The sequence below is a fragment of the Flavisphingomonas formosensis genome, assembly GCF_009755815.1.
GTDB classification, from domain to species: Bacteria; Pseudomonadota; Alphaproteobacteria; order Sphingomonadales; family Sphingomonadaceae; genus Flavisphingomonas; species Flavisphingomonas formosensis.
Genome location: NZ_WRPK01000019.1, coordinates 1 through 56,517 on the forward strand (window position 1 = coordinate 1; position 56,517 = coordinate 56,517).

At 64.0% G+C, this 56,517-nt stretch carries 52 protein-coding genes and 1 tRNA gene; 26 read left to right on the forward strand and 27 right to left on the reverse strand.

Annotated elements, in window-relative coordinates; translation table 11 throughout:
- Positions 1 to 205: 205 nt before the first annotated feature.
- The 3 genes from queE to ypfJ all read right to left on the reverse strand — a co-directional run bounded on the left by queE (position 206) and on the right by ypfJ (position 2,639).
- Positions 206 to 853, reverse strand: coding sequence for a 7-carboxy-7-deazaguanine synthase (queE, locus tag GQY20_RS30615; RefSeq protein ID WP_157220979.1), 648 nt, complete (start codon positions 851 to 853; stop codon positions 206 to 208).
- On the reverse strand, positions 853 to 1,554 hold the full coding sequence (queC, locus tag GQY20_RS30620) for a 7-cyano-7-deazaguanine synthase QueC (RefSeq protein ID WP_157220980.1): 702 nt from the start codon (positions 1,552 to 1,554) through the stop codon (positions 853 to 855). The genes queE and queC overlap by 1 nt, the downstream gene beginning before the upstream one ends.
- A 200-nt stretch (positions 1,555 to 1,754) precedes the next feature.
- Complete coding sequence (ypfJ, locus tag GQY20_RS30625) at positions 1,755 to 2,639, reverse strand: KPN_02809 family neutral zinc metallopeptidase (RefSeq protein WP_157220981.1); 885 nt, start codon at positions 2,637 to 2,639, stop codon at positions 1,755 to 1,757.
- 128 nt (positions 2,640 to 2,767) lie between these two features.
- On the opposite strand from ypfJ, the gene GQY20_RS30630 reads away from it, so the two are divergent.
- From GQY20_RS30630 to GQY20_RS30650, 5 genes are all read left to right on the forward strand, one after another.
- Complete coding sequence (locus tag GQY20_RS30630) at positions 2,768 to 3,910, forward strand: patatin-like phospholipase family protein (protein ID WP_157220982.1); 1,143 nt, start codon at positions 2,768 to 2,770, stop codon at positions 3,908 to 3,910.
- Between the two features lie 17 nt (positions 3,911 to 3,927).
- The gene (locus GQY20_RS30635) at positions 3,928 to 4,713 is read left to right on the forward strand and encodes a 3-hydroxybutyrate dehydrogenase (protein WP_157220983.1); all 786 of its coding nucleotides are present in this window, start codon (positions 3,928 to 3,930) and stop codon (positions 4,711 to 4,713) included.
- A gap of 115 nt (positions 4,714 to 4,828) precedes the next feature.
- Complete coding sequence (locus GQY20_RS30640) at positions 4,829 to 5,467, forward strand: DUF4893 domain-containing protein (protein ID WP_157220984.1); 639 nt, start codon at positions 4,829 to 4,831, stop codon at positions 5,465 to 5,467.
- A gap of 55 nt (positions 5,468 to 5,522) precedes the next feature.
- Complete coding sequence (locus tag GQY20_RS30645) at positions 5,523 to 5,756, forward strand: hypothetical protein (RefSeq protein ID WP_157220985.1); 234 nt, start codon at positions 5,523 to 5,525, stop codon at positions 5,754 to 5,756.
- 137 nt (positions 5,757 to 5,893) lie between these two features.
- The gene (locus GQY20_RS30650) at positions 5,894 to 7,207 is read left to right on the forward strand and encodes an amidohydrolase (RefSeq protein ID WP_157220986.1); all 1,314 of its coding nucleotides are present in this window, start codon (positions 5,894 to 5,896) and stop codon (positions 7,205 to 7,207) included.
- Between the two features lie 129 nt (positions 7,208 to 7,336).
- Here GQY20_RS30650 and GQY20_RS32350 read toward each other — a convergent pair whose 3' ends face one another.
- Positions 7,337 to 7,489, reverse strand: coding sequence for a hypothetical protein (locus GQY20_RS32350; protein ID WP_198351314.1), 153 nt, complete (start codon positions 7,487 to 7,489; stop codon positions 7,337 to 7,339).
- Between the two features lie 205 nt (positions 7,490 to 7,694).
- On the opposite strand from GQY20_RS32350, the gene GQY20_RS30655 reads away from it, so the two are divergent.
- Positions 7,695 to 9,086 carry a helix-turn-helix domain-containing protein gene (locus tag GQY20_RS30655; RefSeq protein WP_157220987.1) on the forward strand — a complete coding sequence of 464 codons (1,392 nt, stop codon included), beginning with the start codon at positions 7,695 to 7,697 and terminating at the stop codon, positions 9,084 to 9,086.
- Here the strand turns inward: GQY20_RS30655 and GQY20_RS30660 are convergent, their stop codons facing one another.
- The 3 genes from GQY20_RS30660 to GQY20_RS30670 all read right to left on the reverse strand — a co-directional run bounded on the left by GQY20_RS30660 (position 9,087) and on the right by GQY20_RS30670 (position 11,968).
- Complete coding sequence (locus tag GQY20_RS30660) at positions 9,087 to 10,037, reverse strand: aldo/keto reductase (RefSeq protein ID WP_157220988.1); 951 nt, start codon at positions 10,035 to 10,037, stop codon at positions 9,087 to 9,089.
- A 161-nt stretch (positions 10,038 to 10,198) separates the two neighbouring features.
- Complete coding sequence (locus GQY20_RS30665; protein ID WP_157220989.1) at positions 10,199 to 11,194, reverse strand: aldo/keto reductase; 996 nt, start codon at positions 11,192 to 11,194, stop codon at positions 10,199 to 10,201.
- A 108-nt stretch (positions 11,195 to 11,302) separates the two neighbouring features.
- Entirely contained in the window at positions 11,303 to 11,968 is a 666-nt protein-coding gene (locus GQY20_RS30670; RefSeq protein WP_157220990.1) for a GcrA family cell cycle regulator, read from the reverse strand.
- A 65-nt stretch (positions 11,969 to 12,033) separates the two neighbouring features.
- On the opposite strand from GQY20_RS30670, the gene GQY20_RS30675 reads away from it, so the two are divergent.
- The 6 genes from GQY20_RS30675 (at position 12,034) to GQY20_RS30700 (ending at position 17,496) form a co-directional block, all read left to right on the forward strand.
- Positions 12,034 to 12,870 (forward strand): ABC transporter permease, encoded by an 837-nt coding sequence (locus tag GQY20_RS30675; RefSeq protein ID WP_157220991.1) that lies wholly within the window; start codon positions 12,034 to 12,036, stop codon positions 12,868 to 12,870.
- Positions 12,871 to 13,058: 188 nt separating this feature from the next.
- Positions 13,059 to 13,409, forward strand: coding sequence for a Rap1a/Tai family immunity protein (locus tag GQY20_RS30680; RefSeq protein WP_157220992.1), 351 nt, complete (start codon positions 13,059 to 13,061; stop codon positions 13,407 to 13,409).
- 229 nt (positions 13,410 to 13,638) lie between these two features.
- Entirely contained in the window at positions 13,639 to 14,829 is a 1,191-nt protein-coding gene (locus tag GQY20_RS30685; protein ID WP_157220993.1) for an aspartate aminotransferase family protein, read from the forward strand.
- 35 nt (positions 14,830 to 14,864) lie between these two features.
- Positions 14,865 to 15,806 (forward strand): ornithine carbamoyltransferase, encoded by a 942-nt coding sequence (gene argF / locus GQY20_RS30690; RefSeq protein ID WP_157220994.1) that lies wholly within the window; start codon positions 14,865 to 14,867, stop codon positions 15,804 to 15,806.
- Between the two features lie 183 nt (positions 15,807 to 15,989).
- A complete protein-coding gene (gene hslO / locus GQY20_RS30695) occupies positions 15,990 to 16,925 on the forward strand; it encodes an Hsp33 family molecular chaperone HslO (protein ID WP_157220995.1) in 936 nt (311 codons plus the stop codon).
- Between the two features lie 145 nt (positions 16,926 to 17,070).
- Entirely contained in the window at positions 17,071 to 17,496 is a 426-nt protein-coding gene (locus GQY20_RS30700) for a DUF3617 domain-containing protein (protein ID WP_157220996.1), read from the forward strand.
- Positions 17,497 to 17,574: 78 nt separating this feature from the next.
- Here GQY20_RS30700 and GQY20_RS30705 read toward each other — a convergent pair whose 3' ends face one another.
- Positions 17,575 to 18,627, reverse strand: coding sequence for a DUF2171 domain-containing protein (locus GQY20_RS30705; RefSeq protein WP_232476341.1), 1,053 nt, complete (start codon positions 18,625 to 18,627; stop codon positions 17,575 to 17,577).
- Positions 18,628 to 18,662: 35 nt separating this feature from the next.
- On the opposite strand from GQY20_RS30705, the gene GQY20_RS30710 reads away from it, so the two are divergent.
- Positions 18,663 to 18,738 (forward strand) — tRNA-Ala (locus tag GQY20_RS30710).
- Between the two features lie 43 nt (positions 18,739 to 18,781).
- Here GQY20_RS30710 and GQY20_RS30715 read toward each other — a convergent pair.
- Positions 18,782 to 19,867: an AraC family transcriptional regulator gene (locus GQY20_RS30715; RefSeq protein WP_157220997.1), complete on the reverse strand. Its 1,086-nt coding sequence runs from the start codon at positions 19,865 to 19,867 to the stop codon at positions 18,782 to 18,784.
- A 177-nt stretch (positions 19,868 to 20,044) separates the two neighbouring features.
- Between GQY20_RS30715 and GQY20_RS30720 the strand changes: the two genes are divergently transcribed.
- The 4 genes from GQY20_RS30720 (at position 20,045) to GQY20_RS30735 (ending at position 26,139) form a co-directional block, all read left to right on the forward strand.
- Positions 20,045 to 21,484 carry an amidase family protein gene (locus GQY20_RS30720; RefSeq protein ID WP_157220998.1) on the forward strand — a complete coding sequence of 480 codons (1,440 nt, stop codon included), beginning with the start codon at positions 20,045 to 20,047 and terminating at the stop codon, positions 21,482 to 21,484.
- Between the two features lie 17 nt (positions 21,485 to 21,501).
- The gene (gene argE, locus GQY20_RS30725; protein ID WP_232476342.1) at positions 21,502 to 22,686 is read left to right on the forward strand and encodes an acetylornithine deacetylase; all 1,185 of its coding nucleotides are present in this window, start codon (positions 21,502 to 21,504) and stop codon (positions 22,684 to 22,686) included.
- Complete coding sequence (locus tag GQY20_RS30730) at positions 22,683 to 23,939, forward strand: spinster family MFS transporter (protein WP_157220999.1); 1,257 nt, start codon at positions 22,683 to 22,685, stop codon at positions 23,937 to 23,939. The genes argE and GQY20_RS30730 overlap by 4 nt, the downstream gene beginning before the upstream one ends.
- A 124-nt stretch (positions 23,940 to 24,063) precedes the next feature.
- On the forward strand, positions 24,064 to 26,139 hold the full coding sequence (locus GQY20_RS30735; RefSeq protein ID WP_157221000.1) for a TonB-dependent siderophore receptor: 2,076 nt from the start codon (positions 24,064 to 24,066) through the stop codon (positions 26,137 to 26,139).
- Here the strand turns inward: GQY20_RS30735 and GQY20_RS30740 are convergent.
- Entirely contained in the window at positions 26,127 to 27,428 is a 1,302-nt protein-coding gene (locus GQY20_RS30740) for an alpha/beta hydrolase (protein ID WP_157221001.1), read from the reverse strand. The genes GQY20_RS30735 and GQY20_RS30740 overlap by 13 nt on opposite strands.
- A 594-nt stretch (positions 27,429 to 28,022) precedes the next feature.
- Here GQY20_RS30740 and GQY20_RS30745 point away from each other — a divergent pair.
- Positions 28,023 to 28,559 (forward strand): c-type cytochrome, encoded by a 537-nt coding sequence (locus GQY20_RS30745; RefSeq protein ID WP_157221002.1) that lies wholly within the window; start codon positions 28,023 to 28,025, stop codon positions 28,557 to 28,559.
- A gap of 8 nt (positions 28,560 to 28,567) precedes the next feature.
- Here GQY20_RS30745 and GQY20_RS30750 read toward each other — a convergent pair whose 3' ends face one another.
- From GQY20_RS30750 to GQY20_RS30805, 13 genes are all read right to left on the reverse strand, one after another.
- A complete protein-coding gene (locus GQY20_RS30750) occupies positions 28,568 to 28,714 on the reverse strand; it encodes a hypothetical protein (RefSeq protein ID WP_157221003.1) in 147 nt (48 codons plus the stop codon).
- Positions 28,711 to 28,839: a hypothetical protein gene (locus GQY20_RS32910; RefSeq protein ID WP_269769802.1), complete on the reverse strand. Its 129-nt coding sequence runs from the start codon at positions 28,837 to 28,839 to the stop codon at positions 28,711 to 28,713. The genes GQY20_RS30750 and GQY20_RS32910 overlap by 4 nt, the downstream gene beginning before the upstream one ends.
- The gene (locus GQY20_RS30755) at positions 28,829 to 29,512 is read right to left on the reverse strand and encodes an ABC transporter ATP-binding protein (protein ID WP_157221004.1); all 684 of its coding nucleotides are present in this window, start codon (positions 29,510 to 29,512) and stop codon (positions 28,829 to 28,831) included. Before GQY20_RS30755 ends, GQY20_RS32910 begins: the two co-directional genes overlap by 11 nt.
- Complete coding sequence (locus GQY20_RS30760; RefSeq protein WP_157221005.1) at positions 29,509 to 30,747, reverse strand: ABC transporter permease; 1,239 nt, start codon at positions 30,745 to 30,747, stop codon at positions 29,509 to 29,511. The genes GQY20_RS30755 and GQY20_RS30760 overlap by 4 nt, the downstream gene beginning before the upstream one ends.
- A 9-nt stretch (positions 30,748 to 30,756) precedes the next feature.
- On the reverse strand, positions 30,757 to 31,764 hold the full coding sequence (locus GQY20_RS30765; protein ID WP_157221006.1) for an efflux RND transporter periplasmic adaptor subunit: 1,008 nt from the start codon (positions 31,762 to 31,764) through the stop codon (positions 30,757 to 30,759).
- A gap of 77 nt (positions 31,765 to 31,841) precedes the next feature.
- Positions 31,842 to 32,657 (reverse strand): universal stress protein, encoded by an 816-nt coding sequence (locus tag GQY20_RS30770; protein ID WP_232476344.1) that lies wholly within the window; start codon positions 32,655 to 32,657, stop codon positions 31,842 to 31,844.
- A gap of 115 nt (positions 32,658 to 32,772) precedes the next feature.
- Positions 32,773 to 33,642: an SDR family oxidoreductase gene (locus GQY20_RS30775; protein ID WP_157221007.1), complete on the reverse strand. Its 870-nt coding sequence runs from the start codon at positions 33,640 to 33,642 to the stop codon at positions 32,773 to 32,775.
- A gap of 217 nt (positions 33,643 to 33,859) precedes the next feature.
- On the reverse strand, positions 33,860 to 35,128 hold the full coding sequence (locus tag GQY20_RS30780; RefSeq protein WP_198351315.1) for a cysteine desulfurase-like protein: 1,269 nt from the start codon (positions 35,126 to 35,128) through the stop codon (positions 33,860 to 33,862).
- A 49-nt stretch (positions 35,129 to 35,177) separates the two neighbouring features.
- Positions 35,178 to 36,275 carry a DUF917 domain-containing protein gene (locus GQY20_RS30785; protein ID WP_157221008.1) on the reverse strand — a complete coding sequence of 366 codons (1,098 nt, stop codon included), beginning with the start codon at positions 36,273 to 36,275 and terminating at the stop codon, positions 35,178 to 35,180.
- A gap of 31 nt (positions 36,276 to 36,306) precedes the next feature.
- The gene (locus tag GQY20_RS30790; RefSeq protein ID WP_157221009.1) at positions 36,307 to 37,872 is read right to left on the reverse strand and encodes a hydantoinase/oxoprolinase family protein; all 1,566 of its coding nucleotides are present in this window, start codon (positions 37,870 to 37,872) and stop codon (positions 36,307 to 36,309) included.
- A gap of 21 nt (positions 37,873 to 37,893) precedes the next feature.
- Positions 37,894 to 39,111: a metal-dependent hydrolase family protein gene (locus tag GQY20_RS30795; protein ID WP_232476345.1), complete on the reverse strand. Its 1,218-nt coding sequence runs from the start codon at positions 39,109 to 39,111 to the stop codon at positions 37,894 to 37,896.
- A 30-nt stretch (positions 39,112 to 39,141) separates the two neighbouring features.
- Positions 39,142 to 41,259 carry a TonB-dependent receptor gene (locus GQY20_RS30800; protein ID WP_198351316.1) on the reverse strand — a complete coding sequence of 706 codons (2,118 nt, stop codon included), beginning with the start codon at positions 41,257 to 41,259 and terminating at the stop codon, positions 39,142 to 39,144.
- Between the two features lie 26 nt (positions 41,260 to 41,285).
- On the reverse strand, positions 41,286 to 42,581 hold the full coding sequence (locus tag GQY20_RS30805) for an SLC5/6 family protein (protein ID WP_157221012.1): 1,296 nt from the start codon (positions 42,579 to 42,581) through the stop codon (positions 41,286 to 41,288).
- A gap of 195 nt (positions 42,582 to 42,776) precedes the next feature.
- Between GQY20_RS30805 and GQY20_RS30810 the strand changes: the two genes are divergently transcribed.
- The 4 genes from GQY20_RS30810 to GQY20_RS30825 all read left to right on the forward strand — a co-directional run bounded on the left by GQY20_RS30810 (position 42,777) and on the right by GQY20_RS30825 (position 49,013).
- A complete protein-coding gene (locus GQY20_RS30810) occupies positions 42,777 to 43,451 on the forward strand; it encodes a TetR/AcrR family transcriptional regulator (RefSeq protein ID WP_157221013.1) in 675 nt (224 codons plus the stop codon).
- 276 nt (positions 43,452 to 43,727) lie between these two features.
- Positions 43,728 to 45,113, forward strand: a complete 1,386-nt coding sequence (locus GQY20_RS30815; RefSeq protein ID WP_198351317.1) for a metal-dependent hydrolase family protein — start codon at positions 43,728 to 43,730, stop codon at positions 45,111 to 45,113.
- 26 nt (positions 45,114 to 45,139) lie between these two features.
- On the forward strand, positions 45,140 to 46,513 hold the full coding sequence (locus GQY20_RS30820; protein ID WP_157221015.1) for an amidohydrolase family protein: 1,374 nt from the start codon (positions 45,140 to 45,142) through the stop codon (positions 46,511 to 46,513).
- A gap of 193 nt (positions 46,514 to 46,706) precedes the next feature.
- Complete coding sequence (locus GQY20_RS30825; protein WP_198351318.1) at positions 46,707 to 49,013, forward strand: TonB-dependent receptor; 2,307 nt, start codon at positions 46,707 to 46,709, stop codon at positions 49,011 to 49,013.
- 57 nt (positions 49,014 to 49,070) lie between these two features.
- Here GQY20_RS30825 and GQY20_RS30830 read toward each other — a convergent pair whose 3' ends face one another.
- Genes GQY20_RS30830 through GQY20_RS30840 form a run of 3 tightly spaced genes read right to left on the reverse strand, consistent with a single transcriptional unit; the run spans position 49,071 to position 52,068 of the window.
- The gene (locus GQY20_RS30830) at positions 49,071 to 50,237 is read right to left on the reverse strand and encodes a pyridoxal phosphate-dependent aminotransferase (RefSeq protein ID WP_157221017.1); all 1,167 of its coding nucleotides are present in this window, start codon (positions 50,235 to 50,237) and stop codon (positions 49,071 to 49,073) included.
- Complete coding sequence (locus GQY20_RS30835; RefSeq protein ID WP_157221018.1) at positions 50,234 to 50,998, reverse strand: HpcH/HpaI aldolase family protein; 765 nt, start codon at positions 50,996 to 50,998, stop codon at positions 50,234 to 50,236. The genes GQY20_RS30830 and GQY20_RS30835 overlap by 4 nt, the downstream gene beginning before the upstream one ends.
- A complete protein-coding gene (locus GQY20_RS30840) occupies positions 50,995 to 52,068 on the reverse strand; it encodes an LLM class flavin-dependent oxidoreductase (protein ID WP_157221019.1) in 1,074 nt (357 codons plus the stop codon). Before GQY20_RS30840 ends, GQY20_RS30835 begins: the two co-directional genes overlap by 4 nt.
- Positions 52,069 to 52,287: 219 nt before the next feature.
- On the opposite strand from GQY20_RS30840, the gene GQY20_RS30845 reads away from it, so the two are divergent.
- The 4 genes from GQY20_RS30845 to GQY20_RS30860 all read left to right on the forward strand — a co-directional run bounded on the left by GQY20_RS30845 (position 52,288) and on the right by GQY20_RS30860 (position 56,102).
- Entirely contained in the window at positions 52,288 to 53,688 is a 1,401-nt protein-coding gene (locus GQY20_RS30845) for an amino acid permease (RefSeq protein WP_232476346.1), read from the forward strand.
- Between the two features lie 94 nt (positions 53,689 to 53,782).
- Positions 53,783 to 54,937: an aminotransferase class V-fold PLP-dependent enzyme gene (locus tag GQY20_RS30850; RefSeq protein ID WP_157221020.1), complete on the forward strand. Its 1,155-nt coding sequence runs from the start codon at positions 53,783 to 53,785 to the stop codon at positions 54,935 to 54,937.
- Between the two features lie 85 nt (positions 54,938 to 55,022).
- On the forward strand, positions 55,023 to 55,514 hold the full coding sequence (locus GQY20_RS30855) for a MarR family winged helix-turn-helix transcriptional regulator (protein ID WP_232476347.1): 492 nt from the start codon (positions 55,023 to 55,025) through the stop codon (positions 55,512 to 55,514).
- A 72-nt stretch (positions 55,515 to 55,586) separates the two neighbouring features.
- Positions 55,587 to 56,102, forward strand: a complete 516-nt coding sequence (locus GQY20_RS30860; protein WP_232476348.1) for a VOC family protein — start codon at positions 55,587 to 55,589, stop codon at positions 56,100 to 56,102.
- Between the two features lie 6 nt (positions 56,103 to 56,108).
- Here the strand turns inward: GQY20_RS30860 and GQY20_RS30865 are convergent, their stop codons facing one another.
- Positions 56,109 to 56,330 carry a polysaccharide deacetylase family protein gene (locus GQY20_RS30865; protein WP_157221021.1) on the reverse strand — a complete coding sequence of 74 codons (222 nt, stop codon included), beginning with the start codon at positions 56,328 to 56,330 and terminating at the stop codon, positions 56,109 to 56,111.
- Positions 56,331 to 56,517 lie beyond the last annotated feature (187 nt).

Sequence of the window (56,517 nt, forward strand, 5' to 3'; positions counted from 1 at the left end):
GCAAATCCTGTGAATAGGCTCGCGTCATCCTCTGCCGGCCTCCTGCCCAGCCAGCAGCTTGAATCATATTTCCAACCCTCACGGAATCCCCTCGATTCCGTCCGTTCGCAACCCGCTCTAGTACGATCGCGTAGAGCATCGTCATCGCAGCCCTCCCATGAGCGCTACTTTAAGCCTTCTCCCACATGAGCGAGAAGGGCCATGCTCAACGAAGCCCCAACACCTTGTGCGTCTGGGTGGACAGCCGCCAGCGCGGATGGGCGAGGACGAAATCGATCGCAGCCAGCCGGTTTTGAGCGAAGACCGGCGAATCCATCGGCGAGACGAGCAAGTGGGCAAAGTCCCAGCTCTCCATTTCCACAGGATCGATTCCTGCCTGCGGCCAGACCAGCTTGAGCTCGTTGCCGCTGCGCTGGACGATCTCGGTGCCCGCCTTGGGGCTGACACAGATCCAGTCGATCCCGTCGGCCACAGCAAATGTACCGTTTGTTTCGATCGCAATCTCGAAGCCGAGCGCCTTGAGCGCCGTGACCAACGCCGCATCCACCTGCAGCATGGGCTCGCCCCCGGTCAGCACGACGAAAGCGCGCTCCGTCAGCTCGGCAAGATCGCGATCCCACAGCGCGCGCGCACGTTCGGCAAGACTCTCCGCATCCGCGAAGCGGCCTCCACCATCTCCGTCGATGCCGACGAAATCGGTATCGCAGAAGGTGCATTCCGCGCGGCGCCGATCCTGTTCGCGGCCCGTCCAGAGGTTACAGCCAGCGAAGCGGATGAAGACCGCCCGGCGGCCGACCTGCATGCCTTCGCCCTGCAGCGTCAGGAACATTTCCTTGACGGCATAGGATGTCATCAGGGCCGCACCGCATAACGCGTTGGATCCGGCAGACCTGCTTCCTCGAAGCCCTTGGCGCGCAGCCGGCAACTGTCGCACAGGCCGCAATGGGCGCCATCCGGCGCCGGATCGTAGCAGGACCAGCTCATCCCGGCATCGAGCCCGAGCCGCGCCGCCTCGCGCACGATATCCGCCTTGCTCATATATTGCAGCGGTGTCTCGATGGTGAAGCGGCTACCCTCGACACCCGCCTTGGTGGCGAGATCCGCCATCGTCTGAAAAGCCGCGATGAATTCCGGCCGGCAGTCGGGATAGCCCGAATAATCGAGCGCGTTGACGCCGATATAGATATGGCTCGCGCCGACCGCTTCCGCCCAGCCAAGCGCCAGCGACAGGAAGATGGTGTTGCGGGCCGGCACATAGGTGACGGGGATGCCGTCGCCCACTCCCTCCTTCGGCACGTCGATCGCATCCGTCAGCGAGGAACCGCCAAAGGCGCGCAGGTCGATCGGCAGCACGACGTGCCGCTCGGCACCGAGCAGGGCAGCGATGCGGCGGGCAGCGGCCAGCTCGATCAGATGCCGCTGGTTGTAGTTGATGGTGAGCGCGAAGAGGCGGTGGCCGCGCTCTCGCGCGATCGCCGCCGCCACCATCGAGTCGAGGCCGCCGGAGATCAGCGCAACTGCCGATTCCGGGCCTGAATTTACGGGAGTCGTCATGGGTTCGCGGCTAGACGCGCCAAGCCCAGGGTGCAAGGCTGAGCACCTAAAAAGCGGGCCGCCCGATAGAGCGGCCCGAGAAGGCCAAATGGCCTGCTAAGGGAGAAGATGTGCCCACGAGCCGGCACGGCCTCATCTATAGTCCCGCGGGGTAAACTTCTCCTGAACGACGAGAAGGCGCCGCCTGTCGGAGCTTCGTGTCAGCCGAGATCGCGCGTGTTGAACGTGTCGCACTGCGCCGGATCCCCGGTGTCGAGCCCCTGGCGGAGCCATTTCATCCGTTCGGCCGAGCTGCCATGGGTGAAGCTGTCCGGCACGGGCACCTGTCCGGCGCTTTTCTGCAGCGTGTCGTCTCCGATGGCGTTGGCAGCCTTCAGCCCCTCCTCGATATCGCCCGCCTCGAGCAGGCCGGTCTGTTTGGCCCACACGCCAGCATAGCAATCCGCCTGTAGTTCGATGCGGACCTGCAGCGCATTGCCCTGCGCCTCGCTCACGCTCTGCTGCCTGCGGTTCACATCTCCCAGCGTGCCAAGCAGATCCTGGACATGGTGCCCGACCTCATGTGCGATCACATAGGCCTGGGCGAAATCGCCGGGCGCCCCGAAACGCTGGCGCAGCTCGTCATAGAAGCTGGTGTCGAGATAGACCTTCTTGTCCTGTGGGCAGTAGAAAGGCCCCATCGCCGATTGCGCTGCACCGCAGCCGGAGATGCCGTTCTGCGAATAGAAGACCAGCGTGGTAGGCTCATATTGCTTGCCCTCCTGCTGGAATATCTTGCCCCAGGTCCTCTCGGTGGATCCCAGCACCTTCAACGACCAATGCTGCACCTGGTTCAGCTGGCTTGCATCGTGGCTCGACGGCGCGCCCTGCTGTGTCGGCGCGATCTGCCCGCCGCCGATCAGGCTGAGCGGATTGACACCCATGACCATCAGCACGACGAGCAAGACGACGATGCCGCCGCAGCCGAACCGGCTGCCGATCAGCGGCAGAAGCAGGCCCAGCATGTTGCCGCCGCCGCCGAAACCGCCGCCTCCGCCACGCTGGACCTCGAAATTGGAGCTTTCCTGTTCGTCGTCGAGCCGCATGCGTTTCGTCCCTGCCTGTCCCGCACGATTAATGCGCTCGCACCATCATGGTTGCAATCCACGCCACCGGATATGAAATCGCTGTCAGGAGCTTGATGCAGCGCAGCAAGACGACCAGATAGGCTGCGATGGCACGCCGCGAGTCGACCTCCACAGACCCCCTTCCACTACCAGACGAAGTCGTATTGGTGCTCCAGGGCGGCGGCGCCCTCGGCAGTTACCAAGCTGGCGTGTATGAGGCGCTTTCCGAAGTCGACATCCAGATCGATCGCGTCGCCGGCATCTCGATCGGCGCGGTCAATAGCGCCATCATCGCAGGCAATCCGCCGGAACGCCGAGTCGAACGGCTACGTGCCTTCTGGGAGCGGATGACCTCGGCACTACCCAGCTTCCCGATCTGGCCCAACGATCAGGTGCGCGAGTTCGTGCACGAATGGTCGGCGGGCTTCGTCGCCACGGTGGGCGTGCCGGGCTTCTTCCATCCCCGCCTCATCCCGGCGCCCTTCGCCATGCCGGGGACCGACGATGCCCTGAGCTTCTATGACTCCAGCGCGCTGGCCGACACGCTGAACGAGCTGGTCGATTGGAACCTGCTCAATGACGGGCCGGTGCGCCTGTCCGTCGGCGCGGTCGATGTCGAGACCGGCAATTTCGACTATTTCGATACGCGCGGCCCGCGCAAGCACCGGATCGACGCGCGCCACATCATGGCTTCGGGCGCCCTGCCGCCGGGGCTTCCCCCCGTCGAGATCGACAAGCGGCTATGGTGGGACGGCGGCCTCGTCTCCAACACGCCGCTGGGCGAGGTGATCGCAGATCAGCGCGAGGACATGCTCGTCTTCCAGGTCGATCTCTTCTCTTCGGTCAACCAAGCACCGCGCACGATCAACGACGTCATCGCCCGCGCCAAGGAGATCCAGTTCTCCAGCCGTACGCGCCAGATCACCGACCAGCTGATGAAGCAGCGGGCCGAGCATGCCGCGATCGCTCGCCTGCTGGCCAAGCTGCCGCCAGACTTCGACCAGGATCCCGACGTCGCCGAGTTGCGCTGCATCGCCAGCGAATATGCGCTCAACATCGTCCACCTGATCTATCGCGCCAATGCGTGGGAAGGCGGCTCGCGCGATTTCGAATTCTCGCGCCGCACGATGCAGGAACATTGGGCCGCCGGACGGAGCGCCGTGGAGGCCACGATCAGCCGCTCCGGCCTGCTCGCGCGAAATATCATCGACGGCCGGTCGGCCACCTTCGATCTCACCAACCACCGCTAGTGCAGAGGAGAAATCCCATGTTCCTCACGGGAAAGACCGCCCTGATCACCGGATCGACCTCGGGCATCGGCCTCGCCTACGCCAAGGCGCTCGCCGCCGAGGGCGCGAACATCGTCATCAACGGCTTCGGCGATGCGGACGCGATCGAGAAGGAGCGCGTCGGACTGGAAGGCATCAGCGGCGCCAAGGCGCTCTACAGCGGCCATGACCTCACCAAGGTCGACCAGATCGAGGCGATGATGCAGGAGGCAACGGATACGTTCGGCGGCGTCGACATCCTGATCAACAATGCCGGCATGCAGCATGTCGCGCCGGTGGAGGAGTTTCCGGTCGACAAGTGGAACCTGATCATCGCGCTGAACCTCAATTCGGCGTTCCACACCACACGCCTCGCCGTGCCTTATATGAAGTCCAGGAAATGGGGCCGGATCATCCAGACCGCTTCGGCTCATTCGCTCACCGCCTCGCCCTTCAAGTCGGCCTATGTCACCGCCAAGCACGGCCTGGCCGGCTTCACCAAGACAGTGGCGCTGGAAACCGCGACCTTCGGCATCACCGCCAACTGCATCTCGCCCGGCTATGTCTGGACGCCGCTGGTCGAGAACCAGATCCCGGACACGATGAAGGCGCGGGGCATGACGCGCGAGCAGGTGATGAACGACGTGCTGCTCGCCGGCCAGCCGACCAAGCAGTTCGTGACGGTCGAGCAGGTCGCGGCCATGGCGGTATTCCTCTGCCGCGACGAGGCGAGCAACATCACCGGCGCCAACATGTCGATCGACGGCGGCTGGACCGCGCAATAAGCCTTTACGCTCGGCCGCCGGAACGGCCGAATTATCGAAGAGACCTGCGTCACGCTTTGGGTGGAGACGCAAAGCGCTTCCACTCAAAACGATCAGGCTCTAGCCTGTGCCTCCTATGCGGATCGCCTTTACCTGGTTCACCGGCTGCGCTGCAGTGATGCTGCTCGGCGCCTGCAGCCATCATTCCACTCCGGCCTGCGCCAGCGATGCCGCACAAATGCGCCATTGGCGATCGATCGCGAGCGAGAATGACCGCGGCCGCCTGCGCGATTGGCGCAAGGCATGGATCGAAGCGCTGGACAAAGCACGCCAGGGCGGCCGCGACGCCGATATCACGCGCGAAGGTGACATGCTGGTGCCGGATCTTGCCCTGTCGGATCCGTTGCCGCCGGCCGGCAACTATCTCTGCCGGATGGTCAAGCTCGGCGGCAAATGGTCCAACGTACCCGCCTATATCTCCTATCCGATCGCGCATTGCCGCGTCTCGCAGCGCGACGATGGTCTTCGCTTCACCAAGCTGGACGGGGCGCAGCGGCCGAAGGGGACCATCTACCCGGACAATAGCGCGCGCGGCATCTTCCTCGGCACGATCGTGCTGAGCGACGAGCACAAGTCGCTTGGCTATAATCTGGATACGGATCGCGACATGGCGGGTATCGTACAGCGGGTCGGCGATCGCAAATGGCGCATCGCCTTTCCCTATCCTCATTGGGAATCGACCCTCGACGTACTGGAACTGACGCCGGCCGACTGAGCTTCCGGCCCGTAGCCGATTCGGCTATGCTGCTCCGCGGGACGTGGAGGGACGGATGATCGGCTGGGCTGTCATGGGGCTTGCGCTGGGAAGCGTGCAGCCGGGTGATGAAATGCTTGCGCAAAACGCACGCTGCGTGCCCGTATTCACCCTGATGGGCGGGGACCTGCAGCAGCAACGGGGGCAACAACGCGTCCCTCTGCCAGGTGAAGCGCCGGCGGCCGGCGACCAGCAGCGCCGCGACGAGCGGCCACGTCTGCGGCCTTGCCTGCATCTCGCCAACGGCTGAGAAATTGTCTGTAAGTCGCCTCCGGCAATGCCCGCCTGGGCCGGCACGGCAATTTTCAAACCGAATCTGATCCCTTTCTTCGCGAACCATTCTTCGGCAGGCTGCACGCCAACGGCTCTTCCGGGGGAAATTCACCGATGAAATCCTTGCTTTGCATGTCCCTGCTGGCCACGCTCGCGGCATCGCCCGCGCTGGCCGATCCGCTGTCCGATGCCGTCAAGGCTGACATGCCCTCGCTGATGACCTGGTACCGCGATCTCCACGCCAATCCCGAGCTGAGCTTCGAAGAGGTGAAGACGTCCGCCAAGCTGGCGGCCGAGGCGAAGAAGCTCGGCTTCACCGTCACCACCGGAGTCGGCAAGACCGGCGTCGTCGCCGTCCTGAAGAACGGCCCCGGCCCCACCCTGCTGCTGCGCACGGACATGGACGGGCTGCCGGTGCCGGAACAAACCGGACTGCCCTTCGCCAGCAAGGTGAAATCGCTTACCCGCGAAGGAATGGAAACGCCGGTGATGCATGCTTGCGGGCATGACACGCACATGTCGTCCTGGGTCGGCACCGCACGCCGGCTGGCCGCGATGAAGGATCAGTGGAGCGGCACGCTGGTCATGATCGCGCAGCCAGCCGAGGAGATCGGCTCCGGCGCCAAGGCGATGATCGACGACGGTCTCTATTCGCGCTTCCCGAAGCCCGATTATGCCATCGCCTTCCACGACGCGGCCAATCTGCCGGCCGGCGTGATCGGCTACACGGCCGGCTATGCGCTCGCCAATGTCGACAGCGTCGATCTCACCGTGCGCGGCCTCGGCGGCCACGGGGCCTACCCGCAGAACAGCAAGGACCCGATCGTGCTCGCCGCACGGATCGTCACCGCGCTGCAGACGCTGGTCTCGCGCGAGGTGACGCCGGGCCAGGCGGCCGTCGTGACCGTTGGCAGCTTCCAGGCAGGCGCCAAGCACAACATCATTCCGGACGAAGCACGGCTGATGCTCACCGTGCGCAGCTATACGCCCGAAGTGCGCAAGCTGCTGCTCGACGGCATCGCCCGCATCGCCAGGGGCGAAGCGATCGCGGCCGGAATACCGGAGGACCGCATGCCGGTGATCACGCTACGCGACGGCATGACGCCGGCCACCTTCAACACGCAGCCGCTGACTGGGAAAATCGCCAGCGTGTTCACCGCCCGCTTCGGCAAGGATCGCGTCCAGGACGTGCCGGCAGCAATGGGTGGAGAGGATTTCAGCCAATATTATCTGGCGGACAAGGACGCGCAGGCCCTGATCTTCTGGGTCGGCGGCGTGCCGAAGGACAAGTGGGACGCCGCCAAGGGCGATACGTCCAAGCTGCCGTCGCTGCACAGCCCCTTCTGGGCCCCGGACGCGCCGGCGGTGATCGAGACGGCCACCGAGGCGATGACCACTGCAGCGCTTACCGTGCTCGCCAGGAAATAGACCGGATTTCCGCCGGAACGCGCTCGACATCGGCCATCGACGATCATGATCCGGCCCCGAACGACAACGTCCGCCGGAGGCCTAGCCTCCGACGGACGCCTTTTCCTCCCCAGGAAAAGCCGGTTTGGCTCAGATCAGGCGACCGAGCCGATGATAGAGATTGGCGAACTTCACCGAATCCGGCGTGTCCTGCACCTGCTTCAGATAATGCGCGACCGCTTGGCGGATGATCTGGAAATCTTCCGTCGAGAAGACGGCGCGGCTACGGGCGGGTTCTGTCATCCTACGTCTCCTGTTCAGCGCGGGCGCGCATCCGTTCAAAATTTACAAGTCCTGCTCATCGCGTGGCGATCAATGGCCGCTGCGAATGCACAGGATATGCGTCGGTTATGCTAAGCCATGCTATCCGGCTTAGGCCAACTTTCGTGTAATGCCGTTCGGGCTATGAGCCTTGCTTCTGTGAATATGTACGGATATTTACAAATCCATGGCTGACCAGAAGATTTTCGCGGGCCATCGCCTGCGCCGCCTGCGCCGATCAAGCGGGCTCACCCAGGCGGCGATGGCCGAAACGCTCGGCGTCTCGCCCAGCTATCTGAACCTGCTGGAGAGGAACCAGCGTCCCGTCACCGCCTCGCTGATGTTGCGCCTGTCCGACCGATTCGATTTCGATCCGCGGCTGCTTGTGGCGGACGAGCCGGGCGGCGGTGCGGATGCACTGCGGCGGCGGCTTGCCGACCCGATGTTCGCCGATCTCGAAATAGACCGGACCGAGGTGGAGGAGTGGCTGGCAGCGGCCCCCGGCGGCGCGGAAGCCTTCGCCCGAGTGTTCGACCGGCTCGGAGCCGGTACCGGCGCAGGCGAAGCCGAGCGCGACGATGTGGTGTCGGTCGTCAAGCGCGAGATCGAGCGCTGGCGCAACCATTTCGCCGATCTCGACGCCGCGGCCGAAGCGCTGGCGGACGAGCTTCGGCTCGGCGCCGGCGATCTTTACGGTGCCATCGCCGAGCGGCTGCGCGTGCGGCATCAGCTCACCATCCGTATCCTGCCGATCGAAGTGATGCCCGATCGCCTGCGCCGCCTGGATCTTCATGCCCGGCAGCTGCAACTCGGGGAGATGCTCGATTCCGGCTCGCGCACCTTCCAGGCAGCCTTCCAGCTCGGTCAAATCGAGGCGCGGGGGGAGATCGATGCGCTGGTCGCCGGCGCAGCCTTCGGGGATCGCACCGCCGAACGGCTGTTCCGCCGCCATCTCGCCTCCTATTTCGCGGCGGCGGTGATGATGCCTTACGGCCGCTTCCTGCGCGCCTGCGAAAGCACCGGCTATGATCTCGAAGTGTTACAGCGACGGTTCGGCGCGGGATTCGAAATGATCGCCCACCGCCTGACCACGCTGCAACGGGTCGGTGCGCGCGGCCTGCCCTTCTTCATGATCCGCGTCGATCGCGCCGGCCAGTCGAGCAAGCGCTATGCCGGCGCCAGCACCTCGCCCATGGTCGAATCGCCGGATCGCTGTCCGCTGTGGCGGCTGCACGACGCCTTCGACCGACCTGGAACGCTGATACGCCAGCTGGTCGAGCTGGAGGATGGCAGCCGCTGGTTCACCATCGCCCGCACCGTAACGCCGCAGGCCCGCTCCCCCGGCGGCGTCCGCGCGATCTTCTCGCTCGGGCTGGGTCTTGCCGCCGATCTGGCGACCCCGCTGGTCGATGCGCAAGGCATCGATCTGCGCGAAGGAGCGGCAACGCCGATCGGGCTCGGTTGCCGGCGCTGCACCCGGATCGACTGTATCCAGCGCGCCGCGCCGCCTGCAGGCCGCTCGCTCATGCTGAACGAGCGAGAGCGCGGCCTGACGCCTTTCAGTTTCGCGGTGGATTGATCAGGCGCTGGCTTCGTCGAGGCGGGCGAGCTGCTCGGCGTTGAGCGTCAAATGCATCGCACCGATCAGTTCCTTGACCTGATCGAGGGACGTAGCGCTGGCAATCGGCGCCGTCACGGCCGGTTGCGCCGCGAGCCATGCCAGCGCGATCTGCGCCTGCGTAGCGCCGGTTTCGGCCGCGATCGCATCCAGCACCGCCAGCACCTTCGGGCCTCGGCCCGACAGATAGCCACCGAGGCGGCCGCCGCGGACCGACCGGCCGAGTTCTTCGGCCTTGCGATATTTGCCGGTGAGAAAGCCCGCCGCAAGGCCATAATAAGGCAGTACGCCGACGTTCTCGACAAGGCAGAGCTGCTGCAACGGGCCTTCGAACTTCGCCCGCTCGAGAAGATTATAGTGGGGTTGCAGCACCGTGTAGGTCGCAAGGCCCCGTTCCTTGCCGACCGCCAACGCCGAGCCGAGCCGATCGGCGCTGAAGTTCGACGCCGCGATCGCACGCACCTTGCCAGTCGAAACCAACCGATCGAACGCTTCCAGCACCGCGTCCTGCGGCACGTCGGCGTCGTCCTGATGTGCGTAATAGAGATCGATGCAGTCGGTGCCGAGTCGCCGCAGCGATGCCTCCGCCGCAGCCGCGATGCGGGCTGGTGCAAGACCCTTGCCGCCCTCGCCCGGCAGCATGCCGACCTTGGTAGCGATCAGCACGCCCTCGCGCGTGCCGCGGCGACGCAGCCATTCGCCGATCACGCTTTCCGATTCGCCGCCGGAATGCCCCGGCACCCAGGCGGAATAGACGTCGGCGGTGTCGACCATCGTGCCGCCGGCCCCGAAAAAGGCGTCTAGGATCGCAAAGCTCGTCGGCCGATCCGCCGTCCAGTCGAACACATTGCCGCCGAGCACCAGCGGTGGGGTCGCGAGCCCCGAGGAACCGAGCGGACGCAGATCGGCCATGGCAATTTCCTCTTTCGCTAGAGCGTCGTGCGGAAAAATGGGAACCGGTTTTCCGCAGAAACTATGCGACGGCAAGGGCTTAGAGCAAGCTGGGCGATTAACATATCGCCCAGCTTGCTCTAGTGATCCGTCAGACCACTTATGATCGGGTCGTTAGCGGATCAGGCGAATTCCTCCGTGCCGACCAGCGCCTGCATGGACGGCGTGTAGCGGCGGCCGAAGATCGTCTCGCGATTGATGGTCGCATCGAGCCGCGCAGCCAGATCGTCGGTCATCACAACGTCCAGCGCGGCGAAATTCTCCTCGAGATGAGGGATTGAGGTCGTGCCGGGAATGGTGACGAGCGAGGGCTCGACGTGCAGCAACCAGGCGAGCGCAAGCTGGGCCGGCGTTTTGCCGACCTCCGCGGCGATCGCGCGGAACTGTCCGAAAGCCTCGAGGTTGCGGGAATAATTAGGCTCGACGAAGCGCGGCATCTGATAGCGGATGTCGCCCTGCCTGAGATCCGCGGCCTGAGGCGTGCCGTCGGCAAGGAAGCCCCGGCCGACGGGCGAAAAGGCGACGAAGGTGGTGCCGAGCTGGCGGCAGGCATCCAGCACCGCAATCTCGGGATTGCGCGTCCAGAGCGAATATTCGGTCTGCATGGCGGCAATGGGGTGCACGGCAGCCGCCCGGTGCAGCGTCTCGGCCGACATTTCGGAAAGCCCGATCGATCCGATCTTGCCCGTCTCGATGGCGCGGACGAGCGCGCCTACCGAATCCTCGATCGGCACCTGAGGATCCGGGCGGTGCAGATAATAGAGATCGATATGATCGAGACCGAGCCGCTGCAGGCTTTCGTCGATCACACGTGTCACCGTCTCAGGCCGGCAATCGATCACCCGCCGACCGCCTTCGCCGGAATGGATGCCGCACTTGGAGGCCAGGATGAATTGCTCGCGGCGCCCTTTCAGGGCCCGGCCGATCAACGTCTCATTGTGTCCGATACCGTAAATGGAAGAGGTATCGAGGAAATCATATCCGAGATCGAGCGCGCGGTGCAGCAGCGTCTCCGCATCGGCTTCGGCCGGAGGTGCGCCATAGCCGCTGCTCAGCGACATGCAGCCGAGCCCGATGGGCACGACCTCGAACGGACCGACCTTGCGCTTCGCAACCATATCGATGCTCCCATGCCGGCAGCGGCGCAGCGGGACGATGGGCGGCGCCCGATCCGGTAATATCGGTTTACGCCGCCCGGGGATGCCGGACGGCGTCAGGATCACTGATCAGCGGACCCGCGGGCCGCCGAATGGCAGCGGCGGCGGCGGCCGGCGATCACGGCGCGGAAGCTGGGCCTGATAGGCGCTCGCACAATGATCGAGGCAATAAGGGAAACCGGGATTGACCGGTCTGCCGCAGAAATGGAAATCCGGCTCGCCCGGATGGCCGAGCGGCCATTTGCAGATCTTGTCGTTGAGATCGAGCAGGCTCGTCTTTCCGGCAATGTCCGCCGAGGGCTTGGCCGGCACGAGCCGGCGCGGCGGGGCGGGCGGTATCGGGGACTGCTGTTCGCCAGGCGCCTGGCGCTGAAAGCCGCCCGGACCGATCGAACGGACCACGGGTTGCGGTGTAGCCGGCGCCGCCTCGACCGGAGCGGCATCCTCGGCGACTTCCTTCTTTTCGACCACCGTGGCCGGCGCGGGCGCCGCGGCGGGGATCGGCGCGGGCGGCGGGGCTGCTTCTACCTTCGGCGGCGCAGGCGGCGCAGTCTCGGCCGTGCTGGCCTCGCCGGCCTTCACCGGCGACGGTCGCGATTCGAGCCCGAGCCGGTGCGCCTTGCCGATCACGGCGTTGCGGCTGACGCCACCCAGCTCTTCGGCGATCTGACTCGCCGTCATGCCCTGCCCCCAGAGCGTCTTGAGCCGGTTGATGCGTTCCTCGGTCCAGGACATGTAGTTTCCTCAATCCATTCGTCACGGCTTGCAGGCCGAGCCGGTAGCCGATAGGCGATCCGGACATGAACGGCCAGTCTTCAAATGATACGCTTTCCAACCCTGGAACGCCGGTTCTCGCGATCGTCAACTGGGAAGGGCTGCGCACCCTCTATGTGAAGGAGGTGCGGCGTTTCTTCAAGGTGCAGCTCCAGACGATCTGGGCGCCGGCGATCACGACGCTGCTTTTCCTCGTCATCTTCACCGTGGCTCTCGGCGCGCGCTCCGACGTGCATGTCGGAGGCGAAACCGTCCATTTTGCCGATTTCGTCGCGCCCGGCCTCATCATCATGGGTATGATGCAGAATGCCTTCGCCAATGCGAGCTTCTCGCTCCTGGTCGGCAAGATGCAGGGCACGATCGTCGATTATCTGATGCCGCCGCTCTCCACCGCGGAGTTGCTCGCCGCGCTCGTCGGCGCGGCGATGACGCGAGCCGCACTGGTCGGACTCGCAGTATGGCTGGCGATGTTATTGTGGCCGGGCGTGCACGTCACCCCCGCGCATCTCTGGGCGGTATTGTGGTTCGGGCTGATGGGATCGGCGCTGCTCTCCTTCCTCGGCATCCTCACCTCGATCTGGGCCGAGAAGTTCGATCACGCCGCGGCGGTGACCAATTTCGTCGTGCAGCCGCTGTCGCTCCTCTCCGGCACCTTCTATTCGGTCGAGAAGCTGCATGGCAGCTTCCAGGCGATCAGCCACGCAAACCCGTTCTTCTACGTGATCTCGGGCTTCCGCTACGGTTTCCTCGGCGTGTCCGACTCGCCAGTGGTGACCGGCGCGTTGGTGCTGCTCGGCGTGAATCTGGTGCTCGGCTGGCTGTGCTACGTGCTGCTGGCGCGCGGCTGGAAACTCAAGAACTGAGCGGCCGCACCCGGTCAGGCCTCGAGGGGGACGAAGCGATTCCCCCTACTGGACGGAGATCCGGCTGGCTCCGCCGCGCCATTTCCGTTTTTTGTCTTTCAAGCGAATATGATCGGATATTTGCGAGAAGCCGAAACCGCTTGATTCGGCGATGTGCAATCCGCGCGTTATCGGCTGGGGGGCCCGGAATGAAAATCAAGGTCATCGCATGCGGGGCGATAGGCTCCGCCATGATAGCTCTTTCGGCTCCGGCGTATGCAGAAGCGGATGCAAAGGATTTCCTGGCCGAGATCGACAAGGGATCTGAGCTTCATCTCCAGATATTGAACGCCTATGCGAACGGCATAAGCTGGGCCAACACGGTTCTGGCATCAAAGGACCGAACAAAATTATATTGCCCGCCCAGCAAGCTCGCCATCACACCCGAACAAAATGCCGCGATACTTCGCGATTACATCAGGGACGAGCCCTCCGTGGCGTCCGCCCCCGCCGGCCTTGCCATGCTTGCCGCGCTTCAGGCCACGTTCCCCTGCAAATGACGAAACAGCGTACCGTTGCCGACAAACGACAATAGCGCATCGCCCGGCGAGAGGCTGCCGCCCGTTGGCGGTCGGAAGAAGCAGGGGTGCCCGACAAGCGGCGGAATCGCGGGGGTTGCCCCCGGTCCGCGCTGGCGGTAAAAGCCGGCTCCGCTAAGGCGGCCGTTCGGGCCGCCTTTTTGCGTTTCTGGAGTCGATTTTTTCTCGAAGCGAAAGAGGAGCAGTTCCGATGGCCATCACCCCGCTCATGCCCGTCTATCCGCGGTGCGGCGTGCGGCCGGTGCGAGGCGAGGGCTGCTATCTGATCGGCGAGCGCGGCGAGCGTTATCTGGATTTCGCAGCGGGCATCGCAGTCAACGCGCTCGGCCATTCGAACGCGCATCTGATCGGTGCCATCCAGAAGCAGGCGGCAACCCTGATGCACGTCTCCAACCTCTATGGCAGCCCGCAGGGCGAGCATTTCGCGCAGCGGCTGGTGGACGCCACCTTCGCCGACACGGTGTTCTTCACCAATTCCGGAGCTGAGGCTGTGGAGTGCGCGATCAAGACGGCGCGCCGCTATCATTACGCGCAGGGCCGGCCCGAGCGGCACACGCTGATCACCTTCGCCAACGCCTTCCACGGCCGCACGCTCGGCACCATCTCGGCTACCAACCAGCCGAAGATGCGTGATGGTTTCGAGCCACTGCTGCCGGGTTTCCAGGTGGTGCCGTTCAACGACCTCGCCGCCGCCGAAGCCGCGATCGATGAGGAGACCGCCGGCTTCCTAGTGGAGCCGGTGCAGGGTGAAGGCGGCATGACGCCCTCCACTCCCGAATTCCTCAAGGGGCTGCGCGCGCTAGCCGACCGGCACGGCCTGCTTCTAGTGCTGGACGAGGTGCAATGCGGTTATGGCCGCACGGGCGCCTTCTTCGCGCATGAGCATTATGGCATCACGCCCGATATCATGGCCGTGGCCAAGGGCATCGGCGGCGGCTTTCCGCTCGGCGCCTGCCTTGCGACTGAGAAGGCAGCGCAGGGTATGGTGATCGGTACTCATGGCTCTACCTATGGCGGCAACCCGCTGGCGATGGCGGCCGGCGAAGCCGTGCTCGATGTGATCCTGGAACCCGGTTTCCTGCAGAATGTCACGCGGACGGGCGAGCGTTTGCGCCAGGCGCTCGAACAAATGATACCCAATCACGAAGCGATCTTCGAGGACGTGCGCGGCCTTGGCCTGATGCAGGGCATCAAACTGAAGGTCGACAACCGGGCTTTCGTCGCCCATTTGCGCAACAATCACGGCCTGCTGACCGTGGCCGCCGGCGACAATGTGGTGCGCGTGCTGCCGCCGCTGATCATCGACGAGAGCCACATCGCCGAATGCGTCGAAAAGCTGAGTGCGGGAGCGCGGGACTTCACCGTCCCCGAGCCGGCATGAGCACCGTCCTCAATCTCCGGGCCCCGGGAGGCCAAATGGCAGACTATCGTCACTTCATCGATCTCGCCGACGCGGGCGGCGATGCGATTGCCGCTATGCTCGAGGAGGCCCTGACCCGCAAGGAGGCCCGCGCGGGCTGGGCCAAGGGCAAGGCGGATGCCGACGCGCCGCTCGCCGGCCGTACGCTCGCGATGATCTTCGAGAAGAATTCGACGCGCACCCGTGTCTCGTTCGACATGGCGATGCGCCAGCTCGGCGGCAGCACGATCGTGATGGACTCCGGCTCGATGCAGCTCGGCCGCGGCGAGACCATCGCCGATACGGCGCGCGTGCTCAGCCGCTATGTCGACGCGATCATGATCCGCACCGACGATCATGCCAAGATCCTCGAAATGGCGAAGCATGCCACCGTGCCGGTGATCAATGGCCTCACCGATCACAGCCATCCCTGCCAGATCATGGCGGACCTGATGACGGTTATCGAGCGCGGCAAGTCGCTGCCGGGCCTCGCCTGGGCCTGGCTCGGCGACGGCAACAACGTGTTGCATTCGATCATCGAGGCGGCCAGCCTCATGCATTTCAGCGTGCGTGTTGGCTGTCCCGCCGGATACGATCCGTCGATCGAGGTGCTGGAGGCCGCCGCGAAGCGAGGTGCCACCGTACAGATCATGCGTGATCCGGCACGCGCCGTGATGGATGCTGATGTGGTGGTGACCGATACCTGGGTGTCGATGGGCCAGCCCCATGCCGAGGAGAAGCTCGCGGCGATGGCGCCCTATCAGGTCAATGCCGCGCTGATGGGCAAGGCCGCGCCCGAAGCCGTCTTCCTGCACTGCCTGCCCGCCCATCGCGGCGAGGAAGCCACCGACGAAGTGCTGGACGGACCGCAGTCGGCGATCTGGGACGAGGCGGAGAATCGCCTGCATGCCCAGAAGGCGATCCTGCTCTGGTGCTTGGGCGGCCTGTCCGGCGAATGAGACGCGTCCCGCCGGCCGGCTCACTCCGGCCAGCGGCAGCATGCCGCGGGGAGGCGCGCAGTGTGTCGGGACTTGAAATAGAGGGCCGTCGTGCTGACCTTATTTTTGTCCCCACACCCCAGCATAGCCACGCGGCGCATGGTGCGCAGTGGTCCCTGAAGCGAGTTCAGGGGATGAGGAAATATGACTGACAGCTCCAACGGCAATGGCAACGGTCACGGCACCGCATTCGTTCTGCATGTCGACGAGGTGCTCGGCTTCACCATCCCGACACGACATGCGCGCGGTCGCGCGGTGCGGCTCGGCCCGGTTCTCGATGCGATATTGGTCAACCATGGCTATCCGCTGGCAATCGAGCGGCTGCTGGCCGAAGCGCTGACCCTGACCGCGCTGCTCGGCTCGACGCTCAAGGATGCTGGCGGCCAGCTCACTGTCCAGGCCCAGACTCAAGGCGGCGTCGTCGATCTGCTCGTCTGCGATTATCGCGGCGGCGAAATGCGCGGCTATGTTAAGCACGACCCGGACCGGCTGGCCGAGGCGCCGACCGATCCCTCGCTGTTCGCGCTGTTCGGCAAGGGCTATCTCGCCATCACCTTCGATCAGGCGGTTTCCGGCGAGCGTTATCAGGGCATCGTTCCGCTCGAAGGCGGCTCGCTGGCCGAGGCTGCGGAAAGCTATTTTAGCCAGTCCGAACAGATTCCGAGCCTGGTGCGTCTTGCCGTGGCATCGCGCGGCCCGGAAGGCCACGTCGCCGGTGGCATGCTGATCCAGCATCTCGCGGAGGGCGAGGAAGGCCGCGAGCGGCTGCACACGCGGCTCGACCATCCCGAATGGGAGCATGTCCACGCGCTTGGCAACACGATCACGCCCGAAGAACTGACCGATCCGACGCTGCCGCTCGAGACCATCGTCTGGCGCCTGTTCCATGAGGAAGGCGAGGTCCGTGTATTGCCGCTCTCCTCCCTCGCGCGCGGCTGCCGCTGCAGCCCAGAGCATATCCGCAGCGTGCTGGAGCGCTTTCCGCAAGAGGAGCGCGCGGAAATGGCCGACGAAGACGGAATCGTCCGGGTCGACTGCGCATTTTGCGCCCGCAGCTTTCCCGTTTCGCTGGATGTGTGACGACGATCACCCTTCCGGAGAGTCGCCCCGCGGTAACATGCCTGCTATAGGCGACGAGTCGTTGGCGTAGTGGGGACGCCGCCGCGGCAGTGGTAACGCCGTTGCCAGACGCGAGGGATCGCGTGGCTGTGGAGAGAGACGACAAATGCGAATCGTGAACGCCTTGCGAGGTTCGGCCTACGCCTTGTGCCTGATTTCTGGCGTTGCCTATGCTGATGTCGCCCCCCTGACGGCGCTGAGTGACGTACGTCCTGGCCAATGGCAACTTCGCGAGATCGGCGCACCCCTGGCGAGCGCGCAGTCGCTATGCGTACCCAACGCCTACGCGCTGATGCAATTGCGCCATGCCGGCGCAAGCTGCACCCGCCTGGTGATCAACAACGGCAAGGAAGACGCTACGGTGCAGTATAGCTGCCCGCACGCGGGCTGGGGCAGGACGTCCATCCATGTCGAGACGTCCGAACTCGTCCGCATCGATACGCAGGGCATCGCCGACAACGCACCGTTCGAGGCGGCGATCGAAGGTCGCCGTACCGGCGAGTGTTCGGGCAACAAAATCGGCGCACGCTGATCCCAGGGTGCCGGCGTTGAAGAACGAAGAAAAGGGGCCGCCATGTGACGGCCCCTTCCCTGCGCGCCCACGGCCAGCTCAGTACGTACCCGAAAAGCTCCGGTTGAGGTAGTGCGGGCCGTCCGAGGAATCCTCGTCATCCCGCAACCATCGTGCTCGGCTCGAGCTGCGTTCTTCGTCTTTCCAATGGGCGATCGCTTGATCTGCCGTCTTGGAGACATGGACTTTCTCATCCACCCGGTCGATCCAGGACAGCGGGATCGAATGGTGATGACCACCAGCGGATTGATCATTCTTGGTCAGAATGATCCGTTCGTCCCGTACTTTGTCGACCGTGCCGATATGCTTGCCGTCGGAGCCGATCACCTCCTGATGCTCCTTCACGCGATCGAGCGCGGTGCGCTTCTCCTGGCGGCTGGAGCGCCATGTGCCGAAATCGGAATCGAACCGCGATTGGTTTTCTTTCCGATAGGCGTCGTAATCACGGTCATATTCCGCCATCTGGCGATCGCGCCATTCGCGATAATGTGGATCGGCGTAAGAGCGCGAGCCGCGATCCCGAGGCAGGTCGGAACGATAGGAGCCGCCCAACCCAAAGCCGCCAGGGCCGGCACGATAGCGTCCGCGATCATCGTCCCATTCGCGCCCATAGCGCTCATCATATCGCGCATCGTAACGCCGCCGCCGTTCGGCCTCCTCGTCGCCGAACCAGGATCTCACTTCGTCTCCGGCCCGATCGAAAAAGCCGCGCTCGTCATACTCATAGTCGGCGGGCGGACGATCGAAGCGGTCGGGACGGTCGTAACGGTCCTGCCGATCATAATAGCCGTATGTGCGTCGAGAACGGTCACTGTCATACTCGCGCGGGCGAGAGCCATATCCGTAGCCATAGCCCCGATCGCGGTCGAACCGGCGATCATTGCGCTCATAACCCATCGGAACCTCCTGGATTTTTCTGAACGGGATTGCGCCGCAGGAAAGGGGGAAACCGCTGCGCAATCCCATGAAAAAAACAAATGAATCCAAACGCCGTTCCGAGTCGCAGAGGATCAGGACGCACGCGTGGAGCGCTCTATCTCCCCGCCGACGAAACGAATTGGGAATAGATGCAATTGACCCGTTGCATCCCACCAAAGCTCCCGTTAAAGGGGCGCCTCCGAAGGTGCGGGGCTGTAGCTCAGATGGGAGAGCGCTGCAATCGCACTGCAGAGGTCAGGGGTTCGATTCCCCTCAGCTCCACCAACCCGCCTTCGTTGAAATCACTAAATAATGTCGCCTGTCGAATTCAGATAGTTCGGCGCGCCAATCGGTCGCGAGACAACTTCTGCCGGCTGGTCGAGCGAAGGCGAAGTGGGCTCTCGCCGAACGCAGCCTTGAAAGCACGGGTGAAACTGCCCGGATGTTCGTAACCGCACTCAAGTGCGATTTCGATGATCGGCATGTGCGTTTCGCTGACCAGCGTTACTGCCCTTGCTAGCCGGACCTGCTTGTAGAGGCGGCCAACACTCGTGTTGAACAGAAGCTGAAATCCGAACTGCAGCTTTTGGCGGCTTAGCCCGACGACGCGCGCGAGTTCCGGCACGCTCAGTGGATCCTCTAAATTTTCCTCGATAATATCCCTCGCCAAGCGTACCTTCTTCGCGTCGCCTTCGGTGAATATCGTACGATCGTCTACCGGTTGGTCGTCACTGAACGAACGCAGGACCGCGCAAATGATTTCGATCGATTTGGCGATGAGATACATGCGTCTTAGTTCGCCCGTGTAGGGGCATTCGAAGACCTGCGTTGCCGCCAAGCTCGCGGCGCCAGTCAACGGAACGCTGCGCAGGCCTATCGGCGCGCCGCAAACGACATATTCGCGGAATATGGCCGGCAAGGCGTCCGGCTCGAGGCGGCACAGTTCGTGGACCTTGTCGCGACGGAGGAAGACGCTGACCCAGCGCAGCGAACGACCAGGCTCGTAGACAGTTCGAACCGGCTGTCCTTTCCGCAGTCCATAAACGGTGCAGAAGCCGTGGGCGAGTTCCTCGGCCGCGTCCTCAAGTGCATAGATGGTGCTACGGCCTTCGAGCACGGCCGAGAAAACGAGATGGTCGTCATGCCGGTGGACGTGCGAGATCGAACGCGCGGCGCGAAAATCGACCACCGCGATGGAGATGGCATCGGTCAGATAGTGAAATTCCCAACCGCCGTCACCGACGTCACTATTGTACACGTAGCGGAAGCCGGCGCCGGTCCGCAGCGGGCGTCGCCATCCGTCACGCTGCTGGGTCGCCGTCACATGCCGGTCGCCACTTGCCGCGCCGACCATGTCCTCGATCGTCCGGTCGATCCCGCCGATGCCGTTCCAGCCCATTTGCGAGCCGTTCATCCGTCCGCTTCCCCGATTAGATGAAAGGAGAGTATCCGACCCGTCGCCGCACGCAACCCACGATTGCGAATGCGTCGCAGCACCGGTCGCCATCAGTCCGAAAGGCGAAATATCCAGGCCTGCACTGCTAAGCCGACGGGCGCGTCTGCTGCCATATGCGCCGGACGGGAGGACAGATTGGACAGTGCAGCCGCGTGGGAACTGGGATCGCTCGATGCGCATGCCCAGATCGAGTTGGTTGACAAGGGCGACATCTCCCGGGCCGAACTCACGGCCTCGGCGATCACGCGGTGCGAGGACGCGGATCCCTTGCTCAACGCCCTGAGCCTTGCCGCGTTCGATTACTCGCGGGACCGGGCGAAGCGCCTGCCGAACGAGTCCCGATTCGCCGGCCTGCCCTATCTGCTGAAGGATTCGCTCGATTATCCCGGGCTGCCGAGTCGATGCGCCTCGCGCGCTACAAGCTCCACGCCGCGTGAGCGCGGGTTCGCCTTTGTCGAGCAGCTCGACGCCGAAGGACTCATTCCGATCGGCAAGTCGAACATGCCCGAATTCGCCCTGATGGCGGTAACCGAGCCGGTCGCCAACGGCATCACCCGCAATCCGCGTCATCCCGGTTACAGCTGCGGCGGATCGAGCGGTGGCGCCGCAGCGGCGGTGGCGGCCGGTCTCGTCCCTTTTGCGCATGGCAGCGACGGCGGCGGATCGATCCGCATTCCGGCCTCCTGCTGCGGCCTGATCGGCTATAAGCCCGGCCGCGGCTTCAACCTGCGCGCGCGCGGACCGCACATCGTCGAGGATTTGATCGTGGGCGATGCATTGATGGCGCGCAGCGCACGCGATACCGCCTGGGCGGCCCGACTCCTGCGTCCGCCTAGCGCGAAGCCCTGTGCGGTCCCGCGCGATCGGCCGCTCCGGATCGCGATGGTGGAAGCGACGCTGGAAGGACGGCAACCGCATCCGGATGTGGCTGAAGCTGTGCGCCACACGGCGCGCCTGCTCGAGGCGATGGGGCATCATATCGAGGCAGCGGAATGGCCGTCGGCTTTCGGCGACGTGATCGAAGCCTTTCTCTCTATGTGGGCCTATCTGGCACGTGAGGCCGCACTGTCCGTGATCGATCCGAGGTCCGAACAGGCGGACGCACTGCTCGAGCCCTGGACGCTCGGGCTGGCGCGGTCCGTGAATGACGATCCGGCGGCACTCGAGCATTTCTACCGGTCCGTCGCCGACGCCGCCGGTGCCGTCGGGACCTTTTTCGGAGCCTATGATCTGCTGCTCTGCCCGACCGTCTCGTCTCCGCCGCCGCCGGTCGCTCAGCTCGCGCCGACAAGGCCGTATGCAACGCTTCGGCGTGAGATGTTCGACTTCGTTGCCTATACCCCGCTCCAGAACCTGACCGGCCTCCCCTCGGTTTCGGTACCCACTTTCCGCAATTCCGATGGTCTGCCGATCGGATCGATGTTGACCGCCCCGCGCGGCGGCGACGATCTGCTGCTCCGCCTCGTCGCCGACCTCGAAAATGCCGGCGCCTGGTCGACGGCGATCGCGCGGCCTGCCGCTTCCGATCCACAGTGGGCGGCGCTATCGGGCAGTGGCAGCGACGCACGGGGATAGCCAGGAACCTGCCCGACGTGACAAACGACCAGTCGATCCTGCCACCCGATCTCGACGCGAGCCTAAGCTGGCTCGAACGGCTGGTCGCGTTCGACACCACGTCGCGTAATTCCAACCTCGCTCTGATCGATCATGTCGCGGCCTATCTTGCCAGGCTGGGCATCCCGTCTCACCGCGTCGCCAATGCGGACGGCGGCAAGGCCAATCTCTATTTCAGCGTCGGGCCGGCCGTACCGGGCGGCATAGTGCTTTCGGGGCATACCGACGTCGTGCCCGTCGATGGTCAGGCATGGGACAGCGATCCCTGGTCGATCATTATCCGCGACGACCGGATCTTCGGGCGCGGCACTGCCGACATGAAGAGCTTCCTGGCGCTCGGGATCGCAGCCATTCCCGAGATGCTGGCTGCCGGACTCCGCCGGCCGATCCATTTCGCTCTTTCCTACGACGAGGAGGTTGGACTGCTCGGCGCGCCGGCGATGATCGCAGAGATTAGCCGCGTGCTCCCGGCACCTGCCGCCGTGGTCGTGGGCGAGCCGACTGAAATGCGTCTCGTTGACCGGCACAAGGGGATTTTGGGCCTGCGTACCACCGTCATCGGTTCGGAAGCACATTCGAGCCAGACGCATCTCGGGGTGAGCGCCAACATGGTCGCGGCGCGTCTCATGGCGAAGATCGACGAGATGGCTAACCGGCTCGCCTCCGCCCCGTCCGACGCCGGGGTCGGCCTGCGGCCTGCGCACACCACCCTCACCATCGGCGTGGTCCACGGCGGCACCGCGCCCAACATCCTTGCCGGCCGATGCGAGTTCATCTGGGATATCCGGCCAACGCCGGGTGACGATGCGCGGGCCCTGCTCGACGAATTCCGCACTTTTGCCGACGCCTTGCAGACGCAGATCAGGCGGGACTTTCCGGATTGCTCGATCACCACCGAGATCCTGTCCGACGCGCCGCCGCTGCGGGCCGAACCCCAGGGGGAGGCGGCGACGCTTGTCACGAGACTTACCGGCAGCAACGCGCGCCACGCCGTCTCTTATGTCGCCGAGGCCGGCCAGTTCCAGCAGGCAGGCTTCTCGACCGTGATCTGCGGCCCCGGATCGATCGAGCAGGCGCACCAGCCCAATGAATATATCAGCATCGCTCAGTTCGTCGCAGGCCGGCGTTTCATGCGGCGGCTGATCGAAGAATTCGCGCGATGAGGCAGCTTGCCGGCCGCTCGCGCGGCTATGCGCTCGCGATCCTGACGCTGGTCTACCTCGTCAACTTCATCGACCGGCAGATCATGCCGGTGCTGCTGCCGCAGATCAAAGCGGAGTTTGGGGTGAGCGACAGCGCGCTGGGCCTGCTGATCGGCCCGACCTTCGCCTTTTTCTACGCCGTTCTCGGCGTGCCGATGGCGATGATCGCCGATCGGGTGAACCGCCGCACGCTGATCGGCGCTTCGCTGTTGCTCTTCTCGGCGATGACCGCGCTCTGCGGCGCCGCCGCTCAATTCTGGCAGCTGGCGCTGGCCCGGATGGGGACCGGCATCGGCGAGGCCGGGACCGGGCCTGCGAGCCAGGCGATGATTGCCGACCTCTATCCCGTCGCCGAGCGAGGCCGCGCCCAGGCGATCTACGCGACTGGCGTCAATCTGGGACTGCTCGTGGCGTTCGCGCTCGGCGGCCTCGTCGCCGAGCGATTTGGCTGGCGGCTGGCCTTCCTGCTCGCGGGCGTGCCGGGCGTACTGCTCGCCATGCTGCTGTTCGCGACGCTGCGCGACCCGCCGCGCGGCCAGTCAGAGACTTTGAGCGATACCGGGACAGCGCCGCCGCTAGGACGCGTGCTGCGCAGCCTCTGGGCAAGCAAGGCATTCCGCCTTACCACTTTCGGCGCCTGCACGACCTGCTTCACCGGCTATGCGGAGGTCGCCTTTTTCCCCTCTTTCCTTGAGCGCTCGCACGTAATGTCGCCAAGCGAGATCGGTCTGCTGGTCGCCCTGATCGCTGGAATTGGCGGGGGTGCCGCAACTTTCGCGTCGGGCTATTTTGCAGACCGCTTCGCCCGCCGCGACGTCCGCTGGAACCTTTACGTCCCGGCGATCGCCGCCTTCCTGCAGCTGCCGCTCGCCGCCGCGTGCTTCTTCAGCGATCGGCTCTGGCTCGTCATCCTGTCGTCGATCCCCATCCTTGCTCTGACCGCGGCCTTCATCGGACCGACCATCGTCGTCGTGCAGCGGCTGGTGCCGCTTCGGATGCGTGCGACGGCGGTGGCCGTCCTGATCCTGATCGACAATCTCATCGGCCTCGGTCTCGGCCCGCAGTTCGTCGGCATCGTGAGCGACTCGCTGCGCCCGAACCTCGGCACGGATTCCCTGCGCGTTGCGATGTTCCTGGCCATGGGCGGATCGGCTGTCTCCGTAGCGGGCTTCCTGTGGGCGGCGCGACATGTGGCCGCCGAGATCGGCGGCTGACGGATCGAAATGCTAAAACAGCCGCGCGCTCGCGCGAAGCGGTGCGGCACGGCGCACGCTAATCGCCGATCATGGCGAGAGGCAAAGGTCCCGCCGGAACAACCAATCAGACTTTGGGGGAAAAATGTCCAGATCATCGGGTCGAACCTCATCCTGCCTCGCCCTGCTCGTCAGCCTTGCCGCATCACCCTCCTTCGCCCAGGAATATTCCGCGAAGGAAGGCAAGGACCAGGACGCTAGCTCGATCGTGGTGACCGGCCGTCGCCTGGTCTCGACCGCCACCAAGACCGAGGTGCCGCTGATCGAGACACCCCAGTCGATCTCGGTCGTCACCCGCCAGAGCCTGGAATTGCGGAACGTCCAGCGGGTCAAGGAAGCGCTGCGGTTCACCGCCGGCGTCCAGGTCGACAAATATGGCGGAGACACCCGCTTCGATCAGATCGAGCTGCGCGGTTTCTCCGCGACGATCTTCGGTGAATATCGCGACGGGCTGCGTCAGGTGAGCAACGGATCGCTGTTCTTCCGCAACGAAGCCTATGGTCTTGAGTCCGTCGAGGTACTCAAGGGCCCGAGCTCGGTTCTGTTCGGTCAGAACGCCCCTGGCGGATTGGTGAACTACGTCTCCAAGAGACCGACCGCCGCCCGCGTCGCCGAAATGCAGGTCGATCTCGGCAACTGGGACCGCTACCAGGTGAAGGCCGATCTGGGCGGCAGCCTCAACCCGAGCGAGACCGTGCTTGCGCGCGTCACCGTGCTCGGGCGCGACGGATCGACCCAACTGCCGGGCAAGTCACGCGACGATCGCATCTACATCGCGCCCGCTATCACTTTCCAACCCACCTCGCGGACGAGCCTCACCCTCTACACCCAGTTCCTCAAGAATGAGTCGAACGGCCAGCCGTTCAACTACACAGACGCCGGCGGCAATTTCACCAAGGTAAGGACCTACGACCCCAATTACGACCAGCTCTCCCAGCAGCAGCTTCTGGCCGGCTGGACGTTCGAGCAGCGCATCGGTGACGTCCTGAAGTTTCGTCAGAACGCGCGCTACGGCGAAATCGAGCTGCACAGCAAGCTTGTCGGCGCAGAGCCTGCGCCGGTCGGCCAGACGATCATCACCCGCCTCGCCTTCGGCACCGATGCCCGCCTGACCAGCAAGGCGATCGACAATCAGCTCAGTGCAGAGCTGAAGGCAGGCGACCTCGGCATCAACCTGCTCGCCGGTTACGATTATACCAAGACCCGAAGCCGCACGACGCAGGAATTTGCATATGGCCCCGGCCAGGGCGTGCCCGATCTCGACATCCTTCATCCCGTCTATGGCACGGTACCGATACCTACTCCGCCATCGCTTGGCACCACCCGCCGCAGCGACAAGCAGGGCGGCTTCTACGGCCAGGCGCAACTCAAATATTCCGGCTGGATCCTCACCGGCGGGGTACGTCGCGATAAGGTCTCGTCGACCGACAACGAGTCCAACGAAAGTGCTACGACCTTTCGCGTCGGTCTCACCAAATTGTTCGAGTTCGGGCTCGCTCCCTATGTCAGTTATGCGACGTCGTTCCAGATCGTTCCGGGGTTCGACCGTCTCGGCAACGCCTTCGTGCCGTCTCATGGCAAGCAGATCGAGGGTGGCGTCAAGTATCAGCCGCGAGGCTTTCCTGGATTCATCACCGCATCGGCCTACAAGCTCACCCAGGACAATGTCCTGACTCTCGACCCCGAGGCCGCCGGTCTCGGCTTCAGCGTGCAGACGGGCGAGATCGAGGCGAAAGGCGTCGAATTCGAAGCGCAGCTCAATCCGATCCGCGGTCTCGCCGCCGGCGCTGCCTTCGCCTATCAGCATGTCGAAGTCACCAAGAGCAACACGATCGACCTGCACAAAACGCCGCCAGGCACGCCCAAGCTGATTACCTCTGCTTACGCTAACTACGAGGTACCGGACGGCGCACTCGCGGGTCTGGGTTTCGGCGGCGCCGTGCGCTATACTGGCCGTACTTGGGCGGACCAGCAGGAACTGGTCCGCAATCATGACGGCGCGACCTATTTCGACGGTTTTCTGTCCTATAGCTGGACTCGGTTCCGCCTTGGCCTCAACGTCGACAACATGTTCGACAAGCGGCCGGTCACATGCAATTTCGGCTATTGCTATCAGATCGCCGGACGATCGATCCTCGGCAGCATTCGTTATCGACTCTGATGCGTTCGCGCCCAGCTGCGGATCTGCGCGGGATCGTGCAGCTGGGCGCCAGCGATCCGGCCGGCGATGTTATCCATCAGGTCGGGTGACCGGCGCTTGAGATGCACATCGAGAAAAGCGCGCGTCAGCCTGCTGATGGCATGCGACACCTGAACCGGATCCGCATCGCCGAAGCGCGCTGCGGCGTCCGGTCCAGTTATGAGTAGCGGCAAGTCAGTCAGGCCCATATGCCGCGTGCCTTCGATCCTGATCCGCACGACGTCACGCGAGAGACCTGCTTCCTGCCAGCGTTGGTACGACAGATCGTTGGGCGAGAAGCTCTCATCGAACGTCTTCGTTCCGAATAGCGCGTAGCGCGTCCAATCGCTCTGGAGCAGCAACAGCGGTCGACGTACCTGCGTGTCGAACAGCTCGGGCGCGAAATTCTGGCCATCGATGTTGACGGCGGCCGTGCAGGACGGGAGGCGCTCGCAAACTGCCACCGCGATCATGCCGCCCGTCGACATGCCGGTTAGCGCGAGGTTCGCAGTGTCGGCCCTCGCAAGGATGTGACGCACCGAAGCGGGCGTTCTGCCGTGCGCAATGGCATCGATCGCGAACAGGATATCGTCTCGCCATGTCTCGAGCCGTTCGTCCAGCCGCGTGTGTGCGACATTCTCGCGAAATTCGTCGACGGCTTTGGTGGCGACATCGAGATCAGGGCTGGTGGTCATGGCCTCCGAGGATGGCTTAAGCGGCCGATCGCCGCTGAAATCGAAATTTGCGGTTATGGTGCGGCCGTCATCCAGGCGGAGGTCCACCGCGTCGCCGGGGTGCGCGATGGAAAGGACTATATATCCGTTGCTGGCCAACTCCTCGGCCAGAGTACTGTTCTGGGTTGGAAGGCTGAGCAGACCGTGGTTGAAGATCACGAGCGGATAACGGCCGGTGCGGGGTAGCGCATCCTTGATGGCGCTGCCCTTCCCTTGGAGGAGAAGCGCCACTTCCGAAGGCTGATACCGGAAGATACGGACGATGCTGGCGGCCTGGATCGATGCGTCGTCGCCCGGAATGAAGGCCGCGCGCTCTCCTGCGGTCCTGCGCGCCGGATACCACAGATAGGCGGGGAGCACACGCGCTGCATCCGCACGATCTGCGCCAACACCGTGCCGATGATCGGCTACCAGCTCGAAATGACGGAAACCAACGGCATACGGCCCTTCCGGTGCCGGCAGATCGGCAGCGATGACCGGTGACGAGACCGTGAGCAGCGAGGCCAACGTCCACTTGAAGATGACGGAAATGCGCATGACTGCCAGCTCCTCAAAGGTCCGTCATAGCTGAGCGCACGAAATATGACGTGCAAATCGGCCCGCCCGCTTGCCACTTGGGTGCGGGTGAGAGACCACAAGCGTGCCCCCCCCAAACTCGCAATTCTGTCCACATCCGCCGCGATCCCGGTCCCGCACCTTTGGTCAATGCGCTTATGGTCGAGGATGCCGACATCGCGATGATCGATCCGGAAGGAGGGTCCGCTATCGTCCGGATGGCCGCCGGCCGTTTTACGCTCCCGTTCTACTGCGCCGGAGCGTTCCTTTTCGCGCGCACCCGTGCTCGCAGGCTGCACGGCCTTTGCCCGATCCGTATGGTTGGCGGCATTTCCGAACTACATGCCTAGTCCAGGCCTGCGCAGCGTGGCTTCCAGTTCGGGAAAGAACTGGCGCCTTGGGGCTGGCACTCGTCGGTCGTGTCCCGGTTGGTGGTGAGCGCGCAGCCGGTCAGCTTTGCTACCGACGAGCTACACCACCAACCGGGACACGACCAAAATGGCTGATGCGCCTCGGTCCAAATTCCATTTGGGTACGTATATTACCCCATTTTGAATATGCTGACATGGCATCAGCATGCCGCAGATGAAAGCTTCCAACCCAGCCTTCCTGCAATTGCTCCACGGTGCCGGCATATTGGGCTTCATTTGCCTTTTGGCTGCGCCCGTATCCGCTTGGCAATGGAAGGTATTGCTGCCGGAACTGCATCGATGGACGCAGATCGACACGATTCCTCGCCATCATGCCGTCTCGACCCAGGGCGTTCCGGCCCCTTATCGAACGATGCACAATCCGTTACCCCCTTCGTCGACAACGATCGCCAGAGGCGGGGCACTCTATGTCGCGAACTGCCTTTCCTGCCATGGTCCCAGCGGCAAAGGCGATGGTTCGATGGGGCACGGTTTGTCGCCGTCACCCTTTGATATCGAGTGGCTGTCCGAAATGAAAATATCGCGGTTCGATGGATTTATGTACTGGACCATCGCAGAAGGAGGCGTGCCTTTCGAAACCTCGATGCCGTCTTTCAAGAAAAGCCTGACGCCCAACGACATATGGGCGGTTACCAGTTACATTCAGGCCGGTCTTCCGCGAACGACGAGGCCGGCGCGATAAGATGGCGTTCACTGGGAGTTGTCGCGTTCTGACGCGACGGGCACGATCTCGGGCGGGCGCGGATTGGCGGGTTCGATTTCCGGTGAAACAGGCCTTTCAGGTGATGACTGCGGTGTGATGGGGTCGGACAGCTGGCTGCCGGGGTCGGTTGTCATGCTGCTTTCTCCTTGTGTGCCAAGGTTTCAGTCTGACGACAATCCTCAGGATCGGTTTCCGTCAGATGCCTGTCGTCCAAAAACGGGCGCAAATTCACCGGTTCGACGACCAGTTCATTTTCCATCGATCGAGGCTATGCGACCATCGAGCATCGCGATCCTCACATCGGCGGCCTCCGCGATGTTGGGGTCATGAGTCACGCAGACCACGGCACGGTTTTCCTCGTGGGCCAAGGTCTTGAACATTTCGACGACGACTGCCGCATTCTTGCTGTCGAGATTTCCGGTGGGTTCATCGCCGAGGATGATTTGAGGGTCATTGGCAAGCGCCCGGGCGATCGCGACCCGCTGGCGCTCCCCGCCTGACAACCGGTCCGGTGTCTTGCCCTCTTTGCCGGCGAGTCCAACGGCCCCGAGCAGCGTTTGTGCTCGCGCAGCAGCCTGCGGTGCATCAAGCGATCCCAGACGTCGGATCGGCAATAGAACATTTTCGAGCGCGGTAAACTCGGGGAGCAGGAAGTGGAACTGGAAGACGAAGCCGAACCGCTCCAGCCGCAGCAGCGCGCGCGCGTCCCCGCCAAGCGACGTCACGTCCTCGCCGTCAACGAGCAGGGTGCCGCTGGTGGGGCGATCGAGCAGACCCAGGAGATAGAGCAGAGAGGACTTGCCGCATCCAGATGGTCCGATAATCGTCGTGAACCGACCGCGCTCCAGGGCAAGCGAGGCATCGTCGACAAGCGTGGTAGGTGGATCGCCCCCCAGCATGCGCACCACGTTGCGGGCTTCGAGCGCGATCATGCCGCCCCGCGCAGGATATCGACGGGATCGACCCGGGCCGCTTTGCGAGCGGGCAACCAAGCGGCTATAATTCCAGCGATCAGAGACGCTGTCGCCGCAATCAGATATTGCCGCACGCCATGATCGAGCGGAAGATATTGATCCTCGCCCGCGACAGGAAAGCGCAGCGATCCGAGCGCCGACATGAGGCCAAAGCCGAGTGCCCAGCCCAGCACGATACCGATGACCGCGACAATCAGGCCTTCTATGACGAAAACGAGTTGCAGGTCGCTTTGCGAAAAGCCGATCGAACGCAGAATGGCGATGTCGCGGCGCTTGTCCGACACGCTGGTGGACACAGCGGTATAGATACCGAAGCTCGCGACCAGAAGGATGGCGGAGACGACGGTGTACATGATGACGTTCCGCGTTACGAGCACCGAAAGGATATCGGATGAGCGCTCCTGCCAGCTTTGCGCCTTATAGCCGAACCGTGCCTCGAGCCGCTTGGCGACGCTGTCGGCGGCATAGGGGTCCCGCAGCTTGATCCCGATCCGATTGATGATGAAGGGTCGTTCGAGCAGTGACTGTGCTTCGCGTAGCAGGACATAGCCCGAAGTTTCGGCGACTGCGGTCTGGCCGCGCTTCAGCAGCCCGACGATCCTGAGCGACCGGGTCGCGCCCGAGGCCGAGGTCGCAGCCACGACATCGCCCATGCCGACGCCAAGGCGTGCCGCGAGTTCCTCCCCAACGATGAGGCCGCCCTGCGTCGTTTCCAGATCGCGGAGATGCCCGGCACGCAGGTTGCTTTCTATCGTGCTGACCCGGATCTCCTTCTCGGGATCGATGCCGATCACACCGAGTGCTTCGTCATGTCCACCAAGTTTAAGGGTGACACCACCGCTCAGGCTGGCCGAGGCAATCGACCCGGATAGGATCTCGGCGGACGCGACGAGCGCCGGCCAATCCTTGATCCCGCGCGCTTCGGTGCGGGTCTTGAAATGTCGCAGCATCACAGCTCCTTGTCCGAAGACGATTGTCCCGGGCTGAGGCCGTGGGCTCCGGATCTCATCGGTCACTACGATATGTGGGGCTGCGTCGATGAGGCGGGTGATGAAATCGTTCTGGCTCCCGACCATAAGCGCCGAAACAGCCAGAAAAAACCCGACGCCGACAGCGACGCCGATGACGGCGACCACGCTCTGCCGCTTGCGTCTGGCGAGATGTCTGATCGCTATGTAGAGAAGGAGTGGCACTGGCGTTGGCTAGTGGTCTGCGGCAGCGACACGCGCGCCTTCCTGCAGGCGGCCGTCCGGGGTATCGACAATCCGAGCGTTGGGTGCGATGCCGCGAACCTCGCTGCTATGCAGCCCTCGAATGCCGAGCACTACACGCTGGCGATGCGCGCGGCCATTGACGATGAGCCAAACATAGTCGCCGTCGATCGCCGACGAAGGAACAAGCAACCCATCCGCAACGTAGCGCGAGACGATGTTGACCTCGAGACTCAGACCGAGCGGGAGGACGAAGTCGTCGTCGAGCAGGAGTCGCGCCCGGAAAGCGCGCTGCTCCGGATCCCCGGTCGGCGTGATCTCGGCGACATGTGCGCGGATGACGCGGCCGGGCCATGCATCGGAAGAAATCAGCGCGCGTTGCCCAACATGCACGCGGGGAATGTCGCGCTCATCGACGGTTGCAGTGATCCGCGCGCGCCGCGGATCGCCAAGCAGCATGAGCGTTCGCGTCGGGACGGCGAGTTCGCCCGGCTGGATGTCCTGTTTGATCACGATGCCGTCAATGCCCGCTCGCACCACATTCTGGCCGAGCTTGGCGGCGGCCGTGCGTTCCGCAGCGCGAGCGGCCTCGCCGTTGGCAACCGCAGCGTCGCGATCCGCGCGGGTCGTCCAGCCCTGGCCATAGAGAGTGACGATCCTCTGCTCGGTGAGTGTGGCGCCGACACTCTGGGCGTGCGCCTGCGCATAGCTGCCGCGCAGGTCGGTATCGTCAAGTGTGAGCAGGGCCTGCCCCCGACGCACCCTATCGCCCTCCCCCACCAGCACCGCCTTCACCGGCGCGGTAAGCCGCGCGGCGACCGCGACCGGTTGCAGGGGTTCGACGAAGCCGGTTGCATAGACGAGTTCGACGGCAGGACCCCGGTGAGGCCCGACAACCGGGACGCGGGTGGGCCGCAGAAGCAGATACGCCCCAGCGATCAGCAGCAAAGCTACCAGAAGAGCGCCAACGCTCAGCCAGGCAAGGCGCGCGCGCGTCATGGCGCCATCATGACTCCGGAAAATGGAAAGTTGCACGAGAAGGAGGGCGCGCACTCAACCCGCCCTTCCCGGCGGGCTCAGTGTCCAAGAATGAGCGGCAGCTGGGCGTTGCCGAGCATTCGCTTGGTCACGCCGCCGAACGTTTCCATGAACCGCCCATGGCTATAGGCGCCCATCAACACATAATCGGCACCGAACGTGATCGCTTCGGCCTCGATCAACCGATCGGCGGCGTGGAGACCATCCTCGATAATATGCACGGTGGCATGCACACCGTGACGCGACAGATATTCGGCGGCAAGCGTCGGTTCGACCTTCTCGCTGCCGTCCCGCGCCGTGAAGATTTCGACCGCCTCGGCACGCTGCAAGAGCGGCACGCAGGCACGCAGTGTCGCTGCCGCGGACGCCTGGCCATCCCAGGCGACAAGGGCCCGCTCGAGGTCAAGCCTTTTGCAATCATCGGGCATGGCAACGATGGGCGCCCGGGCATGCATCAGGATGCGGCTCGCCACGTCGCGCATGTCGGGATAGGGAAATTGATCGAGCTTACGATTCAGAACGATGACGTCCGAGAGCATCGCGACGTCGCAAACACCATCGACGAAATTGCCCGTGACATCCGTCCAGTCCCAGGAGACATCCTCATGCGCGAGGCGCGCTTCGAGGGTGGTCTTGTTCTTGCCCTCGCGTTCGCGCTCATCGGTGAGCAGCATCGCTTCGGCAATGCCGGGTGAGTAGATATCCCCCACCATCGCAGGAAATAATGCGACGTCGATGCAGCTCAGATGGCCGTCGAGCGCCCGCGTCAAATCCAGTGCCGCCTGCAAGCGGGCTTCCTGACCTTCATCGTCATGCACCAAGAGAAGAATATTCTTCATCACCGCCTCCACCATGACTTGTCGAAACGCTATGGGAGCGCTTTCGTAGTCGATATGCGGGATGGTACTTAGACGGACCGAAACGGATGTATTCCCATCCGTTTGGAAAATCAGACCACTTATCAAAGGCTTAGAGAATAGGCTTGCCGCCCGTAACGGCGATTGTAGCGCCCGAGATATAGCTCGCCTCGTCGGTCGCGAGCATCACATAGGCAGGCGCCAGTTCCCTGGGCTGCGCAGGGCGCCCGAGCGGCGTGCTCTTGCCGAATTCCTTCACCTGGTCGGGCGGCATGGTGGAAGGGATCAGCGGCGTCCATACCGGTCCCGGCGCGACGCAATTCACCCGGATCTTCTTCTGGCCCAGCAGTTGCGCAAGGCCGCCGGTGAAGTTCTGGACCGCGCCCTTCGTCGTTGCATAGGGCAGCAGTGTCGGCTTCGGCGTATCGGCGTTTACCGACGTCGTGTTGATGATGGCGCTGCCCTCCCTCATGTGCGGGAGCGCGGCCTTGGCCAGATAGAACATCGCGTGGATGTTGATAGCGAAGGTCTTGTCCCATTCCTCGTCCGGAATGTCCTCGAGATTTTCGTAGGTCATCTGGTGGGCGGCGTTGTTGACGAGGATATCGACCCGTCCGAACGCCTCGACGGCCTTGTCGACGATCGCGCGGCAATGCGCGGCGGCGCTGATATCGCCCGGAACCAGCACTGCCTCTTGTCCAGCCTGTTCGATCCAGCGGGCGGTCTCTTGAGCGTCCTCGTCTTCGCTCAGATAGGCGATGAGTACATCAGCGCCTTCGCGCGCATATGCGATCGCCACTGCGCGGCCGATGCCGCTGTCTCCGCCGGTTATGATCGCCTTCTTGCCTGCAAGGCGGCCGGAGCCGCGATAGCTTTCCTCGCCATGATCCGGGCGAGGGTCCATTTCGTCCGTGCGTCCGGGAACCTCCTGCCGTTGCTCGGGGAGGGGCGGTTTGACCGCTTCGAGGGTTTCGTCGCTCATCAGCCGGCACTCCTTGACGCATTTGCACGAAGCGTTCCAGCTCCAGCGGAGTTCCCCTCCGAATACTCGAACGAGCAGCGAAGTTGCCGAAGCGTGCGGCGTGCGCGCCCGCCGAATTCTTCGAATTACATAGGTTAGCTGATGTTCTGTGCAGGGAGTGCCGGAACGGCGATAGGTCCACATCAACAGGGAACGAGAAGCCGGGCGGCATTCCTCCTCATTGTCTGGCGATCAGGGAGCGGAGAACCTCGGAAAAATGCTCGACTTCATCCAGGCGGTTATAATGAACCAAGGAAGCGCGAACGGCACCGCTGTCCATCGCGAGACCCAGCCTCCCCATCAATCGTGGGGCATACATATGGCCATCACGTATACCAATTCCCTTGGCCGCCATCGCGGCCGTGACGTCGGCCGGCGCCATTCCGTTCACATTGAAGCTGATCGTCGGCACCCGTTCTTCAACCTCTTGTGTGCCGTAGATGACGGCATCGCAACCGCGGAGCGCCTCCAGCAGGGCAGCGGATAGCCTCCTCTCATATCCCGCGATGCCGGCCATCGCGGCCTCGATCTTGGCGCGGGGATTCGCTGAGGCTCCCGGAAGTAGCAGCTTCCCGCCCAGCCATCCGAGATAATCGACTGCGGCAGCCATACCCGCCACATTCTCGTAGATGAACGTGCCGGCTTCGATCTTGTACGGTGGCTCGTCGGGAATGAAATCCTCGCGGAAGGTGGGCAGGCTGCGCAGCTTTTCGCGGCGCCCCCAGAGGAAGCCCATATGCGGCGAGAACGCCTTGTAGCCCGAACAGACGAGATAGTCGCAACCCCATGCCTGCACGTCCACGAGCGCATGCGGCGTGTAATGGACGCAATCCACGAACATCTCGGCGCCGACCGCGTGCGCCGCCGCGGCGACGGACGTGATATCGACCAGCGTGCCCAGCGCGTGCGAGACTGCGGTGCAGGCAACCAGCCGCGTGCGTTCGGAAAGCAGCGGCACCAGATCCTCGACGTGCAGGCGATAGTCGTCGCGCATGCGCCAGAAGACGATCCTGGCCCCCATGTCGCGCAGCGCCAGCCAGGTCGCCACATTGGCGTCGTGATCGAGATCGGTGACGACGATCTCGTTGCGCTGTGGTGGCAGCGACTGGCCGATGGCGAGGCTGATCGTGCGGATGAAGGAGGTCGCGTTCATGCCGAACGCCACCTCCTCCGGATCGGCCGCGTTGAGCAGCAGCGCCACCTTGGCGCGCGCCTCGGCGATGACCCGGTCGACCGCCTCGCTCTTCGGGTAGCGCCCGCCCCTCTGCACATTGCTGTGCAGGAGATGATGCGTCACCGCATCGAGCACACGCTGCGGGATTTGCGCGCCGGCGGCATTGTCGAAATAGAGAAAAGGCTCGGCCAGCGCCGGAAACTGCGCGCGAACCTCTTCGATCGGGAACGGCGAGGACCGCTCCGCGTCATTGGCAATCTGTTCCTGTCCCACGAAATACTCGCTTTTCTGGTGATGGATATGGTCCGAGACCGAAAGGGCCTCAGCTCTTCGTCAGCTCCTCGATGGAACGATAATCCTCGTCGATGCCGAAGTTGCGCGGCCCGATGACGCAAAGCCCCTCCGGCGTGCGCAGCAGCGGGTCGGCGCTGTAGCCGATCACCTTGACGCGCTGTCCGTAGGCGAGGCGCTCCGCCGTGATCGGCTCGCCGGATTCGCGATCGAGGATCGTGATGAGATCGGGCACGATGGTCACCGTCTCGCCGTTGCGGCGCGCGACGGTGAACTCGTTCTGGATGTCGACGGTGAAGACGTCGTCCGCATCGGACAGCGGCTTCAGCGTCGCCCGCCCCCAATGCCAGCCGCCCCGCGTCTCGTGCGTGACGTCGACGATCTTGCCGTCGAACAGGATCGTGGCGAAGCGGCCATCCTGGTTGAGATGCCCAAGCAGCGTGTCGAACACATCGAGCGATCCTTCCCGCGCCTCGCGGATGCAGCGGCCGATCTCCTGGCTCTTGGTGAGCGTGCCGTTGACGGCCACCCGCTTCACCTCGGCGCCCGTCATCGGATAGAAAGCGCCGAAGACGCTTGCGCCGAGCGCGCTGGTGACCGCGCGGACGACCTTCTCGGCATCGAGATCGTTCACCGTCTCGATAACCACGGAATTGCCGGATTCATCCAGGATCAGGCCCGGCGTCGCCGGGCAGCCATAGATGCTGAAGGTCGACATCTCAGTGCGCGGGATCGCGCGGCCGACGCCGTCGCCATCCAGCACCGGCAGACCGCTGATCGCCGACAGGGCCAGCGGGAACATCGAATTCACGCCGCCGATCTCGCAGCTGATCAGCATGTCGACCGGCCGGCCGTAAAGCCGCTCGGCGCGGCGCAATATCTCCAGCAGCGTCTTCTCGCTGGCCAGATGTTCGAGCATCACGGACGGCGAGCCGATGCCCGCTATGGTAATGACGAGCGCATCGTCCGGCGCGTCCTCCAGCCGCACGACCCGCGGAGCATTGCCCTTCTTGAGCTGCGCCTGGAGGAACAGCTCGCCCACATAGGGATCGCCGCCCCCGCCGGTGCCGAGCAGCACGGCGCCCCGCGCGATGTCCTTGATGTCCGTGGCGTTATCGATCTTGATCACGGGAACCTCGAATGAAAGGAAATGACAGCGTTCAGCGCAGGGTCGCGAGCGGACCGGCGGCGCGAACCCTGATCTGCACCGATCCGGCCTTCATGTGGGTGAGCGGCAGCTCGGTCACGTCGACCACCTCGACCGCATCGGGATCGGCGCCCGCCTGGACGGCGGCGGCCAGCGCCTCCTGCTTGGCGGTGGCCAGCGCACCCTCGCGTCCGCCGGAGGACAGGTCGTACAGCCGGTCGACGCGGCCGCTCACCAGGGCGATCGCGGCGCCGATGGCGTTCGCCACCTCGGCATGCTTCGGCCGGAGCACCTGCGATGCGCCCTTGATATCCCGCGAAATCAGGATGTTGCCTCCACCAACCAGGATCAGCGGCATCGGCTGAGAGCTCGTCTTCACCTGATCGATCCCATCGGTCACGGCTTGGTGGATGGCGTCGAGCGCGGCTTCGGTGAACGCGTCATCGAGATGCGCGACCCTGCCGGAGTCGCCGAGCGCAATCCCCTGTGAGCGCACCGCGATGTCGGTGGTGGTCAGCGTGTCGCCTCCGAACACCAGGCCTTCCTGCTGGAGCCGGAAGCCCACCGAGTCGGGACCGACGCGAATGGCTCCATCCGCGCGCTGGCGGACCAAGCTGCCGCCGCCCAGCCCGATCGAGAGCACGTCAGGCATGCGGAAATTGGTCCGCACGCCGCCGATATAGTTGGCCGCCGTCGTCTCGCGCGGGAAGCCCTTGCGCAGGAAGCCGATATCGGTGGTGGTGCCACCGATATCGGCGACGATCGCCTCGCTCAGCCCGGTCAGGAACGCCGCGCCGCGGATGCTGTTGGTGGGCCCGGCCGAGCAAGTCAGGATGGGAAAGCGCTGCGCTTCGTCGGTGGTGATCAGCGTCCCGTCATTCTGGCTGATGAAGATCGGCACATGGATGTCGAGCTCGGCAAAGGCCTCGATGAGCGACTGCACGACCTTCCTGCCCAGATCGGCGAGCGAGGCGTTGACGATCGTCGCATTCTCGCGATCGATCAGGCCGAGGCCGCCGAGCTGGGCCGAAAGAGTGATGGTGGCATCCGGCACCTCCTCGCGGACGATCGCCGCCGCGCGTTCCTCGATGTCCGGCCGCATCGGCGCGAAATTGGCGGAGATGGCGAAGGAACGCAGCCCGCGGGCGGCGGCCTCGCGCGCGGCCGCGCGGACCGCGTACACATCGAGCGGCGCATATTCCTCGCCGGTGTAGAAGGAGCCGCCGCCCACCATGTGGACCGACGATCCCAGCGCCTCCACCACATCGTCCGGCCAGCCCGCCATGGGCGGCACGCCGTCGGCCTTGGGCAGCGACACGCGGATGACCGCGACCGGCGCCAGCCCCCGCCGCTGGACGAACGCGTTCACGAACTGGGTGGTGCCGATCATCACGGCCTCGATCCGTTCGCGCGGGCCGCCCCAGTCGCGAAGGATACGCGATGCGACATCGACGACGCCCGAGCGGACGTCGGCAGTCGTAAAGCTCTTGGCGGTGTGGAGCACCTCCCTGCCCAGCATCAGCACGGCATCGGTGTTCGTGCCGCCGACATCGAAACCCAACCTTAGGATATCACGCATTATATCTGATCCGTTCGCCTATCAGTTCACCAGGTTCTTGAAGATTTCGCCGCCCTTCATGATGAAGGGCGTCCGCTCGGGCCTGCCGAGCACCGCGATATCGGCCAGCGGATCGCCATCGACGGCGATGATGTCCGCAAAGGCGCCAGGTGCGATCACGCCCAGCCGGCCCTCCATCTGCAGCAGCGCGGCGTTGATCGACGTCGCCGAGCGCAGGATCTCGATAGGCCGGCAGACGTCGGCGCGCAGGACGAACTCCCGCGCCTGCTGATCCATCGCATCGCCCACCAGATCCGTGCCGAAACCGATCCGCGCCCCTGCCGTGCGCAGCAGGTCGAGCGAGGCGAGCGCATGACGCGCGACCTCGGCGGCCTTGGCACGCATCGCCGGCGTCAAGCCGAGCTCCGGCCCGCGCCGGCTGAGCACGTCGGTGATCACCAGCGTCGGCACGGCGAACGCATCGCCAGTCGCCGCGATGGCGCGGGCGCCATCCTCCTCCAGGATCGTCGCATGCTCGATCGACCGGATGCCGTTGCGCAGGCAGCGCAGCGCCGCCTCGTTGGTATGCGCATGCGCCATCACATAGACGCGGCGGGACCGGGCCTCGGCGACCGCCGCCTGAATCTCCTCGTCGGACAATTGGTTCATCCACAGCGGGTCGCTGGGCGTCAGCACGCCGCCCGAGACGAACAGCTTGATCTGGTGCGCGCCGCGCCGCAGCTGCTCGCGCACCGCCCTGCGCACCTCGTCGACCCCGTCCGCCACCATCGTCGCCGATCCGCAATAGGCGCAGCTGCATAACGGATAGTGATCCGGCGCGCGCGGATCGCCATGGCCGCCGGTCTGGCTGATCGCGAGCCCTGGATAGAAGAAGCGCGGGCCGCGGATCAGCCCCTGCTCGGTTCCGATGGCAAGCGCGATGTCGCCGCCGGCGGCATCGCGGACGGTGGTGAAGCCGCGGGCGAGCATGTCCTCCAATATCCGGCGTGCCTGCAACGCGCGCAGCGCCGGATAGGTGCGGTCGATGTTGGAAAGATTCCCGTCCGAACCATAGGCATGCACATGCGCATCGATCAGCCCGGGCATCACGAAGCGCCCGCCCAGATCGATGCGATCCTCGCCCCCGGCGAGGGGCCGATCCGCGATTTCCCGGATCAGCCCGTCCTCGACGCGGATCGATCGTCCCGCTCCCACCGTCTCGGACACGCCGTCGAATATCCGGCAATTGTCGAGAATCATCGATCGCGACGCTCCGTTTCCAGCCGGCATCTAGAAGGATGCCTTCACCTCGATCCCGTAGGTTCGAGGCATGTTGAGCAGCTGGCCGTGCACGCCGCTGCCGGCGGCATTCGCCTGGAAGAGTACGGGGAAACGCTTGTCGGTGATGTTGCGCATGTAGAAGGACAACTCAAGGCTATTGTACGACAGCCCGATCCGGCCGTTGAACGTGTCGGCAGACCCCGTCTTGTAATCATTCTGGGCATCCCAGTAGATTTTACCGCGATGATCCCAGTCGGCATAGAAGATCAGGCCGGTCTTTTCCGAGATCTTCGGTGTGTAGCTGACGCTGACATTGCCGGTCTCCGAATAGGACATCGGCGATCGGTTGCCCGATACCGCCGGCGCCGCGGCAAACCTGCTGATGCGGCTGTCGCTGATGCCGAGGCTGGCCGAGACGGTCAGATCGCTGGCCGGGCGGTAGTTGAGCTCCAGCTCACCTCCGTCGATCTTCGTGCGATCGATATTGTAGATGTCGCGCGCCACCGGCGTGACGCTGATGAAGAAGAGCTGCTGATTCTTGAAATCGGTATGATAATAGGTGGCGTTGAGCGTGAGACGGCCATCGAGCCACTTGGTCTTCACGCCGACCTCGTAATTGGTGCTCGTCTCCGGCTTATAGAGGCGGCTGACGCCGAGCGTGATCGTATCCGCATAGGGATTGAAACCACCGCTGCGGAAACCCTTGCCGACCGTGCCGTAGATATTGATGTTGTCCGTCACCACCTTCTTCAGCGTCACCTGCGGCTGGACCGACGTGAAGGTCTTGCGCACGAAGGTGTCGGTCTGCAGCGGATCGAAGGACTTGCGCTGGTCGCTGTCGTACCGGATCGCGCCCGACAGCTCGAAGCCAGCGGGCAGCTTCGCCGTCGCCTGGCCGTAGACCGCCCAGGCGAGGCTCTTGTCATGCTGGTCGCTGTCCTGCGAGACGACGCCGGGAGTGGGGCCCTTAGGATCGCCGAAGACGAGCAGGCTGTTCACAACCTCGCGGCTCTGGAAAAAGCCGCCGACCATCCAGCTTAACGCACCGCTGCCGTTTGATGCGATCCGCAGATCCTCGTTGACCGCCTTCATCGTGACGCGGTTGTTCTGCAGCACGATATGTTCGGCGGTGAAATCGGTATCGCCGAACACCTTGGACGAGGATCGCGCATATTGGGTGATCGACGTCAGTGTCACGCCCGGGAAGACCTTTTCGATCTTCGCCGAGATATCGTTGATCGTATGATTGTCGGTGACGTTCGGATCATTGACGGTGCCTACCGTATCGTAGTCGTAACGATTGGCGTCGGTCACCAGATATTCATAGGAGGCGCCGTCCTTGCCATGCTGATGCCGGCCGTTGAGATCGATCGTGAAGCCGTTGCCGAGATCGAAGAGCAGCCGGGCGCCGACATTGAAGCCATGTCCCGCGTCGGCATAATCGCCCGTCGTGAAATTGGGCTGGAGACCGTCGGTGCGCCGCGCCAGCACCGAGAGGCGGGCAAAGACGCGATCCTGGATCAAAGGGCCGGAGATGACGCCCGTCGCGCGCACGTCGTTGTGCCGGCCGACGAGCAGATCGGCCTTGCCCGTGAAATCGTTGGTCGGCCGATTGGTGTCGATCAGGATGGCGCCGCCGATCGCCCCGCGCCCATAGATCGCCCCTTGCGGGCCGCGCAGCACCTGCACGCTCTGGATATCGTTGAGTTCCTCGTTGATGAAATCCTGGCCCGGCACCTGAACGCCGTCGATCAGCACGGTGACCGGCGGCTCGCCGCCCTGAACCGATGGCACGCCGCGCAGGCTGATCCAGAGCGACCCCTGGCGATAGCCGGAATTGATGCTGAGATTGGGCACCAGCGCGGTGAGATCGGTGACCCGGCGGATGCCGGCCGCCTCGATCGACTTGCCGCTCACCACCGACACAGCGACGGGCACGTCGTGCAACGCCTCCTCGCGACGGCGCGCGGTCACGATGATGGCGCCGTCGGACGCGCTGGCGGATCCGGCCTCGGCCTGCAGCTGTTCGTCTTGCGCGAGGGCCGGCGCCGCGATCAGCGCTCCGGCAATCGCCATCACGCTCGCACCCAACCTCAGAAACACGGTTTCGGATCTGGAATCCGCCATTTTCACACCCCTTTTCATGTTGAGATCTAGAGTGACCCATCGCCGCGCACGCCGCGCAGCGGATCATTGCCAGGCCGTCTTGCGGGCTCGGTCATTCGGTGAAACAGGACATACGTGACGATCGAGATCAGCAGCGAATCGAGCGCGACCATGCCGGTGAGCGAGAAGCCGAGTGGCGATTCGAGCGCGGCGAGCGTCACTCCGACCAGCCAAGCGGCGATGCTGGCACCCCGCCAGGCCACTTTCAGCTGCGGCCTGCCGAGCCACCAATGCGAATAGTAGGAGGACAGATAGACGCCCGCGATCGGCGGGATCGCGATGCCGAGCAGCACGAGATAGGGGGTAAGGCGCACGGCGATGCCGGCCAGCGCCATCACCGCCCCGAACGCGCCGCCGAACGCCGCGAGCCGCCACAGCGGCTGCCGAGACAGCGTGCGGTAGACCAGCGTGATGGCGTAAAGATTATAGGCGTTGCTCGACCAGGCCGCGAGGATCACGACCAGTACCGCAGGCAGCCCCAGCCCCAGCTTCACCATGATTTCGACCAGGTTGGACTCGCCCGTCAGCCGGGCCGGGATGCCGGCGAGGACGAGCACGAGCGGCTGGCCGACCGCGAAGGCGAGGAAGGCGGCAAGCGCCGCCTGCAGGCGCGTCGTCGCAAGCCGGGCGAGGTCGGGCGTCAGCAGCGCGCCGACGATGACACCGCCCACCACGAAGGATACGCCGCCGCCCAGCGTCAGCGCCGGCCGGACCGGTTCCTCCCACAGGCCGGCCGCCGTCGTCCGCGACAACGCCACGCCAACCGTGACCGCCAGCAGGAGAAGCTTGAGCGGCGTCGTGAGCGTCGCAAGTATGTCGAGCGCGCGAAAGCCCATGAGCGTGGTGGCGATCATCAGCACGCATCCGATTGCGACCCATCCTTTCGCGCCCACGCCGATGATGTCCGCGCCGGATTGAAGCGCCGCGTCGCCGAAGAGGGAGGCGACCACCGCGAACCAGCCGACCATGACGATGGAGAGCACGCCGTTGATCAGCTTGCCGCCGGTCTCGCCGAAGGCCAGGACGATCAGCTCGTAGCTGCTAAGACGGGAATGGGCGCCGACGACGGCGGCCGCCGTGGCGATGCAGGCGAGGACGAAGCCGCCGCCGATGCTGGCGACGATCGCCCGCCCGGTGCCGAGCGCCTCGTTGAGCTCGGATCCCATCACGAACGCGGGCAGCGCGATGAGCGCGCCCATCAATATCATTGCGATGCGCAGCCCATTGACCGTCGGCGGAGCGCCCGCGCCTTGCACGGCGCGCGGTGGCGTGGGCGCGCTCATCGCGGCCACCCGACCGGTCCGACGGGCGAACCGGGATGGGCACCGCGCCTGCGGGCCGTGGCAACCGCGTGCATGCGTCTTGACAGGATACCGACCAATATCATTGGATGGGCTGCACTCCTCGAGGCAAAGGATGCACGGCATCCGAACCGATCGGGAAGAGCAAGCTTAGGGCTATCGGCCTAAAGCAGGCATGTGCACCAAGAAAAACGCCTGAAGGAGGGGCGAACTGCAAGCGGTGGGTTGCAAAGAATGGCATCGAAAGAAACGAAATCGCGCATAATAGTGAATGCGCTGGATCTGTTTAACAGATACGGATCGCCAAACATATCGACGAACCGGATTGCGGCGCAGTCAGGCATCAGCAAGGGCAACCTTAATTACCACTACAGCAAAAAGAGCGAGATCATCCTCGATATATTCTCTGAAATGCGCGACGAGATCATCATAGAGTGGAAGGATGATCATCTCAATCCGACATTGGAACATATTGAATTCATGTTCCTTCGTCAGCTGCATATGATTTGGCGATATCGTTTTTTCTATCGCGAGATAGTCAATCTCCTGAAGGATGATCCCATTCTTCGCCACAGGTTCAATGATCTGCGGATCAAGCGAAGGGAATCCTTGAAAGCATTTCTGGTCTCGCTGGTGGACAATGGTCACATGATCCTGCCCCGGAAGGACGCCCACCTCGAGCATCTGATCACCAGCACGTGGGTGCTTTCCGAAAACTGGATCAACTATGTCGACACGCTCCAGGAAACGCCGGACGAGCAGGATCTGCAGGGCGGATATGACGTGCTGATGTCGATATTCCGTCCCTATATCCGGGATAGAAGCCTGACTCTGGTAAGAGCCTGCGGCTGACCGTTTCCGTCCCCCTTCTGCGCATGTCGCCCCTTACGCAGCGAGACGGGAACACGACGTAGCAGGCTCGAATCACAGGCGTTTCTTATATCCGGGATACGGGGTCAGCCGGACCGCAATGCGGTTACGCAGGAGGCCGAAACTGACCTTCCGAGCCTCTTTCCGCCGCTTCGCCACAGAAGCGCCTTGCGACGACACATCCAAAATCATATGCTTCTGTCGATTTTCGCGATCGGCCATCGAAGCTGAGTCGCGTGAGAGAAAAGGGGCGCAATGATGAATCGCAGAATTTTGCGAACTGCCTTCGCGTGCATTCTGGGAACGGCGGCGCTTCCGCTGCCCGCCATTGCGGCCCCTCCCCCTTCGATCATCCACGCCGGCCAGCTGCTCGAGACGCCGGGCAAGGCACCATTGAAGAATGCCACGCTCGTCGTCGTCGAGGGTAAGGTAAAGGATGTACGCCCCGGTTTCGTCGATGCTGCCGCGCTCGGCCTGCCTGCGGACACCAAGGTCATCGACCTGACGCGCATGTTCGTGATGCCCGGTTTCATCGACCTTCACGTGCATCTCTCGGGTGCCGGCGACAGGGGACTTACCCTGCGCAAGCCTGACACCTATTTCGCCCTCGTCGGCGCGAAGAATGCCAACACCACGCTGATGGCGGGCTTCACGACCGTGCGCGACCTGGGATCGACCGGATATACGGTGCTCGGGCTGCGCGACGCCATCAAGGACGGGCTGGTGCCGGGCCCCAAGATCCTCGCATCCGGCGATCCGATCAGCCCGACCGACGGCCATGCGGACAATCACGGCTATCGCGAGGAAGTGATGGCCGCGATGATAAGGCGGGGCGTCTGCGACGGGGCCGACGGCTGCCGCAAGGCGGTTCGCGATGCCGTAAAACGCGGCGCCGACGTCATCAAGGTGATGGCGAGCGGCGGCACGCTCGACGAATCCGACGCGCCGACCGACAAGCAGTTCACCGACGAGGAGTTGCAGGCGATCGCCGAGACGGCACACTCGCTTGGCCGCAAGGTGACAGCGCATGCGCATGGCAAGGACGCGATCGACGCCTGCGTGCGCGCCAACTTCGATTCCATCGAGCATGGCATGTGGGCCGACGCGGAGACGCTGAAAGCGATGAAGGCCAAGGGCATATGGCTGGTGCCGACCGTGTGGCCAATCGACTATGTCGGCGACACACCGGAGAAGGTGCGCAACGGCCCGCTGCGCAATCTTCCGCCGGTCTCGCTGGCCAAGGTGATGCGGCTCGGCAAGCAGCCGAAGATCCTCGTCCATATGGCGCATCAGATCGGCACCAAAATCGCCCTCGGCACCGATGCCGGAGTCTATCCGCATGGCCAGAACGCCCATGAATTCATCGAGTATGTCGAAAATGGCGGGATGACTCCGATGGAGTCGCTCGTCGCGGGAACCTCGGACGCGGCGCTCGCAGGCGGCATCAAGGGCGTGGGATCGCTCGAGCCGGGCATGGACGCGGACGTCGTCGCCATGGCGGTGAGCCCGCTCGACGACATCAAGGCGGTGCTCGACGTGCCGTTCGTGATGCGCGACGGCATCGTCTTCAAGCAGGGCGGGCTCGAGCAGGGCCTCCAGCAGGAAGCGCGCATCGACACGTTCGATGTGCAGGACGCCTATTGATCAACGAACGATAGAGGATAACGCCGATGAAGCGTGCAAAGCTGCTGCTCCTAGGGGCCGCGACCGCCCTCGCGCTGTCCGGCACCGCCGCACGGGCCGCGATCTATACCATCCAGCACGTCACCGTGATCGACGGTACCGGCCGGGCGCCGCAGCCCGACATGACGGTGGTCGTCGACGGGCAGCGGATCACGACCGTCACGCCGAGCGCCGCCGCTGGCGCGCCGCAAGGCAACGTCATCGACGGGACAGGAAAATATCTGATCCCGGGGCTGATGGACGTGCATATCCATCTGCGCGGCTGGCAGCCGGAGAAGAATCCGGACGGCACCCATAAGGTCGACCGCCAGCTCGCCCTCTCCTCGCTGGCTAGCTATATCTACGAAGGCGTCACCACCGTCTTCGACGCGGGCAACCAGCCGGAGAACATCCTGGAGATGCGCCGGGCGGAACGCGCCGGCGAAATCCAGTCCCCGCGCATTTTCGCGACCGGCAATTTGGTGACCTATCCGGGCAGCCACGGCGATGCGATGGCGGTGCGGATCAGCGATTTCGAGAAGGACAAGGCGCTCCTCGACAAGCATATCGCCGAGCAGAAGCCGGACATGCTCAAGCTGACTTATGATGAGGAAGGCTGGGGCGCGCGCCCGATGATCACGCTGATGCCGACCGATCTGCTGCAGCAGATCATCGAATATTATAACGAGCACGGCATCCGCACGACCGTCCATGTCTCGAACGAGAAGCGGGCGATCGAGGCGATCTATGCCGGTATCGACACGCTCGCCCATCCCGACATCCAGGGGCCGGTAAGCGATAACTTCGTTCGATTGATGGCGGCACGCAAGACACCCTTCGCCACGACGCTGACGATCGGCGAGAATTACAGTCGGCTGGTCGAGCATCCCGAATATCTCGACCGGCCCGATTATGTCGCCTCGGTCAGCGCCGCCGAGCGCCAGAAGCTGAAGACCGAGACGCTCGCGCAGTACAAGGCGCGGAGCTGGACCTGGTGGATGAAGCTGATGACGCCGATCTGCGAGGAGAATATCCGCAAGATCGTCGCCGCCGGCGGCGTTGCCGCGCTCGGCACCGATCAGTCGAGCGGCCCCGCCGCGCATCGCGAGATGGAGCTGCTCGTCCAAGCGGGCATACCCGCGCTCGAGGTCATCAAGATCGCGACGCTCAACGGCGCAGTGTTTCTCGGCAAGGCCGACGAGCTCGGTTCCGTCGAGACGGGCAAGCTTGCCGATCTCGTCCTCCTGAACTCCAATCCGATCGACAGCATCGACAATAGCGAGGACATCGCCTTCGTCGTGAAGAACGGGGCGATCATCGACGAAAGCAAGCTGCCGCTTGCCGGAGGCCCCCAGAAGCGGCGCTTCACCGGTCGGCCCTGATCGTCCGGAGGGCCCGCCCAAAAGAGAGGGTCGCTCATTTAGTTTAAGTATAAAGATTTATATCATATGAAATAATATATATTCGCAGGAAGCTTCCCATGGGCAGGGTAGGGGAAACACCGTGACACGAACGAAACGACTGCATGTAGCGACAACGTTGATCCTCTTGATGGGCACAACGGCATATCCGGCGATGGCCCAGGACAGCTCCCGCCAGGCTTCCGCAGACGCGGGCAGCGACATCATCGTCACCGCCCGCAAGCGCGGAGACGAACGCCTGCAGGATGTTCCGGCCTCGATTTCCGCGCTCGGCGCCGACACTCTCGCCAAGATGGGCGCGACGAAGTTTGCCGATTTCGCTTATTCCGTCCCCGGGCTGACCTTCACGGATCAGGGGCCCGGCCTGAAGCGCTACACGCTGCGCGGCATCCAGTCCGCCGGGCAGGAGCAGGTTGCGGTCTATTATGACGAGGTGCCGGTACCCGGCATCCAGAGCTCGAGCGGCGACAGCGGTTCGCAGATCGGCGACCTGCAGCTTTACGATATGGAACGCGTCGAGGTGCTGAAGGGCCCGCAGGGCACGACCTTCGGCGCAAACTCCCAGACCGGCGCTATCCGCTTCATTTCCAAGAAACCCAATCTGGAGCGCGCTGAAGGATCGGCGCAGCTTTCGATCGAGACAGTCGACCACGGCAATGCCGGTGGCAGCGCCTATGCGATGGCAAACGCGCCGATCGTGAACGATCTGCTCGCCATACGGCTCGTCGGCTATACGGTCCACACCGGCGGCTATGTCGACGCGGTCCGCTTCAACCGCAAGAACATCAACAGCGACGACAATTACGGCGTTCGCGCGCTCGCCCGCTTCCAGCCGGCGCCGGGTTTCACCCTCGACGGAATGGTATGGATCCAGCATCGCAGCACCCACGGTGCCAGCGATTACAGCCCCTATGACTCTTATCATGTTTCCGGCGACACGAGTAATCCGGGCTATCTCGACAATCCGCCGGCGTTCACCGCCGTTCCCACGGGCAAGTTCAAAAGCGGCGCCTACGTCCAGACGCCCCGCCCGGACACGCAGCGCATCTTCTCGCTCACCGGCAATGGCGATCTCGGCTTCGCCCAGGCGACGATCACCGGATCGATCTATGAGCGCCGGCTACAATTCTATCGCGACAACACCTTTCAAGTCATCTCGCTCGGGATCGGGCCGGCGGGCGCGAACTGTCCGCCGGCGGGTAATGCCTGCATGCGGCCCGACCTGTTTCCGGAACTGACCAACCAGACGCAGAGCATCAACCAGAAGACCTTCGAGGCCCGGCTCAACTCGTCCACGAAAGGCCCCCTCCAATATCTCGTCGGATTCTTCTATCGCGACCGCAATTCCGACTTCATCAGCTACTCACCGATCGTCGATCAGCAGACGGGGCTCCCCTTCGATCCCGGCTATCCGCCAACCGGCTTCTCCCCGATGCCTGGCGCGGGCATCGAGGGCTGCAATCCGTGCGCGCTTGCCCGCGCGAACACCCGGACTATCAGGGAAAAGGCGGTATTCGGGGAAGTGACCTATGATATCGCTTCCTGGCTGGAAATCATGGGCGGCGCCCGCTGGTTCCGCGCCGATCAGCATGATTATGGCAGCACGAGCTTCAACTTCCCCACATTCGGCTCGACGCTCCCCGCACCGTATGATCGCAAGTTCGGGGAATCGCGCGTCATCAAGAAGGGCCAGATCTCGATCAAGCCGACACGCGATATCACCATCTACGCGCTGGCATCGCAGGGCTTCCGCCTCGGCGGGACGAACCAGTCGGGCGTCGTGCAGGTGCCGATCGGCTACAAGTCGGACTCACTGTGGAACTATGAGATCGGCGTCAAATCCACCTGGTTCGACCGGCGGCTGATCGCCAATCTGGCACTCTACCGGATCGACTGGAACAACATCCAGGTGCAGGGCCGGGATCCGACCAACTCCTTCGCCTTCATCGGCAATGCCGGCGCGGCCCGCATCGAGGGCATGGAGCTCGAACTGCAGGCGCGGCCGACCCGCGCGCTGGAGCTGAGCGGCGGCTTCAACTGGTTGCCCAAGCGCGAGCTGACAGAAAATCAGGTGAGCGACGACATCGCGGCTCCCGGGCGCAAGGGCGACAAGATCCCTCGCATCCCCGGATGGACGGCGAACGCGTCCGCGCAATATACGGTCGCTATTCCGGGCGGCCGCTGGGAAAGCTTCGTGCGGGCCGACTATAGCTACAAGGGTCCGTCGGCGACCGATTTCCGGCCGGGCACGAGCAGCTACCGCGTGCAGCACGGCTTCAGCCTCGTGAATCTCAGGGTCGGGGCGCAGAATCAGGATTCCGGATTCAGCGCGACCGTCTATGTCGAGAATGTGTTCGATAAGGCCGGCGACGTCTATCTCACCGCCAGCCCCTACACGCCCACCACCAAGATCACCAATACACCGCGCACCATCGGTATCGAATTGAGCAAGAGCTTCTGAGCGGGTCGCCGCGGCCGGAAGGGGGAAAACCCCCTCCGGCCATGGCGAACCCAGAGCTCATGCGAGTGCCGCCCCCAACCGGTCCATCGCATCGGCAAGCACATCGGGCCGGCGACAGAAGCAGATGCGGAAGAAACTCTCCGAACCGGGCCCGAAGAACAATCCCGGGGCCAGCCCCACACCGGTCCGGTCGAGGATGTCGAGGCAGGTGGCCCGCGAATCGACGACGCCCTCAATTTCGAAGAAGACATACATCGCCGCGCGCGGCCGCACCGGCAGGCGCACCCTGCCCATCGTTTCGAGCGCGTCGCACACGATATGCATGCCCTGCTCGCAATATCGGTTCATCTCGGCCACGAAAGGCTCGCCATGACGGATCGCGGCAATCGCGCCATCCTGTAGAAACGTCGTCGTTCCGCTGGTCGCATATTGCGTCAGCATCGCCAGCGTAGGCCCGATCGATGGCGGGTGAACCAGCCAGCCCAGCCTCCAGCCGGTCATTGCCCAGGATTTCGAGAAGCTGTTGATCACGAGCACGCGGTCCTCGGCGTCTGCGAGCGTGAGGATCGAGGGCCCCACCCGTTCACCGAATACTAGCCGATGATAGACCTCGTCGGCCAGGATCCATATGCCGCGCTCCCGGCCAAGCGCCAGCAATTGTCGCTGCACGGCGATCGGGATCACCGCGCCCGTCGGATTGCCGGGCGAGGCGAAGAAGATCGCGCGCGTACGCGCGTCGCACGCCCTTGCGACCTTATCGACGTCCAGCTGCCAGCCTTGCGCCCCCTGCTCCAGCCGGACGGAACGGACCTCGCCGCCCACAACCTGCACGGCGCCGGCGATGTTGGGCCAGACCGGATCGATCACGATCACATTGTCACCCGCGCCGACGAGCATCTGGATGGCAAGCATGATCGCCGGCATGCCGCCTGACGTCACCGTGATCCTTTCCGGAAAAAGCGCGGTGCCGAGCAGATCATTGTGATATTCGGCCAATGTCCGGCGCAGCTCGGGTATGCCGTTCTGGTAGGAATAGAATGTATGCCCCGCGCGGATGCCCGCCAGGGTCGCATCGCCGATGAAATCCGGCGTGGCAAGATCACCTTCACCGAACCAGAGCGGGATGATCGTATCCCGGTCGAAGGCCTGCCGGGCGATATTGGCGATATTCTCCAGCGGGATCCCGGCGATCCGCGGCAATATGTCGTGCAAGGCAGGGGTCATGACGCAACAGCGCTCCCGGTGGCGCGGGCGGCAGCCAGCGCCTCGCGCAGCCCTTCCCGTGCGAGCCGGATATCGTCACTGGCGACGACGAAGCGAAAGCCCTGCCCGGCGCGTTCTCGCGCGGCCTCGGCGCTGCCGGTGAAGATGCCGCAGGCCTTGCCGGCGCCATCGCACGCCGCAAGGACGAGGCCGATCGCCCGTTCGAGCGTCATGTCCGCATCCTCCGCAAGCGCCAGCGCGAGATCGCCCGGCCCGATGAACACGAGATCCACCCCCGGCACGGCTGCGATCGCCGCAATGTTGCGGAGCGCCTCGCGTGTCTCGATCATCACCGATACCAGCGTGCCGTGGCGCGAGGCGGCAAGATAGCCATCGAAATCCGCGAGGGGACGCATGCCGCCGCCGGACCTGCACCCGAACGGCGGATAATGGGCGGCGGCCACGGCGGCGGCCGCTTCCTCGGCGCTGTCGACCAGCGGCACGATGACCCCGCCCGCACCGAGATCCAGCGCCTGCCCGATCAGGTCCGGCCGATTGGCCGCGACCCGGACCAGCGGCGTGGCGCCGCGCATCGCTAGCGCGATCGCCGCCGAAAGACCCGGACGATCCCAACAGCCATGCTGCAAGTCGAAGACGATCGCGTCGGCATCCAGCTCCGCGGCGAGTTCGGCAAGCTGCGGGGAGCCCAAGCTGAGCCATAGCGCGAACACGGTCTCTCCGGCGCCGAGCCGGCTCAGCGCCTTGCCGGACGCGCCCGTCACGGCCGCACCCCCGCCTCGCGGAGCAGCGGCAGAACCTCATCCACGAAGAAGGGCAGCTCGCCCAAATAATCGACGAAGCTGAGCGCCGTTCCCGCGAATCCCGCCTGGCGCATCGCGACGATCCTTCCGGCGATCGTCGCGGGCGTGCCGACCAGGGGATAGGTGCCGGCGCCTGCGGCAAAGCGCTTTGCATGCAGCCGATAGGCGGCGGGATCGTGCGATCCCGATGTCGCGCGTTTCATCGCCATATGCCTTTCCACAGCCTCCTTATCCACCTCCCGGACGGCGAAGCGGTCATAATAATCCTCCGCCTCTGCCTGGGACTGTCGGCACACCACGTGACAGGCGGTGTAGACGTCGAGCGATCGGCCCACAGCCTGCGCACGCGCCGTCACGTCGGCGATCGTCCGACGCGCATCGTCGAGCTCGACGAAGGTCGTGAGCAGTATATCGCTGGTCCGGGCCGCAAAGTCCCTGCCGGCCGGAGAGAAGGCGGCGGACATCACGAGCGGGCGCGGACGCTGCAACGCCAGCGGCCGGCCTTCCACGTCGCGCAGCCGGAAATGGGAGCCGTCATGATCGAACGTGCCCTGTCCGGTCAATATTCCGGCAAGCACGTCATACCATTCCCGGCCCAGGGAATAAGGCTGCTCGACCGGCGGGATACCGAAAAGCGCGAATTCCGGTTCGTTCCAGCCGCAGACGATATTGAGGCCCGAGCGGCCATTGGCGACATGATCGATCGTGGCCAGCGCCTTGGCCGCGAACACGGGGTGGACGAACGGCGCATGGACCGTGGCGAAGATCGCCATGCGGCGCGTGACCGCTGCCAGCGCCGCGGCGAGGGTCAGCGTCTCGAACGAATGGCCGCGGGCGTTGGTGGTCCCGCCAAACCCTTTCCACCGCGCGATCGGGAGGAAGAAATCGAGCCCCGCCTCATCTGCGATGCGCGCCACCTCGGCGATGTCCGGCCAGCGTGCCGCCCACCGTTCGGGCACGGTCGTCGCCGCCAGACCTCCGTCCGCATTCGCGCCGAACAGCCCGAGCTTGAACGCATTCTCCCCTGTCATTCCGATATCCCACGCTCTCCCGGCGCCGCTCGCGGCCCCCGTGCCGGCCCCGCATCGCCTCTCGCGATAGCGAAGACTAGGCAGCATCGCGGCGACGCGCAAGATTTCATATGATATCGGATTCAATATCGGTACGCGCCGCCTAGCCATGCCACAGCAGACAGCGGTTGACATATAAATTCACATGATTTTGAATGAAAATGCTTTCTCGGGGGATTTGTGGATCAGGCAAGGATAGCGCAGAGCGAGCAGGGCCTGCACAAAAGTCTCAGCCGGGCTCAGGTGGTGATGATCGGCCTTGGCGGGGCGATCGGCACCGGGCTGTTCGCGGGAAGCTCGCTGGCGATCGGCTATGCCGGCCCGGCAGTGATCCTGAGCTATGCGATAGCGGGCTTCGCGGCGCTGGTGATGGTGCTGAGCCTGTCGGAGATGGCGGTCGTCCATCCGAGCGCGGGATCCTTCGGCATCTATGCCGAAACCTATCTCAATCGCTGGGCAGGCTTCGTCGTACGCTACACCTATTGGATGGCGCAGGTGATCGCGATCGGCGGCGAAGCGACCGCGGCCGGCGTCTATATGAGCTTCTGGTTCCCCGACATTCCTTCCTGGGTCTGGTCCATCGGCTTCTCGCTTCTCGTCGTCTACTTCAACGCGCGATCGGTGAATCATTTCGGAACGATCGAATATTGGCTCGCCTTCATCAAGGTGACCGCGATCGTCCTGTTCATCATATTGGGAAGCGCGGCGATCCTCGGCATCGGCACGCCGGCAGTGGGTGTCCATAATCTCGTCGGCCTGCCCGGCGGGTTCATGCCGCATGGCTTCGCGGGCGTCTGGATGGCCGTGGTGGTCGGCATCTTCTCGTTCAACGGCATCGAGGTGATCGCCGTCACCTCTGGAGAAACGGCCGAGCCCGAGACTGCCATTCCGGCCGCGCTGCGCACCATGGCGCTGCGCCTGTTCCTCTTCTACGTCCTAGCTCTCACGATCGTCGTCTGCTTCGTGCCGTGGACGCAGACGGGCGCGTCGGGAATCGTAAAGATGAGCCCCTTCGTCGCGGTGTTCACGCATAGCGGGATCACCGCCGCGGCCGGCATCATGAACTTCGTCGTGCTCAGTGCGGCGCTGTCCAGCATGAACACCAACGTCTATCTATGCTCGCGAATGCTGTTCTCGCTCGCGCGCGGCGGCTTCGCGCCCGCGCGTTTCGGCCGGCTGACGCGCAACGGCACGCCGCTTGCTGCCATATTGCTTTCGGGTGCCTGTATCCTCGTCGCCGCCAGCATCTCGCGCATCACGCCGCTCGCCTACAGCTATTTGTTCGGCGTCGCGCTGTTCGGCGCGATCATCGTCTGGATGTTCATCCTGCTGAGCCATCTGCGCTTCCGCCGGGTCCATCCGGCGAAGGACCTTCCGGTCCGCATGCCGCTATTCCCCTATATGCAGATCGCGGGCCTGATCCTGCTCGCCGCAATCCTGGTCACGATGGGCCTCGACACGCTGGCCTGGAGCATTTCGTGGCTCGTCGGCGTGCCCTGGCTGATCTTCCTGACGATCGCCTATTTCATCTGGCGGATGCGCTCGGGGAGACCGGCCGCGGAGGGCGCGGTCAACTCCTGACGACGGCGATGCCGCCGCGCGAAGCGTCATTGAATATTCATATGTGTTTGCATATATATCGTTCCACAGACTCGACAGCGTGACGAGAACAAACATGAAAACCACATTGGAGGCGATGCGCGGCGAGTTCCCGCTTCTCGCCAACAAGACCTATTTGAACAGCGGTTCCTATTGCGCGCTCGCAAACGACGTGAAGCGGGCGTTCGAGGCCTATATGGACGACCGGCTTGCGGTCGGCGCGAACTGGGACGTCTGGGTCGCCAAGAACGAGGCCGTGCGCGGGCTGGTCGCCCGGCTCCTGCATGCGCGGCCCGATGAGATAGCGGTGACGGCGTCGGTTTCCGCGGGGCTGAATGCGATCGCCAGTGCCATCGATTTCAGCGGCCCGCGCAACAAGGTGGTGATCAGCGACTTCGAATTTCCGACGAACGCCCAGATCTGGCATGCGCAGGAACCGCGCAATGCCGAGGTGGTGCATGTCAGGGCGGACGAGAGCGGCTATATCCCGCTCGAGCAGTTCGAGCGCGCGATCGACGATCGCACGGCCCTCGTCGCGGTCACCCATGTCTGCTTCAGGAACGGCGCAAAGCTCGACATCGAGGGGATCGGCCGGATCGCGCGCGCGCGTGGCGCTAAGATCCTGTTCGATTGCTACCAGTCGGTGGGATCCGTGGATATCGACGTCACGTCGATGGAGGTCGACTTCCTGGTCGGCGGCATGCTGAAATATCTGCTCGGAACCGCTGGCATCGGCTTCCTCTATGTGCGCGATGCGCTGGTCCGCGAGTTGCTACCCACCCACACAGGATGGTTCGCGCAGGAGAATATCACGGCGATGGACATCACCGCCAACCGGCCTTCGCCCACGGCCAGGCGGTTCGAGGCGGGAACGCCGCCCGTGGTCAACTGCTATGCCGCCGAAGCCGGTCTCGAGTTGCTGCTCAGCATCGGTACCCCGGCCATCGAGGCGAGGATCCGGGAATTGACGCGGCGCTGCATCGAGCGGCTGGCCGCGATCGGCTGGCCCACCGTGACGCCGCGGGACGATAACCGACGCGGCGCCACGGTAGCCATCCCGTCGCGCGACAGCGCGGGCCTCGCCGATGCGCTGATGAAGCGCGACATCGTGACGTCCTATCGCGACGCGAATGTCCGCGCGAGCTTCCACTTCTACAATAACGATCAGGACATCGATGCGCTGATCACCGCGCTCGATGCCCTGAAGCCCCGCTTCGCACCGCAGGGCTGATGTTCCGGCCCGTATATCTTCTCAAAACGGGTAGCGATGCCGCAGCCCTGTGGGCTAATGCAGAGAGCATCACCGGATAGAGGATATGATGGGCAAATCCCGAACCAAGACAACGGAGGGGGCGATCGGAAATCTCGAGCTGGGCGACGGCTGGCTCGAAGATTTCATGCCGTATCAGCTCTATCGCGTGACGAACCGGCTCAACATGCGCCTGCTGAGCCGTTTGCGCGCGATCGGGATCAGCGCGTCGCAATGGCGCGTGCTCAGCGTGCTGCGATCCTTCGGCACGCTGACGATCAGCCGGATCGTCGAGCATACGCTGATGGAGCAGCCGACCGTCAGCCGCGTCATCGACCAGCTCGAGCAGGAGAAGCTCGCCACGCGCCGGACGTCCACGGAGGATTCGCGGATGATCGAGGTTGTCCTGACGCCGAAGGGCGTGGACGCGTTCGAGGCGATCCTTCCCGCGGCGCAGCGCCATCAGAAGGTCGCCATGGACGGCCTCACCACGAAGGAAATCGACACGCTTCGCAGCCTGCTGCGGCGGATAGAGCACAATATCAACGAATTTGACTGAGGCGCCGTTTTCGGCGGCAACGGCACCCCCGACATGCTTGACGCGCCGCAGCATTTCGGTGAAGCTCCCCGCATGCAGGTCCCGCGCGCCCAGCCCGATGCCTGGAACGATGGCCCTCGTCCCGAGCTGGCCACGCAGGGGCAATTTCCCCTGCGCAATCCCGCAGGAATGGCCTATCGCAGCGCGGCGCTGCCGCGCATCAGCGGTGCGGTGACGCTATTCTATTACGACGAGATAGAGACGGCATCCCACTGGTACGAAAATGTGATCGGCTTCGAGAAGCAGGTCGATCTCGACTGGCTGGCGCTGTTCCGGATCGCCGACCAGGCCTATCTCGGGCTGGTGGCGGCCAATGCGGGCAGCCAGCGCCCCATTCCGGGTGCGAACAAGGGCGCCATCCTGTCGATCGTCACGACCGATCTCGAGAAATGGCACCGCCGTCTCTTCGCGGCCGGCGTGGCGGGAACCGGCCAGGGCCTCGAAATCGGCTGCGGCGGATTGAGCATAGAGTTCAAGGTACGCGATCCCGGCGGATACACGCTCGAATTCCTGGAGTGGCTCGAAACATCTCCGATCGGCGGCAGATAGTCGCCGTCATTGCGGCCAGGGATTTTCCGACTTCCAGGCCCGCGCCACATTTCCCAGCGTGTCGAACACCACGCCTTCATGACCGGCAAAGTGGCGGATCACCCGCTCTAGCATCAGCATGCGGTGGCCGCGGCCAATCACCTGCGGATGCAGCGTGATCGTCATGGCGCCACCCGGCACATTGGCATAGCCCCAGTCGAACTCGCCCTTCCATATCTCCTCTGCCACGCTGGGCGGATGCGCCGGAAAGCCGGGCGAGAATTCCAGATAGGGAAAATCGTCAAGGTGCCAGGCGGGTCGTGTCCCCGGTGATGGTGTAGCTCGACGGTAGCGAAGCTAACCGGTCGCGCGCTCATCGCAGGCGCTGTAGCGGCCGGTCAGCTTCGCGGGTGGTCATCGGTGATCTTCGGATAGG

Excerpts from the sequence above, each read along its gene's own strand:
- GQY20_RS30765 (WP_157221006.1), bottom strand. The coding sequence starts at position 31,764 with ATGACGCGCGCGCGCCTTGCCTGGCTGAGCGTTGGCGCTCTTCTGGTA.
- GQY20_RS30740 (WP_157221001.1), bottom strand. The coding sequence starts at position 27,428 with ATGCGCATTTCCGTCATCTTCAAGTGGACGTTGGCCTCGCTGCTCACG.
- GQY20_RS30830 (WP_157221017.1), bottom strand. The coding sequence starts at position 50,237 with ATGACCCCTGCCTTGCACGACATATTGCCGCGGATCGCCGGGATCCCG.
- GQY20_RS30665 (WP_157220989.1), bottom strand. The coding sequence starts at position 11,194 with ATGGTTGCGAAGCGCAAGGTCGGTCCGTTCGAGGTCGTGCCCATCGGG.
- GQY20_RS30650 (WP_157220986.1), top strand. The coding sequence starts at position 5,894 with ATGAAATCCTTGCTTTGCATGTCCCTGCTGGCCACGCTCGCGGCATCG.
- GQY20_RS30735 (WP_157221000.1), top strand. The coding sequence starts at position 24,064 with ATGTCCAGATCATCGGGTCGAACCTCATCCTGCCTCGCCCTGCTCGTC.
- GQY20_RS30655 (WP_157220987.1), top strand. The coding sequence starts at position 7,695 with ATGGCTGACCAGAAGATTTTCGCGGGCCATCGCCTGCGCCGCCTGCGC.
- GQY20_RS32350 (WP_198351314.1), bottom strand. The coding sequence starts at position 7,489 with ATGACAGAACCCGCCCGTAGCCGCGCCGTCTTCTCGACGGAAGATTTC.
- argF (WP_157220994.1), top strand. The coding sequence starts at position 14,865 with ATGGCAGACTATCGTCACTTCATCGATCTCGCCGACGCGGGCGGCGAT.
- GQY20_RS30730 (WP_157220999.1), top strand. The coding sequence starts at position 22,683 with ATGAGGCAGCTTGCCGGCCGCTCGCGCGGCTATGCGCTCGCGATCCTG.
- GQY20_RS30635 (WP_157220983.1), top strand. The coding sequence starts at position 3,928 with ATGTTCCTCACGGGAAAGACCGCCCTGATCACCGGATCGACCTCGGGC.
- GQY20_RS30800 (WP_198351316.1), bottom strand. The coding sequence starts at position 41,259 with ATGGCGGATTCCAGATCCGAAACCGTGTTTCTGAGGTTGGGTGCGAGC.
- queE (WP_157220979.1), bottom strand. The coding sequence starts at position 853 with ATGACATCCTATGCCGTCAAGGAAATGTTCCTGACGCTGCAGGGCGAA.
- GQY20_RS30860 (WP_232476348.1), top strand. The coding sequence starts at position 55,587 with ATGCAGGTCCCGCGCGCCCAGCCCGATGCCTGGAACGATGGCCCTCGT.
- queC (WP_157220980.1), bottom strand. The coding sequence starts at position 1,554 with ATGACGACTCCCGTAAATTCAGGCCCGGAATCGGCAGTTGCGCTGATC.
- GQY20_RS30840 (WP_157221019.1), bottom strand. The coding sequence starts at position 52,068 with ATGACAGGGGAGAATGCGTTCAAGCTCGGGCTGTTCGGCGCGAATGCG.
- GQY20_RS30805 (WP_157221012.1), bottom strand. The coding sequence starts at position 42,581 with ATGAGCGCGCCCACGCCACCGCGCGCCGTGCAAGGCGCGGGCGCTCCG.
- GQY20_RS30715 (WP_157220997.1), bottom strand. The coding sequence starts at position 19,867 with ATGAACGGCTCGCAAATGGGCTGGAACGGCATCGGCGGGATCGACCGG.
- GQY20_RS30755 (WP_157221004.1), bottom strand. The coding sequence starts at position 29,512 with ATGATCGCGCTCGAAGCCCGCAACGTGGTGCGCATGCTGGGGGGCGAT.
- GQY20_RS30640 (WP_157220984.1), top strand. The coding sequence starts at position 4,829 with ATGCGGATCGCCTTTACCTGGTTCACCGGCTGCGCTGCAGTGATGCTG.
- hslO (WP_157220995.1), top strand. The coding sequence starts at position 15,990 with ATGACTGACAGCTCCAACGGCAATGGCAACGGTCACGGCACCGCATTC.
- GQY20_RS30750 (WP_157221003.1), bottom strand. The coding sequence starts at position 28,714 with ATGACAACCGACCCCGGCAGCCAGCTGTCCGACCCCATCACACCGCAG.
- GQY20_RS30700 (WP_157220996.1), top strand. The coding sequence starts at position 17,071 with ATGCGAATCGTGAACGCCTTGCGAGGTTCGGCCTACGCCTTGTGCCTG.
- GQY20_RS30645 (WP_157220985.1), top strand. The coding sequence starts at position 5,523 with ATGATCGGCTGGGCTGTCATGGGGCTTGCGCTGGGAAGCGTGCAGCCG.
- GQY20_RS30775 (WP_157221007.1), bottom strand. The coding sequence starts at position 33,642 with ATGAGCGACGAAACCCTCGAAGCGGTCAAACCGCCCCTCCCCGAGCAA.
- GQY20_RS30820 (WP_157221015.1), top strand. The coding sequence starts at position 45,140 with ATGAAGCGTGCAAAGCTGCTGCTCCTAGGGGCCGCGACCGCCCTCGCG.
- GQY20_RS30770 (WP_232476344.1), bottom strand. The coding sequence starts at position 32,657 with ATGGTGGAGGCGGTGATGAAGAATATTCTTCTCTTGGTGCATGACGAT.
- GQY20_RS30670 (WP_157220990.1), bottom strand. The coding sequence starts at position 11,968 with ATGTCCTGGACCGAGGAACGCATCAACCGGCTCAAGACGCTCTGGGGG.
- GQY20_RS30825 (WP_198351318.1), top strand. The coding sequence starts at position 46,707 with ATGGCCCAGGACAGCTCCCGCCAGGCTTCCGCAGACGCGGGCAGCGAC.
- GQY20_RS30855 (WP_232476347.1), top strand. The coding sequence starts at position 55,023 with ATGATGGGCAAATCCCGAACCAAGACAACGGAGGGGGCGATCGGAAAT.
- GQY20_RS30685 (WP_157220993.1), top strand. The coding sequence starts at position 13,639 with ATGGCCATCACCCCGCTCATGCCCGTCTATCCGCGGTGCGGCGTGCGG.
- GQY20_RS30660 (WP_157220988.1), bottom strand. The coding sequence starts at position 10,037 with ATGGCCGATCTGCGTCCGCTCGGTTCCTCGGGGCTCGCGACCCCACCG.
- GQY20_RS30675 (WP_157220991.1), top strand. The coding sequence starts at position 12,034 with ATGAACGGCCAGTCTTCAAATGATACGCTTTCCAACCCTGGAACGCCG.
- GQY20_RS32910 (WP_269769802.1), bottom strand. The coding sequence starts at position 28,839 with ATGGAAAATGAACTGGTCGTCGAACCGGTGAATTTGCGCCCGTTTTTG.
- GQY20_RS30815 (WP_198351317.1), top strand. The coding sequence starts at position 43,728 with ATGAATCGCAGAATTTTGCGAACTGCCTTCGCGTGCATTCTGGGAACG.
- GQY20_RS30680 (WP_157220992.1), top strand. The coding sequence starts at position 13,059 with ATGAAAATCAAGGTCATCGCATGCGGGGCGATAGGCTCCGCCATGATA.
- GQY20_RS30850 (WP_157221020.1), top strand. The coding sequence starts at position 53,783 with ATGAAAACCACATTGGAGGCGATGCGCGGCGAGTTCCCGCTTCTCGCC.
- GQY20_RS30795 (WP_232476345.1), bottom strand. The coding sequence starts at position 39,111 with ATGATTCTCGACAATTGCCGGATATTCGACGGCGTGTCCGAGACGGTG.
- GQY20_RS30630 (WP_157220982.1), top strand. The coding sequence starts at position 2,768 with ATGGCACGCCGCGAGTCGACCTCCACAGACCCCCTTCCACTACCAGAC.
- GQY20_RS30745 (WP_157221002.1), top strand. The coding sequence starts at position 28,023 with ATGCCGCAGATGAAAGCTTCCAACCCAGCCTTCCTGCAATTGCTCCAC.
- ypfJ (WP_157220981.1), bottom strand. The coding sequence starts at position 2,639 with ATGCGGCTCGACGACGAACAGGAAAGCTCCAATTTCGAGGTCCAGCGT.
- GQY20_RS30790 (WP_157221009.1), bottom strand. The coding sequence starts at position 37,872 with ATGCGTGATATCCTAAGGTTGGGTTTCGATGTCGGCGGCACGAACACC.